This is a genomic window from Streptomyces sp. NPDC001770, assembly GCF_053596135.1.
The window spans coordinates 1-57,471 of record NZ_JBSFFN010000019.1; the positions used below are offsets into that span (position 1 = coordinate 1).

The 57,471-nt window shown below is 71.8% G+C and carries 51 protein-coding genes (1 of these 51 only partly in view); 19 read left to right on the plus strand and 32 right to left on the minus strand.

The genetic code is table 11. The features are described from left to right. Nucleotides 1-639 precede the first annotated feature (639 nt). The 3 genes from ACWCSV_RS18315 (at nt 640) to eutC (ending at nt 4,134) form a co-directional block, all read left to right on the plus strand. Nucleotides 640-1,842 carry an amino acid deaminase/aldolase gene (locus ACWCSV_RS18315; protein ID WP_451143343.1) on the plus strand — a complete coding sequence of 401 codons (1,203 nt, stop codon included), beginning with the start codon at nt 640-642 and terminating at the stop codon, nt 1,840-1,842. A gap of 61 nt (nt 1,843-1,903) precedes the next feature. Continuing rightward, entirely contained in the window at nt 1,904-3,301 is a 1,398-nt protein-coding gene (locus ACWCSV_RS18320) for an ethanolamine ammonia-lyase subunit EutB (RefSeq protein WP_451143345.1), read from the plus strand. After that, on the plus strand, nt 3,298-4,134 hold the full coding sequence (gene eutC / locus ACWCSV_RS18325; RefSeq protein ID WP_451143347.1) for an ethanolamine ammonia-lyase subunit EutC: 837 nt from the start codon (nt 3,298-3,300) through the stop codon (nt 4,132-4,134). Before ACWCSV_RS18320 ends, eutC begins: the two co-directional genes overlap by 4 nt. A gap of 103 nt (nt 4,135-4,237) precedes the next feature. Here eutC and ACWCSV_RS18330 read toward each other — a convergent pair whose 3' ends face one another. Both ACWCSV_RS18330 and ACWCSV_RS18335 read right to left on the minus strand, forming a co-directional pair. Further along, entirely contained in the window at nt 4,238-5,611 is a 1,374-nt protein-coding gene (locus ACWCSV_RS18330) for a phospholipase D-like domain-containing protein (RefSeq protein ID WP_451143349.1), read from the minus strand. Nucleotides 5,612-5,663: 52 nt separating this feature from the next. Continuing rightward, nucleotides 5,664-6,242, minus strand: a complete 579-nt coding sequence (locus ACWCSV_RS18335) for a LysR family transcriptional regulator (RefSeq protein WP_451143351.1) — start codon at nt 6,240-6,242, stop codon at nt 5,664-5,666. A gap of 70 nt (nt 6,243-6,312) precedes the next feature. Here ACWCSV_RS18335 and ACWCSV_RS18340 point away from each other — a divergent pair, with 70 nt between their 5' ends. Continuing rightward, nucleotides 6,313-7,491: a TDT family transporter gene (locus ACWCSV_RS18340; RefSeq protein WP_451143353.1), complete on the plus strand. Its 1,179-nt coding sequence runs from the start codon at nt 6,313-6,315 to the stop codon at nt 7,489-7,491. A 25-nt stretch (nt 7,492-7,516) separates the two neighbouring features. Here the strand turns inward: ACWCSV_RS18340 and ACWCSV_RS18345 are convergent, their stop codons facing one another. The 3 genes from ACWCSV_RS18345 to ACWCSV_RS18355 all read right to left on the minus strand — a co-directional run bounded on the left by ACWCSV_RS18345 (nt 7,517) and on the right by ACWCSV_RS18355 (nt 12,023). After that, nucleotides 7,517-8,062: a helix-turn-helix domain-containing protein gene (locus ACWCSV_RS18345; protein WP_451143574.1), complete on the minus strand. Its 546-nt coding sequence runs from the start codon at nt 8,060-8,062 to the stop codon at nt 7,517-7,519. Nucleotides 8,063-8,230: 168 nt separating this feature from the next. Beyond that, nucleotides 8,231-10,852, minus strand: coding sequence for an ABC transporter permease/substrate binding protein (locus ACWCSV_RS18350; RefSeq protein ID WP_451143355.1), 2,622 nt, complete (start codon nt 10,850-10,852; stop codon nt 8,231-8,233). After that, the gene (locus ACWCSV_RS18355; protein WP_451143357.1) at nt 10,845-12,023 is read right to left on the minus strand and encodes a quaternary amine ABC transporter ATP-binding protein; all 1,179 of its coding nucleotides are present in this window, start codon (nt 12,021-12,023) and stop codon (nt 10,845-10,847) included. Before ACWCSV_RS18355 ends, ACWCSV_RS18350 begins: the two co-directional genes overlap by 8 nt. 269 nt (nt 12,024-12,292) lie before the next feature. Between ACWCSV_RS18355 and ACWCSV_RS18360 the strand changes: the two genes are divergently transcribed. From ACWCSV_RS18360 to ACWCSV_RS18375, 4 genes are all read left to right on the plus strand, one after another. Continuing rightward, nucleotides 12,293-13,201, plus strand: a complete 909-nt coding sequence (locus ACWCSV_RS18360) for a 5'-3' exonuclease (RefSeq protein ID WP_451143576.1) — start codon at nt 12,293-12,295, stop codon at nt 13,199-13,201. Nucleotides 13,202-13,406: 205 nt separating this feature from the next. Further along, entirely contained in the window at nt 13,407-14,255 is an 849-nt protein-coding gene (locus ACWCSV_RS18365) for a siderophore-interacting protein (RefSeq protein ID WP_451143359.1), read from the plus strand. Between the two features lie 275 nt (nt 14,256-14,530). Further along, nucleotides 14,531-15,115 (plus strand): sigma-70 family RNA polymerase sigma factor, encoded by a 585-nt coding sequence (locus ACWCSV_RS18370; protein ID WP_451143361.1) that lies wholly within the window; start codon nt 14,531-14,533, stop codon nt 15,113-15,115. Then, a complete protein-coding gene (locus ACWCSV_RS18375) occupies nt 15,112-15,870 on the plus strand; it encodes an anti-sigma factor (RefSeq protein WP_451143363.1) in 759 nt (252 codons plus the stop codon). The genes ACWCSV_RS18370 and ACWCSV_RS18375 overlap by 4 nt, the downstream gene beginning before the upstream one ends. 117 nt (nt 15,871-15,987) lie before the next feature. On the opposite strand, the gene ACWCSV_RS18380 is transcribed toward ACWCSV_RS18375, so the two are convergent. From ACWCSV_RS18380 to ACWCSV_RS18400, 5 genes are all read right to left on the minus strand, one after another. Continuing rightward, entirely contained in the window at nt 15,988-16,791 is an 804-nt protein-coding gene (locus ACWCSV_RS18380) for a DUF1295 domain-containing protein (RefSeq protein WP_451143365.1), read from the minus strand. Beyond that, nucleotides 16,788-18,176 (minus strand): class I SAM-dependent methyltransferase, encoded by a 1,389-nt coding sequence (locus tag ACWCSV_RS18385; protein WP_451143578.1) that lies wholly within the window; start codon nt 18,174-18,176, stop codon nt 16,788-16,790. The genes ACWCSV_RS18380 and ACWCSV_RS18385 overlap by 4 nt, the downstream gene beginning before the upstream one ends. 134 nt (nt 18,177-18,310) lie before the next feature. Continuing rightward, entirely contained in the window at nt 18,311-19,573 is a 1,263-nt protein-coding gene (locus ACWCSV_RS18390) for a class I SAM-dependent methyltransferase (RefSeq protein WP_451143367.1), read from the minus strand. Next, complete coding sequence (locus tag ACWCSV_RS18395) at nt 19,570-20,310, minus strand: DUF1365 domain-containing protein (RefSeq protein ID WP_451143369.1); 741 nt, start codon at nt 20,308-20,310, stop codon at nt 19,570-19,572. Before ACWCSV_RS18395 ends, ACWCSV_RS18390 begins: the two co-directional genes overlap by 4 nt. Continuing rightward, nucleotides 20,307-21,587 (minus strand): NAD(P)/FAD-dependent oxidoreductase, encoded by a 1,281-nt coding sequence (locus ACWCSV_RS18400; RefSeq protein ID WP_451143371.1) that lies wholly within the window; start codon nt 21,585-21,587, stop codon nt 20,307-20,309. The genes ACWCSV_RS18395 and ACWCSV_RS18400 overlap by 4 nt, the downstream gene beginning before the upstream one ends. Before the next feature lie 257 nt (nt 21,588-21,844). Between ACWCSV_RS18400 and ACWCSV_RS18405 the strand changes: the two genes are divergently transcribed. The 7 genes from ACWCSV_RS18405 to ACWCSV_RS18435 all read left to right on the plus strand — a co-directional run bounded on the left by ACWCSV_RS18405 (nt 21,845) and on the right by ACWCSV_RS18435 (nt 28,729). Beyond that, the gene (locus ACWCSV_RS18405) at nt 21,845-23,434 is read left to right on the plus strand and encodes a molybdopterin-dependent oxidoreductase (RefSeq protein ID WP_451143373.1); all 1,590 of its coding nucleotides are present in this window, start codon (nt 21,845-21,847) and stop codon (nt 23,432-23,434) included. Between the two features lie 174 nt (nt 23,435-23,608). After that, entirely contained in the window at nt 23,609-24,256 is a 648-nt protein-coding gene (locus ACWCSV_RS18410; RefSeq protein ID WP_327174824.1) for a fasciclin domain-containing protein, read from the plus strand. A 249-nt stretch (nt 24,257-24,505) separates the two neighbouring features. Beyond that, nucleotides 24,506-25,027 (plus strand): SPW repeat protein, encoded by a 522-nt coding sequence (locus ACWCSV_RS18415; RefSeq protein WP_451143375.1) that lies wholly within the window; start codon nt 24,506-24,508, stop codon nt 25,025-25,027. Between the two features lie 32 nt (nt 25,028-25,059). After that, complete coding sequence (locus tag ACWCSV_RS18420) at nt 25,060-26,067, plus strand: ADP-ribosylglycohydrolase family protein (protein WP_451143377.1); 1,008 nt, start codon at nt 25,060-25,062, stop codon at nt 26,065-26,067. Between the two features lie 183 nt (nt 26,068-26,250). Next, on the plus strand, nt 26,251-27,354 hold the full coding sequence (locus tag ACWCSV_RS18425) for an LLM class flavin-dependent oxidoreductase (protein WP_451143379.1): 1,104 nt from the start codon (nt 26,251-26,253) through the stop codon (nt 27,352-27,354). A 654-nt stretch (nt 27,355-28,008) separates the two neighbouring features. Beyond that, complete coding sequence (locus ACWCSV_RS18430; protein WP_451143381.1) at nt 28,009-28,191, plus strand: hypothetical protein; 183 nt, start codon at nt 28,009-28,011, stop codon at nt 28,189-28,191. A gap of 88 nt (nt 28,192-28,279) precedes the next feature. Next, nucleotides 28,280-28,729 carry a spore-associated protein gene (locus tag ACWCSV_RS18435; RefSeq protein ID WP_451143383.1) on the plus strand — a complete coding sequence of 150 codons (450 nt, stop codon included), beginning with the start codon at nt 28,280-28,282 and terminating at the stop codon, nt 28,727-28,729. A gap of 89 nt (nt 28,730-28,818) precedes the next feature. Here ACWCSV_RS18435 and ACWCSV_RS18440 read toward each other — a convergent pair whose 3' ends face one another. From ACWCSV_RS18440 to ACWCSV_RS18495, 12 genes are all read right to left on the minus strand, one after another. After that, nucleotides 28,819-31,647, minus strand: a complete 2,829-nt coding sequence (locus tag ACWCSV_RS18440; RefSeq protein ID WP_451143385.1) for a DEAD/DEAH box helicase — start codon at nt 31,645-31,647, stop codon at nt 28,819-28,821. Nucleotides 31,648-31,723: 76 nt separating this feature from the next. Next, nucleotides 31,724-32,614, minus strand: a complete 891-nt coding sequence (locus ACWCSV_RS18445; RefSeq protein ID WP_451143387.1) for a diacylglycerol kinase — start codon at nt 32,612-32,614, stop codon at nt 31,724-31,726. A gap of 18 nt (nt 32,615-32,632) precedes the next feature. After that, nucleotides 32,633-33,598, minus strand: coding sequence for a twin-arginine translocase subunit TatC (gene tatC / locus ACWCSV_RS18450; protein WP_451143389.1), 966 nt, complete (start codon nt 33,596-33,598; stop codon nt 32,633-32,635). 49 nt (nt 33,599-33,647) lie between these two features. After that, a complete protein-coding gene (gene tatA / locus ACWCSV_RS18455; RefSeq protein WP_327174832.1) occupies nt 33,648-33,941 on the minus strand; it encodes a Sec-independent protein translocase subunit TatA in 294 nt (97 codons plus the stop codon). 240 nt (nt 33,942-34,181) lie between these two features. Continuing rightward, nucleotides 34,182-34,379, minus strand: coding sequence for a hypothetical protein (locus ACWCSV_RS18460; RefSeq protein ID WP_387371924.1), 198 nt, complete (start codon nt 34,377-34,379; stop codon nt 34,182-34,184). 35 nt (nt 34,380-34,414) lie between these two features. After that, entirely contained in the window at nt 34,415-34,678 is a 264-nt protein-coding gene (locus ACWCSV_RS18465; protein WP_390964980.1) for a CpXC domain-containing protein, read from the minus strand. A gap of 35 nt (nt 34,679-34,713) precedes the next feature. Further along, nucleotides 34,714-35,670, minus strand: coding sequence for a helix-turn-helix transcriptional regulator (locus ACWCSV_RS18470; protein WP_451143391.1), 957 nt, complete (start codon nt 35,668-35,670; stop codon nt 34,714-34,716). Between the two features lie 21 nt (nt 35,671-35,691). After that, complete coding sequence (locus tag ACWCSV_RS18475; protein WP_451143393.1) at nt 35,692-36,645, minus strand: helix-turn-helix transcriptional regulator; 954 nt, start codon at nt 36,643-36,645, stop codon at nt 35,692-35,694. Nucleotides 36,646-36,870: 225 nt separating this feature from the next. Beyond that, complete coding sequence (locus tag ACWCSV_RS18480) at nt 36,871-37,242, minus strand: FKBP-type peptidyl-prolyl cis-trans isomerase (protein WP_451143395.1); 372 nt, start codon at nt 37,240-37,242, stop codon at nt 36,871-36,873. Between the two features lie 45 nt (nt 37,243-37,287). Further along, a complete protein-coding gene (locus tag ACWCSV_RS18485; protein ID WP_451143397.1) occupies nt 37,288-38,226 on the minus strand; it encodes an FKBP-type peptidyl-prolyl cis-trans isomerase in 939 nt (312 codons plus the stop codon). A gap of 290 nt (nt 38,227-38,516) precedes the next feature. Beyond that, nucleotides 38,517-39,878: a Pup--protein ligase gene (gene pafA / locus ACWCSV_RS18490; RefSeq protein WP_266702607.1), complete on the minus strand. Its 1,362-nt coding sequence runs from the start codon at nt 39,876-39,878 to the stop codon at nt 38,517-38,519. Between the two features lie 9 nt (nt 39,879-39,887). After that, the gene (locus ACWCSV_RS18495; protein WP_451143399.1) at nt 39,888-41,150 is read right to left on the minus strand and encodes an MFS transporter; all 1,263 of its coding nucleotides are present in this window, start codon (nt 41,148-41,150) and stop codon (nt 39,888-39,890) included. A 164-nt stretch (nt 41,151-41,314) separates the two neighbouring features. On the opposite strand from ACWCSV_RS18495, the gene ACWCSV_RS18500 reads away from it, so the two are divergent. Next, nucleotides 41,315-42,346, plus strand: coding sequence for a LacI family DNA-binding transcriptional regulator (locus ACWCSV_RS18500; RefSeq protein ID WP_451143401.1), 1,032 nt, complete (start codon nt 41,315-41,317; stop codon nt 42,344-42,346). Between the two features lie 68 nt (nt 42,347-42,414). On the opposite strand, the gene prcA is transcribed toward ACWCSV_RS18500, so the two are convergent. The 5 genes from prcA to arc all read right to left on the minus strand — a co-directional run bounded on the left by prcA (nt 42,415) and on the right by arc (nt 48,291). Beyond that, the gene (prcA, locus tag ACWCSV_RS18505) at nt 42,415-43,194 is read right to left on the minus strand and encodes a proteasome subunit alpha (protein WP_451143403.1); all 780 of its coding nucleotides are present in this window, start codon (nt 43,192-43,194) and stop codon (nt 42,415-42,417) included. 64 nt (nt 43,195-43,258) lie between these two features. After that, nucleotides 43,259-44,107: a proteasome subunit beta gene (gene prcB / locus ACWCSV_RS18510; RefSeq protein ID WP_450772488.1), complete on the minus strand. Its 849-nt coding sequence runs from the start codon at nt 44,105-44,107 to the stop codon at nt 43,259-43,261. A 312-nt stretch (nt 44,108-44,419) separates the two neighbouring features. Continuing rightward, complete coding sequence (locus ACWCSV_RS18515) at nt 44,420-44,638, minus strand: ubiquitin-like protein Pup (protein WP_451143405.1); 219 nt, start codon at nt 44,636-44,638, stop codon at nt 44,420-44,422. Nucleotides 44,639-44,766: 128 nt separating this feature from the next. Then, the gene (dop, locus tag ACWCSV_RS18520) at nt 44,767-46,278 is read right to left on the minus strand and encodes a depupylase/deamidase Dop (RefSeq protein WP_451143407.1); all 1,512 of its coding nucleotides are present in this window, start codon (nt 46,276-46,278) and stop codon (nt 44,767-44,769) included. Between the two features lie 246 nt (nt 46,279-46,524). Beyond that, nucleotides 46,525-48,291 (minus strand): proteasome ATPase, encoded by a 1,767-nt coding sequence (gene arc / locus ACWCSV_RS18525; RefSeq protein ID WP_451143409.1) that lies wholly within the window; start codon nt 48,289-48,291, stop codon nt 46,525-46,527. Nucleotides 48,292-48,532: 241 nt separating this feature from the next. Between arc and ACWCSV_RS18530 the strand changes: the two genes are divergently transcribed. Further along, nucleotides 48,533-48,844, plus strand: a complete 312-nt coding sequence (locus tag ACWCSV_RS18530; RefSeq protein WP_451143411.1) for a ferredoxin — start codon at nt 48,533-48,535, stop codon at nt 48,842-48,844. Between the two features lie 28 nt (nt 48,845-48,872). Here the strand turns inward: ACWCSV_RS18530 and ACWCSV_RS18535 are convergent, their stop codons facing one another. The 3 genes from ACWCSV_RS18535 to ACWCSV_RS18545 all read right to left on the minus strand — a co-directional run bounded on the left by ACWCSV_RS18535 (nt 48,873) and on the right by ACWCSV_RS18545 (nt 52,086). Further along, nucleotides 48,873-49,460: a hypothetical protein gene (locus tag ACWCSV_RS18535; RefSeq protein ID WP_451143413.1), complete on the minus strand. Its 588-nt coding sequence runs from the start codon at nt 49,458-49,460 to the stop codon at nt 48,873-48,875. Between the two features lie 362 nt (nt 49,461-49,822). Beyond that, the gene (locus tag ACWCSV_RS18540; protein WP_451143415.1) at nt 49,823-50,767 is read right to left on the minus strand and encodes a tRNA (adenine-N1)-methyltransferase; all 945 of its coding nucleotides are present in this window, start codon (nt 50,765-50,767) and stop codon (nt 49,823-49,825) included. 74 nt (nt 50,768-50,841) lie between these two features. After that, complete coding sequence (locus ACWCSV_RS18545; protein WP_451143417.1) at nt 50,842-52,086, minus strand: site-2 protease family protein; 1,245 nt, start codon at nt 52,084-52,086, stop codon at nt 50,842-50,844. Between the two features lie 104 nt (nt 52,087-52,190). Here ACWCSV_RS18545 and ACWCSV_RS18550 point away from each other — a divergent pair, with 104 nt between their 5' ends. Beyond that, complete coding sequence (locus ACWCSV_RS18550; RefSeq protein WP_451143419.1) at nt 52,191-53,102, plus strand: RecB family exonuclease; 912 nt, start codon at nt 52,191-52,193, stop codon at nt 53,100-53,102. A 10-nt stretch (nt 53,103-53,112) separates the two neighbouring features. Continuing rightward, the gene (locus ACWCSV_RS18555) at nt 53,113-53,784 is read left to right on the plus strand and encodes a response regulator (RefSeq protein WP_451143421.1); all 672 of its coding nucleotides are present in this window, start codon (nt 53,113-53,115) and stop codon (nt 53,782-53,784) included. A 302-nt stretch (nt 53,785-54,086) separates the two neighbouring features. Here ACWCSV_RS18555 and ACWCSV_RS18560 read toward each other — a convergent pair whose 3' ends face one another. After that, on the minus strand, nt 54,087-54,806 hold the full coding sequence (locus tag ACWCSV_RS18560; protein ID WP_451143423.1) for an HAD family hydrolase: 720 nt from the start codon (nt 54,804-54,806) through the stop codon (nt 54,087-54,089). A gap of 175 nt (nt 54,807-54,981) precedes the next feature. Further along, nucleotides 54,982-57,471, minus strand: the 3' portion of a protein-coding gene (gene metH, locus ACWCSV_RS18565) for a methionine synthase (RefSeq protein WP_451143425.1). It continues 1,023 nt past the right edge of the window; only the last 2,490 of its 3,513 coding nucleotides appear in the window; its start codon lies off the right edge, out of view; the stop codon is at nt 54,982-54,984.

Here is a 57,471-nt window from a genome sequence, read left to right on the forward strand (position 1 = left end):
GCCCCGCCCGCCCGGCGGGCCGCCCGCGGGCCGGCGGCGGCGGCGGCCGCGGCCCCCCCCCACGGGGGCACGACGGGCCGCACGGGAGCCTGGGCGGGAGGTACGGCAGGTACGGCAGGCGGCGCGGGAGGAGCGGTGGGGGGCGCGGGAGGTGCGGGAGGTGCGGGAGGTGCGGGAGGTGCGGGAGGTGCGGGAGGTGCGGGAGGTGCGGGAGGTGCGGGAGGTGCGGCCGGCTCAGGGCCGACGGGACCGGCCGGAGCGACAGGGCCCACAGGCGCGGCGGCGGCGGCCGGGCCCGGCGCGGGGGCTCCGGGAGGCGGGGGCGTGGTGGTGCCGGGCGGGACCGGTGGGCGGGGCGGCACGGGAGCGTGCTGCGCCTCGGTACTCATCCCGTCCCCCTGGTTCACCTCGCGTACCGCTCGCGGAACACGCACCCGGGCAAGCCCGTTGGTCGCCGCGTGCCGGTCACTCTACGGGCTGCGGGCGGGCCGCGGGGAACGGGTCGGTGCGGGCGTCGCATCCGCGCCGTTCGTTCCCCGGCCGGCGCCCCCGGGCCGGTCCGGCGGGGCGCGGGAACGCGGAACAGCGATTCCCCGCGGGCCCTTACCGATGGGTACGCCTATCTGGCAAGCTGCCGCCATGACTGTGCGCGCCACCGACCGGGCCCGTTACGACCGGGCCACCGCCCATCTCGACGCACCGCTCGCGGTCGTCGACCTGGAGGCGTTCGACGCCAACGCGGACGACCTCGTCGCCCGTGCCGCCGGAAAGCCGATCCGGGTGGCGAGCAAGTCCGTCCGCTGCCGGGCCCTGCTGGAACGGGTGCTCGCGCGGCCGGGGTTCGAGGGGATCATGTCCTTCACCCTGGCGGAGTCGCTCTGGCTGGCCCGGGCGGGCTTCGACGACGTGCTGCTCGCCTACCCGTCCGCCGACCGCTCGGCCTTCGCCGAACTGGCCGCCGACCCGAAGCTCGCCGCCTCGGTGACGGTGATGGTGGACGACCCGGCGCAGCTGGAGCTGATCGACGCGTCCCGCGCGGGCGGCACGGAGGAGATCCGGGTCGCGCTGGAGCTGGACACCTCGCTGCGCCTGCTGGGCGGCCGGGTCAGGATCGGCGCGCTCCGGTCTCCGCTGCGCTCCCCCGCCCAACTCGCCGACCTCGCACGGTCGGTGGCCCGTCGGCCGGGGTTCCGGCTGGTCGGCCTGATGGCGTACGAGGGGCACATCGCGGGGGTCGGGGACGCGGTCTCCGGGCGTCCGCTGCGGTCCCGGGCCGTCCGGCTGATGCAGGCCACGGCCCGCCGGGAGCTGGTGGTGCGCCGGGCCGAGGTGGTGCGCGCGGTGCGCGCGGTCGTGCCGGACCTGGAGTTCGTCAACGGCGGCGGCACCGGGAGCGTGCAGCACACCGCGGCGGAGTCCGCGGTGACGGAGATCGCGGCCGGATCGGGGCTGTACGTCCCCCGCCTCTTCGACAACTACACGTCGTTCACGGGGCGTCCGGCGGCGCTCTTCGCGCAGCCCGTCGTCCGCAGGCCCGGGGTGGGCGTGGTGACGGTGCTCGGCGGCGGCTATCCGGCGTCCGGCGCGGCGGGCCCGGACCGGCTCCCGGTCCCGTACCTCCCCGAGGGGCTGCGGTACGACCCTCAGGAGGGGCCCGGCGAGGTCCAGACGCCGCTGCTGGGCTCGGCCGCCGACGATCTGCTGATCGGCGACAAGGTGTGGTTCCGGCACGCGAAGGCGGGCGAACTGTGCGAGCGGTTCGACGCGTTGCAGCTGATCGAGGGCGACCGGATCACCGCCACCGTGCCGACGTACCGGGGTGAGGGGCGGACCTTCCTCTGAGGACGGTCCTCCGTGTGGCAGGCTCGGGGTCCCAGCGCCTGCCGGGTGAAGGAGTGCTGCCATGCCCCAGTACACGGCCTCCGTCGGGGTGGCCGGTTTCCGGTTCGACGGGTTGCGGGACCTGCTCGGGCGGGCCGGTCCGGCGCGTTCGGGGGACGAGCTGGCGGGGGTCGCCGCGCGGAGCGACGCGGAGCGCACGGCGGCCCGGATCGCGCTGGCCGGGGTGCCGTTGCGGGCCTTCCTCGACGACCCGGTGGTGCCCTACGAGGACGACGAGGTCACCCGGCTGATCGTCGACACCCACGACGCTCCGGCGTTCGCGCCCGTCGCCGGGCTGACGGTCGGCGAGTTCCGCGACTGGCTGCTCTCCTACCGGGCGACCCCCGCCGCGCTCGCGGCGCTGGCGCCGGGGCTCACCCCGGAGATGGCCGCCGCGGTGAGCAAGCTGATGCGCAACCAGGACCTGGTCCAGGTGGCCCGCGCGTGCACGGTCGTCACCCGGTTCCGGAACACGATCGGTCTGCCGGGACGGCTCTCCGTGCGCCTCCAGCCCAACCATCCGACGGACGATCCCCGGGGCGTCGCGGCCTCCGTGCTCGACGGGCTGCTGTACGGCTGCGGGGACGCGGTCATCGGCATCAACCCGGCGTCCGACTCCCTGGCCTCGGTGACGGACCTGCTGCGGCTGACGGACGAGATCCGGCAGCGGTACGCGATCCCGACGCAGACCTGTGTGCTCACCCATGTCACCCGTACCCTCCGGGCGATCGAGCGGGGCGCACCGGTCGATCTGGTCTTCCAGTCCGTCGCCGGGACCGAGGCCGCCAACCGCGCCTTCGGCATCGATCTGGCCCTGCTCGCGGAGGCCCACGACGCGGGGCTCTCCCTGGGGCGGGGCGAACTCGGCGACAACGTCATGTACTTCGAGACCGGCCAGGGCAGCGCGCTCTCCGCCGACGCGCACCACGGCGTCGACCAGCAGACGCTGGAGGCCCGCGCCTACGCCGTGGCGCGGCGGTTCCGCCCGCTGCTGGTCAACACGGTGGTCGGGTTCATCGGTCCGGAGTACCTCTACGACGGCAAGCAGATCATCCGGGCGGGCCTGGAGGACCACTTCTGCGGCAAGCTGCTCGGCCTGCCGATGGGCGTCGACGTCTGCTACACCAACCACGCCGAGGCCGACCAGGACGACATGGACAGCCTGCTGACGCTGCTCGGGGTGGCGGGCTGCACCTTCGTGATGGGGGTCCCGGGCTCCGACGACGTGATGCTGAACTACCAGTCCACCTCGTTCCACGACGCGCTGTACGTACGGTCCGTGCTGGGGCTGCGTCCGGCGCCGGAGTTCGAGGCGTGGATGGAGCGGATGGGGATGTACGACTCCGAGGGCCGGGCGGTGGCGCCGGTCGCGCACAGCCCGCTGGCCGCCGGTCTGGCCGCGATGACCGGGGAAGCGTGAGCGGGCCGGCGGAGAACAGGAGCCCGGAGGAGCAACGGGGTTCCGGCCTCTGGGAACCGCTGCGGCGGCACACGCCGGCCCGGGTGGGGCTCGGGCGGACGGGCCACGCGCTGCCGCTACGGCATCTGCTGGAGTTCCAGGCCGCGCACGCCCTGGCGCGGGACGCGGTCCACCAGGCGGTGGACTTCGACGCCCTGCGTACGGGGCTGACGGGCCATCCGGTCGCCGAGGTGCGCAGCGCCGCCCCGGACCGGGCGGCCTATCTGCGCCGCCCCGACCTGGGCCGGAAGCTGCATCCGGACGACGGGCCCCGCCTGGCGGGGCTGCCCGGCGGCGGAACGCTGGTGGTGATCGCGGACGGGCTCTCCGCCACGGCGGTCCAGCTCCACGCGCTGCCGCTGCTGGAGGCACTGGTGCCGCTGCTCGGCGGAGGCGGAGGCGGAGACGGAGACGAGGGCGCGCGCGGGGGCCGGGAGGCCGTTCCGGTGGTCCTCGCCTCCCAGGCGCGGGTGGCGCTCGGGGACGAGATCGCGGAGCGGGTCGGCGCCCGGCTGGTGCTCGTCCTGATCGGTGAACGCCCCGGGCTCAGCGCCGCCGACAGCCTCGGGGTGTATCTGACGTACGGGCCCCGGACCGGGCGGCGGGACGCGGAGCGCAACTGCGTCTCCAACATCCACCCGCCGGCCGGGCTCGGCTACCGGGCGGCCGCGCGCACGGTCGCCTCGCTCGTCGCGGGGGCGGAGCGGCTCGGGCTCTCGGGGGTGGCGCTGAGCGGGGAGGACCCTGCGGGGCCCGGCGCGTTGCCCGCGGGGGACGTCCCGACGCCCTGGTGAACGGGTGCTCTCGCGCGGACGACGAGGGCGCCGGGCGGTCCCGCAGGGAGGACGGTCGCATTCCGCCCGCAGGGTGGCGGGAGGCCGCGCCGCCACCGGGCCGTTACAGGACGCCGCCGTACTCGGCCTCGGCCGTCGCCGCGGCACGCTGGGCGCGGAAGTTCGTCACGTAGGCGTTGAAGACGTCGGCGTCCGCGCTCTTGTCCTCGTACTTCAGCAGCGTCTCGTCGTTGTCGGTCAGGGCCATCCCCGTGAAGGTGTGGCTGCCCGTGAAGACGATCCGCTGGTCCTTCTTCGCCTTGTAGGAACCGTCGATGACCATGTACTTGGTGTGTGAGGTGGTGCCGGTGCCCGCGGTGGTGCCGTCGGCCGCCTCCGGAGCCGACAGTCCCTGGTTGTCCAGACGGTGCAGCGAGATCTTGCCGAGCTCGGTCGACCTGGTCAGCCAGTACGCCGTCTCCCGGTGGTCCCCTTCCGCCGCGTAGTCCGCGAGCTTGCCGTAGACCACGTCGATGTAGCAGCCGTCGTCGGCCATCTCCCAGAGCTTCTGGGCCACGGCCGGACGGGAGATCTGGCCGTTGGCGATCCGGATCACCGTGCGCCCGTCGGCGGTGCCGTGTCCCGCGCTGTTCCCCGAGCACCCGGGGTACTCGCCGTTCTTGGGTGCCACGCCGTCCACGCCGGTACCCACCGTGTTCAGGATGTTGACGACCACGTCCGTCGAGGCGCGCGGGAAGAAGTACGCCTTGACTGCCCCGGCCTCCACGTCGACGGGGTAGTCCTTGACCCGCGACTTGTCGGCCTGCGCCTGGGCCAGCCGGTCGAAGTAGGCCGTGTAGCCCGTGTAGAGGGCCTGGTTGTCCACGACGGTCATCGCGTCGTTCCAGAGCGAGCTGAGGTCCTGCCCGGTGAGGTTGCCCGAGGACTGGACGACGACGTCGTCGACCGGGACCCCGGTGGTGGGCGAACCGCTGCCGGTCGTGCGGGAGAAGAGGAAGAACTTGTTGTGGTTGACGCCGCCGATCGAACTGTCCGCCAGGCACGGCTTGTTGTACTCGCACACCCGGAACCAGGAGGTGCCGTACGTGGTGCCGGAGGGCGGGGTCTCGGCGAAGGCGGAGACGAGCTTGTCCCGGACCGTCTTGCCGGACTGTCCCATCCAGGCTTCGCTGATGGTGTCGTCGTCCACGAGGACCTGGACGTTCACGCCCCGGTGATGGGCTTCGACGAGCCGGTCCGCCGTCCAGCCGGACCCGAAGGCGTACATCGATATCTTGATCGTCGATCCGGGCAGCGCGCCGTTGATGAGCCGGCCGACGTGTCCGAGGATCGCGTTCTGTTCGGCCTGCGGGCCCTTGGGGTTGTTGAAGATGGCACCCGTGGACACGTAGGTCGTCGCCTCGGCCGAGGCGGAGGGAGCCGCCATCGCCAGCAGGCCCGCGATGGCGAGGGCGGGAACGAGTCTCTTTTTGATCATGCGCGCAGCCTAGGAGGGACGCCCGCAATCCGTGGCGCCCACCGGAAAGCCCTCAGGCTCCCCGCGCCGTCAGCGAGAGCAGGTCGCGGGCGGGTCCGGCCGGGCGGTGCCCGGTGGGCCAGACCGCCCGCAGCTGGCGCCGGAGCCGTACGCCGGTGAGCTGGACGGGGACGAGGCGGCGGGCCACCTGTTCGGAGTTTCCGGCGAGCAGCGAGACGGCGGTTCCGGGGCGTTCGGCACGCAGTGCGATCAGCCAGCCCGGCAGGAGGTACTCGGCGATGGTCATGCTGGCCGCGACCCGCAGCCGGGAGTCCCGCCGGTCCCGCAGGGCCTGGGCGCCCGCGTCGAAGGCCTCGGCGGCCTCGACGACCCGGCGGGCCCAGTCGGTGACGAGGGCCCCGGCGTCGGTCAGGGTGGAGCCGCGCGGCGAGCGGTCGAGCAGGGCGACGCCGAGCTGCCGTTCCATCGTGCGGATCCGGCTGGAGGCGGCGGGCTGGCTGATGCCGAGGTCCCTGGCGGCGCGGCCCAGGCTGCCGAGGCGGGCGACGGCGAGGAGCAGTTCCAGCGCCCCGAGGTCGGGGACGCGGTGGGACAGGGGTATGCGGGCGGGGTCGTCGGCGGCATGGGGCATAACGTCAGCTTATGACCTCATAGACACGAAGTGCCTGGTGGGGGCGGTGTACGCGGCAGAGAATCGTGTAATGGCCATCCATGAGCGGACCCTGATCCGGCCGCCGATCACACGTACCGACGCGGCGGCTCCCGCCGCACCGGTTCCCGCCGCACCGAAGCGGCTGGCGCTGCGCGCCTTCGGCCCGAACTGGTACGCGACGGTGATGGGCACCGCGATCGTCGCGAGCGCCGGAACGGCGCTGCCGGTGCACGTTCCCGGGCTGCGGGGCGCGTGCACCGTCGTCTGGGCACTCTCCGTCGTTCTGCTGGTGGCCGTGCTCGCCGCCCGTACCGGGCACTGGCGCCACCACCGGGACCAGGCCCGGGCCCATCTGCTGGACCCGGCGGTCGCCCCGTTCCTCGGCTGTCTGCCGATGGCGCTGCTCTCGGTGGGCGGGGCCACGATGGTGGCCGGTACGCCGGTGGTGGGCGAGCGGGCCGCGCTGGTGGTGGACGTGGTGCTGTACTCGGCGGGCTCGGTGCTGGGGCTGGCCGTCGCGGTGGCGGTGCCGTACCTGATGGTGGTGCGCCACCGCCTCGAACCCGGCAGCGCCGCCCCCGCGTGGCTGCTGCCGCTGGTCCCGCCCCTGGTCTCCGCGGCGCTCGGCCCGCTCCTGATCAGCAGGCTCCCGGCGGGCCAGGGGCGCGAGGCGCTGCTCCTCGGCTGCTACGCGATGTTCGGGCTGACGCTGCTGGCGACGCTCGCGCTGCTGCCCCTCGTCCTCGCGCGGCTGCTGCACCACGGGCCGCTCCCCCTCGCGCTGACGCCGACGCTCTTCCTGGTGCTGGGGCCGCTCGGCCAGTCGACCACCGCCGTGAACCAGCTGGCCGACGTCGCGCCGGGCGCGATCGGCGCCCCGTACGCGACCGGGCTCGGGGCGCTGGCGGTGCTCTACGGGGTGCCCGTCATGGGCTTCGCCCTGCTCTGGCTGGCCCTCTCGACGGCCCTGACCGTGCGCGCCCTGCGGGCAGGGATGGGCTTCGCGATGACCTGGTGGGGCTTCACCTTCCCGCTCGGCACCTGCGTCACCGGAGCGGCGGGCCTGGCCCGCCACACCGGGCTGCACGCCTTCGGCTGGCTGGCCGAGGCGCTGTTCGTCTGCCTGGTGGCCGCGTGGGTGGTGGCCGGGACGCGTACCGTACGGGGACTGCTCGGCGGCACGCTGCTCGGGGCGCCGGCCCGGCCGGCCGCCGTGCGTACGGCCTGAGCACCGGGCCACGCCTCCGGGCCCGTCAGCGGCGGGAGTCGTAGGTGGCGTCGATGTGCTCGGCCACCGCGACGACCAGCAGCCGGGTGCCGGGGAGGGTGGCCCGCCAGCGGTGGCGGACCCCGCCGGAGAGGAAGAGCGTGTCGCCGCGGCCGAGGCGGTAGGCCTGGCCCTCCGCCTCCACGTCCACGGCGCCCGCGACGACGTACATGAGCTCGTCGTTGCGGTGCTGGAACTCCCGGCCGAGGTCCTGCTCCCCGACGAACTCCAGGGCGCTGAGCTGGTGGCGGCCCCGCACCACCCGGCGGGCCCCTTCCTCGTCGCCGCCGCGCACCACGTCAACGGCGCGTGCCGAGTCGGCGGCCTCGCGGAGCTTGGCGGTGGTGGTCTCCAGCGCTTCGGCGACCCTGGTGAGCGACTGGGCGCTGGGCCGGGCGCGCTCGTTCTCGATCTGGCTGAGGAAGGGCACCGAGAGGCCGCTGCGCGCGGCCACGGCGGCCAGCGTGAGCCCCAGGGTTCTTCGGCGTCGGCGCACCGCGGAGCCCACCCGCAGTGCTTCCTTCCCGTCCATCTCGCCCATGTCGGTTCCCTCCCGTCCGGCCATCCTCCCGGCTGCCAGCACCTTACGCACATGGTTGCGCGATTCCCTCACCGAGGAGAAGTCCCGGCAACGCGCGGGGGGTGGCCCCCGCCTCCCGGCGGTGACCACCCCTGACCTGCGCGTACGCGGACTTCGCGACTACTGCGGTGCCATCGTGTCCACGATCGACGGGTGCGCGTCCATCCAGGACTTCACGGCTTCCTCCTCGTGGCCGGTACCGGCCTTGGCGATGCCGTTCTCCAGTCCGGCGAGCTGGTCCTCGCTCAGCTCGAAGTTCTTGAACCACTTCGTGAGCTGCGGGTAGTTCTCGGGGAACTCCTTGGCGGCGACCGTGTGCAGCCGGTCACCGGTGCCGAAGCCCTTCTTCGGGTCCTTCAGCTTGGTGAGGTCGTACTGGTCGTACGCCCAGTGCGGGGTCCAGAGCACGACGGCGATCGGCTCCTTCTTGGCGTACGCCCGCTTCAGCTCGGCGAGCATGCCGGGGGTGGAGGAGTCGACGACCTTGTACTCCTTGTCCAGCCCGTAGGCCGGCAGCACGTTGTTCTTCAGGTTCTCCATGGTGGCGGTGCCGGGCTCGATGCCGACGATGCGTCCCTTGAACTCCGCGGACTTGCCCTTGAGGTCGGCGAGCGTGTGCACGTCCTTGACGTAGCCGGGCACCGCGACCTCGATGGAGGTGGGGCCGTACCAGGAGCCGATGTCGGTCAGGTCGCTCTGGTACTTCTTCCAGTAGTTCGCCTGCGTGTACGGCAGCCAGCCGTCGAACTGGACGTCGATCTGGCCGCGCGACATCGCCGCGTACATGGGGCCGACCTCGAACTGCTTGAGGTTGATGGTGTAGCCGCGCTGCTCCAGGACGGCCTTCCACAGGTAGGTGGCGGCGATGTCCTCCTCCCACGGGAACCAGGCGACGTTCAGCGCGCGGTCGCGCTCGTCCTCGCCGCCGGCGGCCTTCGACGCCTTCGCCGACGGGGTCCACTTCGCGGCGGCGTCCGGGTGGGCCTTCAGCCAGGTGCGGACGGCGTCCTGCTCCTTGCCCGCGCCGGCCTTCTGGATCTCGGCCTCCAGGCTGGTGAGCTGGGCCTCGGACATCTTGAAGTTCTTCAGCCAGGACGCGGCCTCGGGGTTGTCGGCGGCGAAGCCCTTGCGGGAGAGGGTGTGGATGCCGTCGCCCTTGCCCCAGAGGTTCTTGGTGTCCTTCAGCTTCGTCAGGTCGTACTGGTCGTAGGCCCAGTGCGGCGACCAGAGCGGAACGACGATCGGTTCCTTCTTGGCGTAGGCGCGCTTCAGCTCGGCCAGCATCGAGGGCGTGGAGCCGTCGACGACCTTGTACTCGCCGTCCAGGCCGTAGCCCGGCAGGATCTTGTCCTTCAGGAGGGCCGACTCGCCGGCGCTCGGCTCGATGCCGACGATCCGGTTCTTGAACGAGGCGCCCTTGCCCTTGAGGTCGTCGAGGGTCTTGACGTCCTTGACGTAACTGGGGACGGCCAGCTCCAGCGAGGTGGGGCCGTACCAGGAACCCAGGTCGTCCAGGCGGTCCTGGTACTTCTTCCAGTAGCTGGCGTGGGTGACGGGCAGCCAGGAGTCGGTCTCGAAGTCGATCTGGCCGTTGGCCATGCCGGTGTACAGCGCTCCGGCCTCGTACTGCTTGACGTCGACCTCGAAGCCCTGGCGCTCCAGCAGCTCCTTCCACAGGTACGTGGAGGCGATGCCCTCGTCCCAGGGGATGTACCCCATGCTGATCTTCTTGCCCGCGCCGACGGACGAGGAGGACGCGGCGGTGGCGGAGGAGCCGCCGCCGAAGACGCCCATGCCTCCGGCGACGAGCGCGAGGATCACCACGCCGGTGAGCGCGACGGCACCCTGCGGGCGGTAGTTCCAGAACTTCGGACCTCCGGCCAGGGCCTGGGCCTTGGCGAGCGCCCGGCGGCCCAGCGGGGAGACCTCGCGCCCCAGCGCGCCCGTCATCCGGTCCAGGTACATGGCGAGGATGACGATGGAGATGCCCGCCTCGAACCCGAGGCCCACGTCGACGTTGCCGATGGCGCGGTAGACGGAGCCGCCGAGGCCGCCGCCGCCGACCATGCCGGCGATGACCACCATGGACAGGCCCAGCATGATGACCTGGTTGATGCCCGCCATGATCGTGGGCAGCGCGAGCGGGAGCTGCACGCGCAGCAGGGTGTTGCGGGAGGTGGTGCCGAACGCCTCGGCCGCCTCGACGAGTTCGCCGTCGACCTGGCGGATGCCGAGTTCGGTCATCCGGACGCCCGGGGGCAGCGCGAAGATGATGGTGGCGATGATGCCGGGGACCACACCGACGCCGAAGAAGATCACGCCGGGGATCAGATAGACCATGGCGGGCATGGTCTGCATGAAGTCCAGAACCGGCCGGGTCACCGCGCTGACGTTCTTGGACCGGGAGGCCCAGATGCCGAGCGGGACCGCCAGGACCAGCGTGACGATGGTGGCGACGAGCACCAGGGTGAGGGTGTCCATCGCCTCGTCCCACAGCTCGACGGAGTCGATGAGGGCGAATCCCACGAATGCGAGGACACCGGCGGGCAGTCCGCGCAGCCACCAGGCGATGACGGCGACAATGCCCGCGAAGAGCAGCGGAGCGGGGGCGGAGAGGACCGCCGCGATGCCGTCGAACATACCGCTGACGAGCGAGCTGATGGCGTCGAAGAGCCAGGCGAGGTGGATCTGCAGCCAGTCGACCGCGGAGTTGACCCATTCACCGAGAGGGAGCCTAAACACGGGCCACCTTCTTCGCGGTGAGGTCCTCGGCGTCGGCGTCTTCCGCTCCGGCGGCCTCCGCGGCGGGCGCGGTGTCCTCGGCGGCGGGCATCGGCACGGCGGGCTTCATCGGCTCGCCCAGCACGGCGAGAAGCCGCTCGCGCGGAACGACCCCGACGAGCCTGCCCCGTTCGTCGGTCACGGCGACCGGGGTGCCGCTCGACGCGCAGGGGGTGAAGAGTTCGATGATCGGCGTGGACTCGGCGACCGTGGCGGGGGCCGCGTCCAGCACGTCCTGCGGAGTGCGCAGTTCGGTGCCGTCCTCGGTGGTGGAGCCCATGGCGGTGTGCGGTTCGGCCATGATGGCGCCGGCGGTCAGCACCCGGGCACGGTCGACGTCCTGGGTGAAGGAGGCGACGTAGTCGTTGGCCGGGGTGACGAGGATGTCCTCGGCGGAGCCGAGCTGGACTATCTCGCCGTTCCGCATCACCGCGATGTTGTCTCCGAGGCGCATGGCCTCGTTGAGGTCGTGGGTGATGAAGACGATGGTCTTCTTCAGGCGCTTCTGGAGCTCCAGGAGCTGGTCCTGCATGTCGCGGCGGATCAGCGGGTCCAGTGCGCTGAAGGACTCGTCCATCAGCAGCAGGTCGGCGTCGGTGGCGAGCGCGCGGGCCAGCCCGACGCGCTGCTGCATACCGCCCGACAGCTCGTCGGGCCAGGACTTCTCCCAGCCGCCGAGCCCGGTCAGTTCCAGCGCCTCGGCGGCGCGCTTCTCGCGCTCGGCCTTGGCGACGCCCTGCACTTCCAGGCCGTACGCGGCGTTCTCCAGCACACTGCGGTGCGGGAAGAGCGCGAAGTGCTGGAAGACCATGCTGATCCTGGACGAGCGGACGTGGCGGAGCTCGCGGGGGCTCAGCGACGTCAGGTCCTGGCCGTCGAACAGCACGCTTCCGGCTGTGGGGTCCAGGAGTCCGTTGAGCATCCGCAGAAGCGTGGACTTGCCCGAACCCGAGAGACCCATCACGACGAAGATCTGTCCCGGTTCCACGGTGAACGACGCGTCGATCACCGCTGCGGTCGTTCCGTCGGCGCGCAGCTCGTCACGGCTCGCGCCGGCCTCGAGTTTCTCCACGGCCTGATCGGGTCGTCTGCCGAACACCTTGTACAGGTGCTCGGCCTGCAGCCTTGACACATACACCTCGCGGGTTGAACCGGAAACGGTCCGCCACACCCCCGCGTCGGCGGACCGTGGAGCGGCACGGAATCTGTCCGCATGGCACGTACACAAGTTGAACTTTGGACGTGATCCGCTCCGGTGCCGCGCCTGCCCTCGCTTATCCGGAGCAAACATTTCTGTGACCCAGGTCACTTTTCACCCCCTGTCCGCGGCCCCCTGCGGGCACGCCGCCCCGGGCCGGTGTCGGTGCCGTGGGGCATGATCGGGGGATGACGCGACGCCTGATGCTCCTCGACACCGCCTCCCTTTACTACCGCGCCTACTTCGGCGTGCCGGACTCGGTGCGCGCACCGGACGGCACCCCGGTCAACGCCGTGCGCGGGCTGCTGGACTTCATCGGCCGGCTGGTCCAGGACCACCACCCCGACGACCTGGTCGCCTGCATGGACGCGGACTGGCGCCCGGCCTGGCGGGTCGAGCTGATCCCTACCTACAAGGCGCACCGGGTGGCGGTGGAGACCCCGGCGGGCCAGGCCGACGAGGAGGACACCCCGGACACCCTCGCCCCGCAGGTCCCGGTGATCGAGGCGGTGCTGGACGCGGTGGGCATCGCCCGCGTGGGCGTCTCCCCGTACGAGGCGGACGACGTCATCGGTACGCTCACCGGCCGGGCGACCGGACCGGTGGACATCGTCACCGGCGACCGCGACCTCTACCAGCTGGTGGACGACGCGCGCGGGGTGCGGGTGCTCTATCCCCTCAAGGGCGTCGGCACGCTCCAGGTGACGGACGAGGCGGTGCTGCGCGAGAAGTACGGCGTGGACGGCCGGGGGTACGTCGACCTGGCCCTGCTCCGCGGCGACCCCAGCGACGGCCTTCCGGGCGTCCCCGGAATCGGCGAGAAGACGGCCGCGAAGCTGCTGGACGCCTTCGGGGACCTCGCCGGGATCATGGCCGCGGTGGACGACCCGGCGGCGAAGCTGACCCCCTCGCAGCGCAGGCGGCTGGACGAGGCCCGGGGGTACGTCGCGGTCGCGCCGAAGGTGGTGCGGGTCGCCGGGGACGTACCGCTTCCCGAGTTCGACCCGGTGCTGCCCCGCGAGGCACGCGACCCGGTGGCCCTCTCGGAGCTGGCCGAGCGGTGGGGGCTGCGCGGCGCGCTGCAGCGGCTCCTGTCGGCCCTGCACTCGTGAGAGCCCGGCGGCTCACAGCGAACCGTGGTTCCCTGGCCGGGACGGGCGGCCTTCTTCCCGGAGGTTCCGCGCATCCATTGGTTACGGGACCACCCGTACCCGGACCGCCCCGCCGGTGCTAGCTTAGGCAGACCTAAGTTTCGAGACCCCGGGTACTGGTCCCCGGCTCCCGGGTCCCCGCACATTCCGGCACAGGGAGATCCACGTGGCACGTCCGACGCGGCAACCGCCCCAGGGCAAGGGTGCGCAGGTCGTGCGCACCGAACAGCTCACCCCCCACATGGTGCGGGTGGTCCTGGGCGGCGAGGGCCTCGCCTCCTTCGGGACCGAGGGCTTCGCCGACCACTACGTGAAGCTCTGCTTCGCACCCGAGGGCGCCGACTACGCGCACCCCTTCGACATGGCGGCGATCCGGGAGTCGTACCCGCGCGAGCTGTGGCCGACCACGCGTACGTACACCGTCCGCTCCTGGGACCCGGCCACCCGTGAGCTCGCGATCGACTTCGTCGTGCACGGCGACGAGGGGCTGGCCGGCCCCTGGGCCGCTCAGGCCTCCCCCGGCGCCCCGATGACGCTCCTCGGCCCGGGCGGCGGCTACGCCCCGCAGGAGTCGGCCGACTGGCACCTGCTGGTGGGCGACGAGAGCGCGCTGCCCGCCATCGCGGTGGCGCTGGAGCAGATGCCCGCCGACGCCCGGGGGCACGTGTTCATCGAGGTGTCCGACGCCGCCGAGGAGCAGAAGGTGGCCGTCCCCGCCGGGCTGTCGGTGAACTGGCTGCACCGGGGCGAGCGCCCGGTCGGCGAGCTCGTCACCGCCGCCGTGCTGGGGCTGGACTTCCCGGAGGGCGAGGTGCAGGCCTTCGTCCACGGCGAGGCGGGCTTCGTCAAGGAGATCCGGCGGTACCTGCGGGTCGAGCGCCAGATCCCGCTGGGCCAGTTGTCGATCTCGGGCTACTGGCGTCTCGGCCAGAACGACGACGCCTGGCGTGCCGTCAAGCGCGAGTGGAACGAGCAGGTCGAGCGCGAGCAGGAGGCCGGTCCCGCCACCGGCTGACCCGGCCCCGGCACGTGAGCCCCGGCTGTCCTCCGAGGACGGCCGGGGCTCACGCGCGTCCGGAGTTCCACGGATGTCCGGCCGCCGGCCGGCCGGTCCGTGGCAGGATTTCCCGCACCGGCCTGGCACCGGCCTGGCACCGGCCCGGCACCGGCCCGGCACCGGCCCGGCCGGCTGATCGCCCGAGGGGCGGGCCCCTTCGCCCGGCGACCAATCCGAACGGCCCGCGGCTCCGAATCAAGGGGAGTCCATGAACCTCCTGGGAGGAAGCCGCGTTGAAAGAAGCCGTGTACATCGGCCCCGTGCCCTCGGCCGGACCCGATCTCCAGGACCTCCTGGTCCAGGTCGCCCGGGGGGACCAGGACGCCTTCGCCCAGGTCTACGACGCCGTCTGCGGACCGGTCCTGGGTCTGATCCGCACCGTCCTGCGCGACCCCGCCCAGTCCGAGGAGGTCGCCCAGGAGGTGCTGGTGGAGGTGTGGCGGACCGCGCCGCGCTACCAGCCGTCCCGCGGCAGCGCCATGAACTGGGTGCTGACGCTCGCCCATCACCGGGCCGTGGACCGGGTCCGCTCGGCGGAAGCGTCGGCCGCGCGGGAACACCGGGCCGCTCTGCTGGACCGCACACCGGCGTACGACGAGGTGACCGAGCAGGTCGAGACCCGGCTGGAGCGCGAGCAGGTGCGCCGCTGTCTGCGGACCCTGTCCGAGCTGCAACGCGAGTCGGTGACCCTGGCCTACTACCGGGGCCTGACCTACCGCGAGGTGGCCGAACTCCTCGCCGTACCGCTGGGAACCATCAAAACGCGACTGCGCGACGGTCTGATCCGGATGCGCGACTGCCTGGGGGTGAGCGCATGAGCACCACGGCGGAACTGCACACGCTGACCGGCGCCTACGCGCTGCACGCCCTACCCGAGGACGAACGCCAAGCCTTCGAGCGGCACTTGGCCGAATGCGTCGCCTGCACGCAGGAGGTGGCGGAGCTCTCGGCCACCGCGTCCCGGCTGGCCCTCGCGGTCTCCGCCGCTCCCCCGCGCGGAATGCGCGACGAGGTCCTGCTCCGGATCACGACGGTGCGTCAGGAGGCTCCGGGGCACGGCGTTCCCGGCGGTCGGGCCAACGCTCCCGGACGGCCCGGGCGGTGGACCCGGTACGCCCTGGCCGCCTGCCTGGCAGCCGCCGCCTCCCTCGGCGGGGTCGCGGTGTGGCAGAACCAGGTGGCACGGGAGGCCCAGCAGGAGGCGCAGAGTGCCGCCCAGCGGAACGAACTGCTGGCGCGCGTGCTCTCCGCACCCGACGCGAAGACCGTCTCGGCGGAGTTCGCCGCGCGGGCACGCGGCACGGTCGTGGTGTCGTCGAGCGAGAACCGGGCCGTGTTCCTCTCCTCCGGGCTGGAGCGCCCGCCGGCCGGCAAGGTCTACCAGCTGTGGTTCGCGGACGGCGGGACGATGCGTTCGGCAGGGCTGATGGACCCGGACGCGACGGGCGACGCGGTGCTCCTGGCCGGCCCGGTCGACGACGCTTCGGGCATGGGCGTCACCGTCGAGCCGGCGGGCGGCTCGGCCGCGCCCACCTCGGCGCCTCTCGCACTGATGAACTTCCCGACGGCCTGATCGGGGGCGTCGTCGGGAGGGTGGCCCGGGACCTCCTCGGAGGTCCCGGGCTCCGCCGAGTACGCACGGGGCACCGCACGTACGGCGAAAGGCCGCGCGGGGGGATGGTGCCGCGGTTCAGTTCCGCCGGGGCGGCAGCGGGACGAAGCCGCTGGTACGCGCCCGGTAGGAGGCCCAGCCCGGCCGGTCTGCCATGTGACGTTCCAGCAGAGCCTTGCCGCTTCCGCCGATGAGCAGGTAACTCATCAGCGCGGGAGCGACGGCGGTCGCCGCCGCGGCGGCCGGACTGTCCGCGACGAACAGGAACAGCCCCCACCAGACGCAGAAGTCCCCGAAGTAGTTGGGGTGCCGGGTCCAGGACCACAGGCCTCTGTCCATGATCAGGCCGCGGTGCGCGGGGTCGGCCTTGAACCGCGCCAGCTGACGGTCCCCCACGGCCTCGAAGGCCAGTCCCACCGACCAGAGCGCGCACCCGGCCCAGACCCACCCGGTGGGCGGGCCCCCGACGTACTGCGCGGCCTGCACGGGGGCGGAGACCAGCCAGACCAGGAGGCCCTGTAGCAGGTACACCTTGCGCAGCGCGTAGAGGTCGGGGTGGCCGGGAGCCCGGTCCAGCATGGCCGCGTAGCGCGGGTCTTCGCCGTGGCCGCGTCCGCGGCGCGCGATGTGCAGGGCGAGCCGGAGGCCCCAGACCACCGTGAGGGCGGTCACCAGGAGCCGGCGCACTCCGTCGCCGTCGCCCGCCGACATGCGGTACGAGACGAGGGCGACGACCGCGAACCCGATCCCCCAGGCGACGTCCACCACCCGGTGCACCCCTTTGCGCAGGGCCACCGTGAAGGTGACGAGCATGACCGCCAGGGCGGCGCCCGCCGCGGGGGCGAGCCCCTGCGCGAACGCCGCCCAGCCGAAGCCGGTCACCGGCCCGCGCCCAGTCCCTCGTACCAGCCGTGCCGGGTGGCGGGCATCGCCGCCGCTCCCGAGGCGTCGGGGCGCACGCAGAGGATCTGGTCGACGCCCATCCGCCGTTCCTCGAAGGCGAGGGCGCCGCCCACCAGGTAGAGCCGCCAGACCCGGGCGGTCTCCTCGCCCACGAGGGCGACGAACTCCGGCCAGCGTGCCTCCAGGGTGCGCCGCCACGCCTCCACCGTCAGGACGTAGTGCTCGCGCAGCGATTCGACGTCGCGCACCTCGAGTCCGGCGCCCTCCAGCAGCCCGACCGTCTCGCCGAGCGGCCGCATGTGCATGTCGGGGGCGATGTAGGACTCGATGAAGGCGCCACCCCCGGGCGCGGTGGTGCCGCGGGACATCTGCTGGACGAAGGCCCGGCCCCCGGGGCGCAGCACGTCGTGCAGCAGCGCGGTGAACGCGGGGTATTCGGCGTCGCCGACGTGCTCGCCCATCTCGACGGTGGAGACCGCGTCGTAGTCGGCCCTGAAACCCGGCAGGCCCCGTACGTCCCGGTAGTCGCAGTGGTGCACCTCGACTCGGTCCTCCAGACCGAGTTCGCCGACCCTCCGGGTCACGTGGGCGGCCTGTTCCGCGGCGAGGGTGACGGCGGTGACCCGGACGCCGTGGCGGCGGGCCGCGTACAGGGTGAGCGAGCCCCAGCCGCAGCCGATGTCCAGGAGCCGCCCGTCGGGGCCGAGTCCGAGTTTCCGGCAGATCAGTTCGAGCTTGTCGCGCTGGGCGTCGGCCGGGCCGTAACCGGGCCGCTCCTCGTCCGTCCAGTAGCCGCAGGAGTACGCCATCGTCCCGTCCAGCAGGAGGGTGTAGAAGGCGTTGGACAGGTCGTAGTGGTGGCTGACGGCGGCGCGGTCCCGTGCCTTGCTGTGGAGAGCGCCCCGCAGCCCCGCCCGCGAGGCGGGCACCGGCGGGCGGGGTCCGACCGCGCCGAGCCGTACGGCCGTGACCGCTGCCCTGATCCGGTCGCCGAGTCCTGGCGCGGGTGGGCGCAGTCCCCTCTCCCGGGCGGCCCCGCGCATGACGCGCAGTCCGTCGGCGAGGTCGTCCGCGAGGTCGATGTCGCCGGTGATGTAGGCCTCGGCAAGGCCGAGTTCGCCGGGCTGCCAGAGCAGCCGGCGCAGGGCGCGGCGGGAGCGCACGTGCACGGTCGGCGCACCGGCCGGGCCGGTCTCGCTGCCGTCCCACATGCGTACGCGTACCGGCAGCGCGCCGCCGAGGAACCGCTCGACCAGCGGTCCGACGCGTTGGGCGGCGCCGTTCGACGCGGCGCCGTCCGGTACGGCTCGCGGCGCGGGGGCGTCCGGGGCAGGGGTGTCCGGGGTGCTCCGGGGGCGCGGCACGGCAGCGGGGTCCGCGGTGTGCCGGGCGGCGGTCGCTCCGGAGCCGGACGCGGCGGGGTCCTGCGGGGGGTTCAAGGGGCTCTCCTCCGGTGGGGGAAGGGGCGGGCGGCGGGCGGGCGGTTCGGCGGCGGGGGTCACGGGGCCTCCGGGCGTACGAGCAGGACCTGTTCGACGTTGAGGTAGCCCGAGCGGAAGCCGGCTTCGGAGTAGGCGAGGTAGAAGGTCCACATCCGCCGGAAGGTGGCGTCGAACCCGAGGGCGTCGACCTCCTCGGCGCGTTCGTGGAAACGTTCCCTCCACAGGCGCAGGGTCTCGGCGTAGTGGGTGCCGAACCGTGCGCGCCGGTCGGTCCGCAGGCCGGCGCGTGCCGCGGTCTCCTCCAGGGCCCGGCTGGAGGGGATCAGCCCGCCGGGGAAGATGTACTTCTGGATCCAGGTGTGGGTGGCGCTCGCCGCCCTCATCCGGTCGTCGGGCATGGTGATGGCCTGGAGTGCGATCCGGCCGCCGGGAGCGAGCCTCGCCTCCAGGGTGCGGAAGTAGACGGGCCAGTACTCCTCTCCGACGGCCTCGATCATCTCGACGCTGACGATCGCGTCGTACTCCCCGGTGACCTGCCGGTAGTCGCGGAGGCGGACCTCGATCAGGTCCTCCAGTCCGGCGTCCCGGATGCGGCGACGCGCGAGATCCCGCTGTTCGGCGGAGAGCGTGACCGTGGTGACCCGGGCGCCCCTGGCCGCGGCGCGCAACGCCAGTTCGCCCCAGCCGGTGCCGATCTCAAGCAGCCGGGTGCCGGGGCCCACCTCGGCCAGGTCGAGCAGCCGGTCGATCTTGCGGTGCTGCGCGGCGGGGAGCAGGGACCGTTCGGCCGGAAACCCCCGGAAGAGGGCGGCGGAGTAGGTCATGGTCTCGTCGAGGAAGAGCGCGAAGAGGTCGTTCGAGAGGTCGTAGTGGTGGCTGATGTTGTCCCGGGCGCCGTCCGGTGTGTTGGCCTGCGCGGCGGGCTGCCGAGGCGCCCAGAACGTGCGCAGCCGCTGGAGCGGGGCGGGGACGAGTTCGGCGACGTGTCCGGCGAGTACGGAGAGCACCGCGACGGGATCGGGAGCGTCCCACTCCGCCGCCATGTAGGACTCGCCGAAGCCGATGAGGCCGTTGACCCCGATCCGCCGGAAGAACGCCTGGGGGCGGTGGATCTCCAGCAGCGGGCCGCCCAGGCCGAGGCTCTCGCCGCCCGCGAGCCGGGCGCGCAGCGGGAGGCGCCCCAGGGCGTGCCGGACGACGCGTTCGGCGACGGCGGTCCTCGGGCGGGAGGCGCGTCGGGGCCGGACGATGTCGGGCCAGAGCTCCGGGTCGGGGGCGGGGAGCACGGACGGGGAGCAGGGGGAGGTGGACACCTTCACCGCAGGCCTTTCTGAGTACGGGAACGGGGGCGCGGGACCACCGGCAGTCCGCGCAGGAGGAGGCGGATGCCGTGGAACCGGATCGCGAGGGAGACCGCGGCGGTGGACCAGGGGTGGCGTGCGGCCAGCCGCAGCAGCGCGGCCGGCCCGGCGGGGCGCCCGGTGCCCCGCACGGTCGCCGTGAACGGGCGCCCTCCCGCGCGTTCCAGGTGGATGGTCAGCGCGAGGCGGGCCCCGGGTTCCGGCAGCCGCATCCGGTAGGAACCGTCGACGGGGAAGAACGGCGAGACGTAGAAGTCCTTGTCGGCCGAGGCCACGCCGTCCGCGCCGGGCCTCAGGAGGTAGGCGTGGCGTTCCCCGTACGTGTTGTGCACCTCGGCGACGACGCAGAGCGGTGAGCCGTCCGGGCGGTGGCACCAGTACACGGTGAGGGGGTTGAAGACATGGCCGAACACCCGTGCCTGGGTGAGCATCCGCACCGTGCCGTCGCCCAGCTCGACACCGTGGGCCGCCAGGAAGCGGGTGAGGCCGGCGCGGATGCCGGGTGCCGTGCCGCCGAAGTGGTCCCGGGCGTCGAATCGGGCGAGCGGGGCCAGCGGGCGGGGCAGGCGCGGGGGGCGGTCGGGGTCGATGCACCAGAGGTAGGTGCGGTGGCGGAAGGCGTAGCGGCCCGGCCGCGTCCGTACATGGGCGATGGTGCACGGGTAGAGCGCGGCGGCGCCGGGAACGCCCGTCACCAGGTCACCCCCAGCGCGTGGGCCGCCTCGACACCGGAGCGGCAGCCGTCCTCGTGGAACCCCCAGCCGTGGTACGCCCCGGCGAAAGCCGTCACGGGTCCGGAGAGCGCGGGCAGCAGCGCCTGCGCGGCGACCGACTCCGGTGTGAAGACCGGGTGTTCGTAGACCATCCGGGCGCGGACACTCCGGGGGTCCACCCGTCCGCCGTCGTTCAGTGTGACGACGAAGGTCTCGGGGGCGTCGAGCCGTTGGAGCCGTGTCATGTCGTAGCTGACCGTGACCTGGCGGGCGTCGGCCGCGCACGAGGGCATCAGGTAGTTCCAGGAGGCGCGGGCCCTCGCGGCGTCCGGCAGGAGCGTGGTGTCGGTGTGCAGCAGCGTGGTGTTGCGGGAGTACCGGAACGCGCCGAGGACGCGCATCTCCGCGTCGGTGGGATCGGCGAGCAGCCGCAGGGCCTGGTCGGGATGGGTGGCGACGACCACGCGGTCGTACCCCTCCGTGGCCCCGTCGTCGGTGACCAGTTCGACGCCGTCGTGGTGCCGGCGCAGGGCTCGGACCGGAGTGGCCGTGCGCACCGCGGAGAGCCGCTTCGTCAGAAGGTCGACGTAGGAGCGGGAACCACCGGTGACGGTGCGCCAGACCGGCGAGCCGCCGACGGAGAGCATGCCGTGGTGGGCCAGGAAGCGGAACAGATGGCGGGCCGGGTGGCGGAGCGCGGTGACCGGGTCGCAGGACCAGACGGCGGAGACCACCGGGGTGAGGAAGTGGGCGCGGAAATAAGGGGAGAAGCGGTAGCGCTCGGCGAACTCCCCCAGCGTGAGCAGGCCTTCTCCGTTCGCGTTCTCCGGCTCCGCGAGCACCACGCGGGCGGCCCGGTGGAACCGGGGCACCTCGGCGAGCATCCGCAGATAGGCGCCGCGCAGGGCCGCGCGCGGTTGGGCGAGGAGCCCGGACACCCCGCGGGCACCCGCGTATTCGAGTCCGCACCCCTCGCACCGGACGGACATCGACATCTCCGACTCCTGCGTGCGGACCCCGAGTTCGTCGAAGAGCCGCAGCAGATGCGGATAGGTCCGGCGGTTGTGGACGATGAAGCCCGAGTCGACGCGGTGCACCCGCCCGTCCGACGAGGTCAGGTCGTGGGTGTGCGCGTGCCCGCCGGGGCGGTCGTCCGCCTCGTAGAGCGTGACGTCGTCGGTCTTCGTCAACACGTGGGCGGCGGTCAGCCCCGCCACCCCGCTTCCGACCACGGCCGTGCGCCGCCGTACCGCTGCCATTCCCTGCACCTTCCGTGAGTTGGTCGCTCGCCGCCACGGCCGCGCTGAGCGGGGCCGGAGCGGCCGGGCGCCTGCCGGACAGACGCCCCACGGAGTTGTTCGTCGCCGGCGGTCCCGCGGATTGGCCGGAACCGAGGTGTGATCCATTCGGGTGAACGACCAATCCGCCGGCCGCCCGGCGCCGAATCCCTGGTGTGACAGCAGATCGGAACGATGCGCGTAGGCAGGGACCTTCGGAGTCCCGGCGCTCCCGTTGGGTGCGCGCCGCACTGGCCGCCCTCAGCGGGCTGATCGCCGGGTTCTGTGCCCTGTGCGTCGCCGAGTTGGCCGCGGCGGCCGTACGCCCGGAGGCGGGGCCGGTCACGGCGGTGGGCGGCGCGGTCATCGACCGCACTCCCCCGGCCGTGAAGGACTTCGCCGTACGGAACTTCGGCACGGACGACAAGCTGGTGCTGCAGCTGGGCATCCTCGTGCTGCTGGCGCTCTTCGCCATGGCGGTGGGAGTCCTGGCACTGCGGCACCGGCGGGTCGGCGCCTCGGCCGTTCTGGTCTTCGGTCTGGTCGGGGCGGTGTCGGCGGTGGGACGGCCCGAGGGCAGTCCCACCGACGCACTGCCTTCGGTGGTCGGTGCGGTCGTCGCGGCGGGAGTGCTGTATCTCCTGATCGGTCGGCTGACCCCGGCCCGGACTCCGGTCCGGTCCCCGTCACCCGCGGCTGGGGAGACGGGGACCGGGCCGGTACCCCCCGCCGGGCCCTCCTTCGACCGGCGCGGTTTCGTGCTCGCCGCCACCGCCGCCGCGGCGGCCTCGGCGGGCGCGGGGTACGTGGGGCGCCGCCTCACCGCCTCCGTCCAGGCCGGGGCCTCCGCCTCGCGCGCCGACATCAGGCTGCCGGTCCCCGCCTCCGCGGCCCCCGCCGTACCCCGGGGCGCGGACCTGGGGGTCCGGGGCATCAGCTCGTTCGTCACCCCGAACAAGAGCTTCTACCGGGTGGACACCGCGCTGGTGGTCCCCCGCGTGGACGCCGACGGCTGGCGGCTGCGCATCCACGGCAAGGGCGTCGCCCGCCCGTTGACCCTCGGCTACCGGGACCTGCTGCGGCGGACGATCATCGAGCGGGACATCACTCTGGCCTGCGTGTCCAACGAGGTCGGCGGCCCCTACATCGGCAACGCCCGGTGGATCGGGGTGCGGCTGGCGGACCTGCTGCGCGAGGCCGGGGTGAAGGCCCCGTCCGAGGGCGGTCCGGCCGACCAGCTCGTCTCGCGCTCGGTGGACGGGATGACCATCGGCACACCCGTCGAGACCGTCCTGGACGGCCGTGACGCGATGCTCGCCCTCGGCATGAACGGCGAACCGCTGCCGTTCGAGCACGGCTTCCCGGTGCGGATGCTCGTACCGGGTCTGTACGGCTACGTGTCGGCCTGCAAGTGGATCCAGGACATCGAGCTCACCACCTTCGACGCGTACGACGCCTACTGGGTCAAGCGGGACTGGGCCCAGCAGGCGCCGATCAAGACCCAGTCGCGGATCGACACCCCGCGCCCCTTCGCCTCGCCGAAGGCCGGCACCGTGCCGGTCGGCGGAGTCGCCTGGGCCCAGCACCGGGGCATCTCGCGGGTCGAGGTCCGGGTGGACGGCGGTGACTGGCACACCGCGCGGCTGGGAGCGGCGGACGGCCGGGACACCTGGCGCCAGTGGGTGTGGGAGTGGCCGGCCACCTCCGGCCACCACACCCTCGAAGTCCGCGCGACGGACGGCACCGGCGCCACCCAGACCGCACACCGGGTCGGCACCGTCCCCGACGGTGCGACCGGCTGGCATTCGGTGGTGGTCGACGTGGACTGAGACCCCGTCATCGACACCGCTCCACCCTCACCTTCAACGACTTTCCCCACTTCAGAAGTTCTCGCGACTCCAGAAGCTTTCGCGACTTCAGCAAGTTCCACGACCGAACCGCCCGGGCCGCACGACCGATCGACCGCCCGGACCAGCACCATCATCCGAACCAGGAGAAACACCATGAACGCCCTGCACCTCCGCCGTCTCGCCGTCGCCGTCTCGGTCGCCGCCGTACTGCCGCTGGCCCTGACGTCCTGCTCCTCCACGGACACCAAGGACTCCGCCGCCGGCTCCGCCCCCGACAAGGCGGGCTCGGCCAGTGCGTCGGCGGCCGCCTCGACCCCCTCCGACGACCAGCCCTTCGGCCCCGCCTGTTCCTCCGTGCCGAAGAACGGCGCCGGTTCCTTCGACGGCATGGCGCAGGACCCGGTCGCCACCGCCGCTTCGAACAACCCGGACCTCGCGACCCTGGTCACCGCGGTGAAGGCGGCGGGGCTGGTGGACACGCTCAACAGCGCGGAGAACATCACGGTGTTCGCGCCGACCAACGAGGCGTTCGCCAAGGTTCCGAAGGCCGACCTGGAGAAGCTGCTCGCCAACAAGGAGGAGCTGACCAAGGTCCTCACCTACCACGTGGTCGGCGAGAAGATCGCCCCGAAGCAGCTGTCGAAGGGCTCCTTCACGACCCTGGAGAAGGGCAAGCTGACGACGTCCGGCTCGGACATGACGTACACCGTGAACGACAGCGCGAAGATCGTCTGCGGCAACGTCCGGACGGCCAACGCCACGGTCTACATCGTCGACTCGGTCCTGATGCCGCCGCAGTAGGCGGCGGCCGGCCCGCTCGGGCCCGGAACACGCACAGGGTGTGCCGCCACCCGGCACACCCTGTGCGTGCGGGGCCAGTTGGCCGCATCCGCACGCGCACCGCGCTTTGCGCAGTCGGCCGCCTCCGGCCCCGGCGCGTAAATGGGGGATAAGCGCACCATGGGGAAAGAGGTACCGCTCGCGCCCGGACGTTCCGTCCGGATCGGGCCGGTGGCGGGCGGGCCCACGGGACCGTAAAGGAGACGACTCATGTCCGACCTCTCACACACCCGTGCCGGCACCCGTGCGGAAGCGCATGCCGACATGGCCGACCACCCGGACCTCCCGGAGATGCGCGAGCGGTACGACCGCACGCTCGGCGGCCGCGACGTCGCCCTCGTGGACGCGCCGGTGTTCCTCCTCGGCCTGTACTGCGCGGTGTCGCCCTGGGTGCTCCACTTCACGTCGAGCCAGCCCGCGCTGGTGCAGCACAACCTGATCATCGGTATCGCCCTCGCCGTACTGGGCCTCGGCATCACCGCGTCCCCGTCCCGGATGTACGGCCTGAGCTGGGCGATCTGCGCGATGGGCGCCTGGATGATCGTCGCGCCGTGGATCGTGGGCAGCGGCCCCGATCTCGGAGTCGTTCTGAACAACGTCATCATCGGCGGACTCGCCGTGGTCCTGGGACTGATCTGCGCGGCCGCCTCCATGAAGAGCGGAGGCTCGACGGGCGGCAGGGCCGGGTCGAAGACGGCCGGCGGACGGGGAACACCGCGACACCGGGGCTGACGCCCCCTGAACGCGGGCCGTAGGGTGCCCCCATGGGGCGGGGAAGCAGGCAGGACCGGGTGGTGGGCACCGTCGTCGGCTCGGCGGTCGGGGACGCGCTCGGAGCACCTTTCGAGTTCGGGCCGGCCGGGGTCTGGTCGGCCCGCTTCCCGGACGGCTCCGGCACGATGTGCGGGGGCGGCGGCTGGGACCCGGGCGAGGCGACCGACGACACGCAGATGGCCGTTCTCGTCGCCGAGTCCCTGCTGGAACGGGACGGACTCGATCTTCCCGACATCTTCGGCCGTTTCCGGCGGTGGGCGGCGGCCGGCCCCAAGGACATCGGCATCCAGACGGAGATCGTCCTGCGGAGCGACGATCCCTGGGATCTGGCCGCCGCACTCCACTTCCAGGTCGAGGGCCGCGCGGCGGGCAACGGCTCGCTGATGCGGGCGGCCGGTTCGGCCGTCCGCTTCGCCCGTACGGCAGGACTGAGCCCCGGCGACGAAGCCGGGGCCCGCGCCGCCACGATGGACGCGGCCCGCAGCATCGCGGCCCTGACCCACGGCGACCCGGCCGCGTGGGAGGGCACCGCCCTCCTCCACGAGCTCATCAGGGTGGCGCTCGGCGGCGGCGACCCCGCCGCAGCCCTGCCCGCCGCCCTCGCCGAGGTCCGCGAGGACCAGCGCGCCCGCTGGGCGGCGGTGCTCGCCCCGGACTGGCACCCGGGCCTGGCGACCGAGTTCAACGGTGCGGTGTGGCCCTGCCTGGGCACCGCCGTGTGGGCCCTGCGGACGACACCCTCGTTCGAGGCCGCGCTCGCGGCGGCGATCGATGTCGGCGGGGACACCGACACGGTGGCCGCCGTGACCGGCGCGCTCGCGGGCGCCGTGCACGGCATGGGCGCGATCCCCGCCCGCTGGACCGAGCCGCTCCACGTGCCGCTGCCCGGTCACGGAGAACGGGTCCTGCGTACCGCCGACTTGACGGCCCTCGCCCTCCGCCTGGACGGCTGGAGACCGTTCCGCGGATCCCGTGCCCACCGTTCGGACACCCGTTGACGCCGGACCGACGGGGCTGGTGCACTGGGCCCATGCGCCCTCAGCTGCGGCTGGTCACCCGCGACCACATCGACTTCGGTCGCGTGTGGTCGGCGTCCTGTCGTCCCTGACTGTTTCTCCGTCAGCACGACAGGACCGCGCCGTCCGGCCGGTTCCACCCGCAGCAGAAGATGAGGCTTCGCCATGCCCGTAGAGTTCCTCGGCATCGCCGCGACCAACGAAGGTTCCGAAGTGACGCCCCGCTCGGGGGCGTCCTTCGACAAGGAGTACACGCTCAAGCTGGCCCGCGCCCACGAGGACCACGGCTGGGACCGGGTGCTCTTCGCGTACGGCTCCGGCTCCCCCGACCCGTCCCCGGCCGCCGCGTTCATCGCCGCCCGTACGGACCGGCTCCAGATCCTCGTGGCGCACCGGCCCAACGTCTCGTACCCGACGTTCGCCGCGAAGACCTTCGCCACGCTCGACCGGATCAGCGACGGCCGGCTCGCCGTCCACTTCATCACCGGCGGCAACGATCACGAGCAGCAACGTGAGGGCGACTTCCTCACCAAGGACGAGCGGTACGCCCGCACCCGCGAGGCCATCCAGATCATCAAGAAGGCGTGGACCTCCCACGAACCGTTCGACCACGAGGGCACGCACTACCGGTTCAACGACTTCGTGAGCGACACCTTCCCCGTCCAGCAGCCGCACCCGCAGGTCTCGTTCGGGGGTTCGTCCCCGGCGGCGTACGCGGCCGGGGGCGCCGAGGCCGACATCTTCTGCCTCTGGGGCGAGCCCCTTGCCGAGACCGCCGAGCAGATCGCCTCGGTCAAGGCGGCGGCGAAGGCGGCGGGGCGCACCGACGTGCCGAGGATCCAGGTGGCGTTCCGCCCGATCATCGCTCCGACCGAGGAGCTCGCCTGGGAGAAGGCGCACCGGACGCTCGACCGGATCAAGGCCCGCAAGGCGGGCGGCCCGCCGAGCCGCCGACACCCGCTGGTCAGCCCGCAGAACGCGGGCTCGCAGCGGCTGCTCGCCGTCGCGGACCGTGGTGAGCGCCACGACCGCGCGCTCTGGACGCCGACCTCGGCCGAGACGGGCGGCGCGGGCAACTCCACGGCGCTGGTGGGTACTCCGGAGACGGTCGCGCAGGCCCTGCTGGACTACTACGACCTGGGGGTCGAGATCCTGTCGGCCCGGGGGTACGACCTGCTCGACGACGCGATCGATTTCGGGCGTCACGTGATCCCGATCGTGCGCGAGGAAGTCGCCAAGCGGGACGCCGCGAGGACGTCGGCCGCCTGATCCGGGTTCGGGGTCCATCTGCCGTCACCACGACGGGAGAACACACTCACGATGACCGTTCGGCGTGACGGCCGGGTCCGTCGGACCGACGGTTCACCCCGCCCACGCCACAGGGGGCATGGGTCGTCCCGTCTCCCTGCGCGCAGAGAGTGTTGGGGTCATCCGCGGTGTCTTTCTGGTCCCGGTGGCGGTCGTCTGCCTGTTCTGGTTCTTCGTCCTCCCGTTGAGGTGGCAGACCCGCCGACTGGCGGGCCCGGAACCCGCGTTGCAGAAGGCCACCGCCGCGGCCCGGCGACAGAAGTGGGAGCCGGCGGCGCTGCTCCTCGCCGAGGCCGGCGAGGACGGGGAGCGGCGCGCCCTGTACAGCGATGCTGGGCCGGGTCGCGGCCGGCCACGGGGACGGGTGGCTGCTGGCGTGGGAGGCCGCCCGGCCCTTCGACCCGGACGCGGCGGTGGTCCGCGCACGCGCCCGGATCGCGTACGCATGGAGGCTCCGGGGCGCGATGCGGGCGAACGCCACGTCCAGGACGAGGTTCGGGTCGACGCCGCGCTGGTGGACATGGCCGCCGCCCCGGACGGTCATCCCCCGGCTGCCGTGCGTCCGCCACCTGGTGGGCTACGTCCTCGTCCACCAAGGGCCGGTACCGCGAGGCCGTGGCACAGTTCCGCCCTGTCGACGGCTATCTGAACGCCCTTCCCTGGCGCTGCCTCCCGAGTCCGCACGACGCTCTCCGCTACCGGGCTCTGCGCACCCGGGCCGCCCGGCGCTCCCTGCTGGAGACGCGGGAGAAGCCGGAGAAGCGGGCGACCCGAGGAGCGTGGAGGGTCCCCTCGTGACTCCGCGAAATCCGCGTGCAACCATCCGTGCCGCTGGAGGGTCACATCAAGTGGGAGCAAACGCTCCCAGCGTCACAAGGGGGAAATTATGGGATTCACGCGCATTGTCGCGTCCGTCGGGGCGTTGACCGCGCTCGTGGCGGGCAGCACGGTGGCACTCGCCGCCACCGCCGAGGCCGCGCCCAACGTCACGCCGCAGGGGGTCTGCGGCACCGCCTACAAGACCGTGAACTCGGCGCCCGTCGGTTCGCTGGGCACCGTCTACCTCACGTACAACGCCGCGAACGGCAACAACTGCGTCGCGACCATCCGCAGCACCCCGGGCACGCTGAAGGCCATGTCCGCGTACATCTACGTGTCGGACACCGACGGCTACGCCGAGGACTACGGGAACTACACCTCGTACGCGGGTCCGGCCCGCGTCTACGGCAAGGGCCACTGCGTGAGCTGGGGCGGCAACATCGACAACGTGTACGTGTCGGTGGACAACTCCAACTGCGCGGCCCTGCGGGAGCAGCGGACCACTACCGTCCGCTGACCACGGCCGGCGGGAGCGCACACGAGGACATGAGGGAACGGGCCCGGGAGCATCACGCTCCCGGGCCCGCCCTTCGTAGGTGCCGCGTCTCAGCCCACCGAGCTGTACGCGACCACGCCACGCAGTACTCCGTCGACGGCCTTGCGGGCGTTCTTCGCCACCGTGCTGCCCTCGCGCGGGGCCGCGGCGGCCACCTGTCCGAGCACGTCGATGACCTGCTTGCACCAGCGGACGAAGTCGCCGGCCGGCATCTCGGCCTCGCGCAGCACCTCGTCCAGGGTGCGGCCGGAGGCCCACATGTAGACCGCCCAGGCGAAGCCGAGGTCGGGCTCGCGCTGGCCGACCCCCTCGGTCTGGTTGATCTTGAAGTCCTCCTCCAGGGCGTCGAGCCGTCCCCAGATGCGGACCATCTCGGCCATGGCGGTCTTCGCGGGGCCGGACGGCAGCTTGGGCGCCACCGCGTCGTCCGCCTGACGCGCCTCGTACACCAGCGCCGAGACGCAGGCCGCGAGTTCGGCGGGGTTGAGGCCTTCCCAGACCCCGTCCCGCAGGCACTCGCTGGCCAGCAGGTCGAGCTCGCCGTAGAGCCGGGCCAGCCGTCGGCCGTGCTCGGTGACCTCGTTGGCGCGCAGGTAGTCCAGCTCGGTCAGCAGGGCCACGATCCGGTCGAAGGTGCGGGCGATGGTGTTCGTCCGTCCCTCGATGCGGTTCTCCAGCTGCCGGGTGTCGCGCTTGAGGCGGTGGTACCGCTCCGCCCAGCGCGCGTGGTCCTCGCGCTCGTCGCAGCCGTGGCACGGGTGGGCCCGCAGCTCGGTGCGCAGGCGGGCGATCTCCCGGTCGTCGGCCGCGGCGGCGCGCCCCTTGCGGTGACGGTCCGGCACGATGTGCCCCGCCTTGGTCCGCAGGGCGGAGGCGAGATCGCGGCGGGACTGGGGCGAGCGGGGGTTGAACGTCTTGGGTACCCGCATCCGCTCCACGGCCTCCACCGGCACCGGGAAGTCCATCGACGCCAGCCGCTTCACCTGGCGCTCCGCGGTGAGCACCAGCGGGCGCGGACCGTCGTGCTGGTCGAATCCGCGGTGGCCGTTGGCCCGCCCGGCGGGGATTCCGGGGTCCAGCACCAGCGCGAGGCCGGCGAACTTGCCGGTCGGCACGTGGATGATGTCGCCCGGCTTGAGCTTCTCCAGGGAGGAGGCGGCGGCGGCACGGCGCTGCGAGGCACCCTGCCTGGCGAGGTCGGTCTCGCGGTCCTTGAGGTCCCGCCGCAGGCGGGCGTACTCCTCGAAGTCCCCGAGGTGGCAGGTCATGCCCTCGCGGTACCCCTCCAGTCCCTCTTCGTTCCGCTGGACCTGGCGGGAGATACCGACGACCGAGCGGTCCGCCTGGAACTGCGCGAAGGAGGTCTCCAGCAGTTCGCGCGAGCGGTGCCGCCCGAACTGCTGCACCAGGTTGACCGCCATGTTGTACGACGGGCGGAAGCTGGAGCGGAGCGGGTACGTACGCGTCCCCGCGAGCCCGGCCAGCGCGCCCGGGTCCATGCCGCGCTGCCAGAGCACCACGGCGTGGCCCTCGACATCGATACCGCGGCGTCCCGCGCGCCCGGTGAGCTGGGTGTACTCGCCGGGTGTGATGTCCGCGTGCTGCTCGCCGTTCCACTTGACGAGCTTCTCCAGCACCACCGAACGCGCCGGCATGTTGATGCCGAGCGCGAGGGTCTCGGTGGCGAAGACGGCCTTGACGAGACCGCGGACGAAGAGCTCCTCCACGACCTCCTTGAAGGTCGGCAGCATGCCCGCGTGGTGCGCGGCGATGCCCCGCTCCAGGCCTTCGAGCCATTCGTAGTACCCGAGGACGTGCAGGTCCTCGGCGGGGATGGAGGCGGTCCGCTCCTCGACGATCTCCCGCACCAGGCTGCGCTTGTCCTCGTCGTTGAGCCGCAGCCCGGCGGCGAGGCACTGCTGCACGGCCGCCTCGCAGCCGGCCCGGCTGAAGATGAAGGTGATGGCGGGCAGCAGCCCCTCGGCGTCCAGCCGGTCGATCACCTCGGGGCGCGACGGCGTCCAGATCCGGCTGCGCTGGCGGCGCTCCCGCTCGCGGTCCGCCTCGCGCACCATCTTGCCGCGCCGGCGGTCGCGCGGGTTGTACCCGCCCTGGCTCTCCATGCGGGCGAGCCGGATCAGGTCGGGGTTGGTCTCGCGGCGGGCGGAGCCCCTGCCTCCGTGGTCGGTCTCCTCCTCGAAGAGGTCGTACATCCGGCGCCCGGCCAGCACGTGCTGCCAGAGCGGCACCGGCCGCTCCTCGGAGACGATGACCTCGGTGTCCCCGCGTACGGTGTCCAGCCAGTCGCCGAACTCCTCGGCGTTGGAGACGGTCGCGGAGAGCGAGACCAGCGTCACGGACTCGGGCAGGTGGATGATCACTTCCTCCCAGACCGCGCCCCGGAAGCGGTCGGAGAGGTAGTGCACCTCGTCCATCACGACGTATCCGAGGCCGTTGAGGGACTGGGAGCCCGCGTACAGCATGTTCCGCAGGACCTCGGTGGTCATCACGACCACCGGCGCCTCGGAGTTGACGCTGTTGTCACCGGTCAGCAGGCCGACCTTGTCGGCGCCGTAGCGCTTGACCAGGTCGGCGAACTTCTGGTTGGAGAGCGCCTTGATCGGCGTGGTGTAGAAGCACTTGCGCCCCTGCTCCAGGGCGAGGTGCACCGCGAACTCGCCGACGATCGTCTTGCCCGAACCGGTCGGGGCCGCGACCAGCACGCCCTTGCCCGCTTCCAGTGCCTTGCAGGCCTCGATCTGGAAGGGGTCGAGTTCGAACTCGTACATCTCGCGGAAGGGCCACAGCGCCGTGGCCATCTCGGCCTGGCGGAGGCGGGAGGCGTGGTAGCGCTCGGCTGGTGAGAGGTCCTCTGTCATCTTGTCGACGAGCCTACCCGCCACCTCCGACAGTCCATGCGCCCTTTTTTCCGGCCGCCCCGGCCGGGGTCCGCGCTCAGCCGGTGAGGACCCGTACGGCGCCCGGTACGCACACCGCCGTCACCGGGAGCGCTCCCAGGGGCTCCCCGTCGGCGTAGGCGGTGGTGGAGGCGGCGGCCAGCTCGACGGAGGCCGCGCGGTGGACGGTGACCACGGGGTGGGTGAGGTGGGTGCCCCGGTAGACCCGCGGGAAGACCTTCAGCAGGGTGGTACGGCTGCAGTCGCCGACGACGGTCACGTCGAAGAGCCCGTCGTCCATGACGGCGTCCGCGCAGATCCGCATGCCGCCCCCGTAGGAGGTCCCGTTGCCGACGGCGACCAGGGTCGCCTCGACCTCCCGGACGGCCCCGCCGTCCAGCCGTATCCGGTACGGGACCGGCCGGAAGGAGGCCAGCTCGGCGAGGATCGCCAGGTCGTACTTGAACCGGCCGGGGATCAGGCGCATCCGGTTGCCCCGGTCGTTGACCCGGGAGTCGAAGCCGGACGCCAGGACGGTGCCGAACCACCGGTCGCCGGCCCGCCCGAGGTCGAGGGTGCGTATCCGGTCCTGCTTCAGGGCACCGGCGGCCAGCCGTCCGGCAGCCAGAGGGTCGCGCACCGGCAGCCCGAGAGTCCGGGCGAAGTCGTTGCCGGTGCCCACGGCGACCACCCCGAGGGGGGTCCGGGTACCGGCCACCGCCTGCAGCGCGAGGGAGACCATGCCGTCGCCGCCCACCGCGATCAGCGCACCGGTGCCCGAGGCCACCGCCTCCCGCGCCCGGCCCAGGGCGTCCTCCGCGTCCTCGCCGAGCACGGTCCGTACGGAGAATCCGGCGTCCCGCAACGCGGAAGCGGCCGGCCGCGCGGCGTGCGCGCCCCGGCCGCTGCCCGCGGTGGGATTGACGAAGAGGGTGATCTCGCTGGTCACCCGCCGGACCCTACAAGGTCAGGTGATGTCGTCGTAACCGTTGAGATGGTGCGATCCGGCACCGTCCTGCTCGCCCGACGCCTGCCCGGGAAGGGTGGCCCGGCCCGCGGACACGCTCTCCACGGTGTCGATGCGTTCGGGAGTGAGATCGAGCTCCGAGGCCTCGTCGTCGTCGAGGTCGGCGTCGGGGTTGCCGCGGTTGCGGCGCTTGTCGTTCAGGAGCGAGAAGCCGGTCGCGAAGAAGTACAGGACGGCCAGCGGGCCGGCCAGCAGCAGCATCGACAGGGGCTCGCCGCCCGGGGTGGCGATGGCGGCGAAGGCGGTGAGGCCGACGATCATCCCGCGCCACCAGCCGAGCATCCGCTTACCGGTGACGATCCCGGTGAGGTTCAGCGCGACGAGGAGCAGCGGAAGCTCGAAGGCCAGGCCGAAGACCACGATCATGCGGGTCAGCAGGTCGAGGTAGCTGTCGAGCCCGATCTGGTTCTGCACACTGTCCGGGCTGAAGCCGAGCATGATCTGCGCGGTCTGCGGCAGGATCAGGTAGGCGAGGTAGCCGCCGGCCAGGAAGAGCGGGGCGCCGAGGACGGCGAAGCCGTAGGCGTACCGCTTCTCGTTCTTGTGCAGCCCCGGGGCCACGAAGGCCCAGAGCTGGTAGAGCCAGACCGGCGTGGCGAGAAGCACGCCGGACATCAGAGCGACCTTGAGGGCGTTGGTGAACGGCGCCATCAGGGTGTCGGTCTTCAGCAACGCGCACGGCTTGCCGTTGACCGCGGTGACCACGCCGTCCTTGCAGCCGACCGACGAGAGGATCGGCCTCAGAAGGAAGTCGTAGATGTCCTTCTGGAAGAAGGCGGCGACGATGGTCACCACGACAATGGCCAGAACGGCCTTCAGAAGCCGGTTACGCAGCTCACGCAGGTGATCGAGGAGGGGCATCCGCCCCTCGTCGTTCTTCTCCTGCTTGCGGGCAGACTTGAGCAACCCACTTCCCTCGTCTCGTGCGGCAGCCGTCGGTGGAACGGAACAGCTGTCAGCTCTGGGTGGTGGGCTTGGGCTCGGCGACGGGGCGGGAGCTGGTGACATCGCCCGGGGCGGCCTGGATGGTACGGGTGGCGGCGGCCTGCGGCGCGGGGTCCGCGACCGTCTCGGCGGCCGGGGTGGCGGGCTCGGCGTCGTCGCGCTTCATCGCCTTGGCCTCGCTCTTGAGGATGCGGGCCGACTTGCCGAGCGAACGCGCCATGTCCGGAAGCTTCTTGGCACCGAAGAGCAGCAGGATGACGGCGATGATCAGAACGATCTCTAGGGGCTTCAGATTGCCGATCATGTGTGCGACTTCCTTCTCACTGGGGTGACTGGAGGAGCGGGCTCACTACCCGATCAGTCGGACAGGTGTCCGACCCGTCAGCTGGCAGCGATCGTAACCCGCAGGAGTAAACGCGAGGCAATGCCTGCGTATACGCGCGGTTCCGGACCACGCCTCCTGCCTGGGCCGACTTCAGCAGGGTACCGCGCGGTCCGGGATTTCCAGAGGGCGCGGTTCCGGTCAACGTCTGCGGAACGGCCTTCAACGGAGCACGTCGGCCGTGGAGGCGAGACGGGTCGCGGCCCGCTCCAGGTCCTGGGCGGCCCGGTTGATCCGCTCCGAGGTGGTCGCCACCTGACGGCCGAGCCGCCGGACTTCCAGGAAGACCCGGACGGCGAGAACGCCGAGGACGGCGATCCCCAGGAATCCCAGGGCGATGGCGAGCATGGGCCAGAACATGCGGCGGATCCTCTTTCGGGGAAACGGGACGGCCTTCAGGGGGCGGTGTGCAACCGCAGCGTCCGTACGCCGCCACCGGTGAGGAGTTCGACGATGCGCTCCCCGGCGGGCTTGCGCACGGCCGAGCCGCACTCGGGGCAGGTGAAGGAGTAGAAGGTGGTGCGGGGGCCCGCCCCGATCGCCAGGCGCAGCGCCTCGGCGCCGAGCTCGAACCGCGTACGGCAGTCGGGGCAGCCCGCCCTGAACCGGACGGCGCGTGCCGCCGCGAGCCGGGCCGCGTCGCCCGTCGCGCGGGACATCCGGGTCATCGTGCCGTCCTGTGTTCCGGTCATCGTCACCCCACACCGTCGTAGGCGGCGAGCGCTTCGGCGGCGGCCCGGCGGGCGCTGTCGGCGAGCTCGGGGGGCGAGACGATGCGGCCCTCGCCGCCGAGGCGGAGCGCCAGCCTCCGCAGGGAGGCCGGGTCCGGGGTGCGCAGGGTGATCCGCAGACCGCCGTCGGGGCGCTCCTCGGCACGGTCGTGCGGGTAGTACTCGGCGACCCAGCGGCCGCCGGCGCCGACCTCGATCACCACTTCCGGGTCCTCGGCGGCCGGCTGCACGAGCCCCTCCGAGAGGTCCCGGAGCTCCAGTTCCGGGGGTGCCGCCGGGGCGTCGAGCAGCTTGATCTCCGCGACCCGGTCGAGGCGGAAGGTGCGCCGGTCCTCGGAGAGCCGGCACCAGCCCTCCAGGTAGGTGTGGCCCACGGCGAAGAGCCGGATCGGGTCCACCTCGCGCTCGGTGAGCTGGTCGCGGGCGGGCGAGTAGTAGCGGAGCCAGAGCCGTCTGCGCTCGGAGATGGCCCGGTCGACCTCGGCGAAGACGCCGCCCTCCGACTCGAAGGTCACCGAGAGCCGGGAGCTGGCCGCACCGGTCTCCCCTGCGGCGGTCTCCAGCTTGGCGGTGGCCCGGACGAGCGCGAGCCGGTCGCTCTCGCGCAGCCCGGGCAGGGTGGCGACGGCACGCGCGGCGACCAGCAGCGCGGTGGCCTCGTCGGCGGCGAGCCGCAGCGGCTCGGCGACGTCGTCCGGGTTGTGCCACCAGATCCGGTCGCCGTCGGTGTCGATGTCGAGCAGGTCGCCGCCGCGGAAGCTGGTCCCGCACATGGGCAGCACGTCGAGGTCGGAGATGAGCTCGTCCTCGGTGATGCCGAAGGCCCGGGCGACGTCCTGCACATGGGCGCCGGGGCGCTCGCGCAGATAGGTCACCAGGGAGAGCATCCGCCGGGTCTGGTCGATCGCGTTCGTGGCCATGGTGGCTTCCCCCTCAGTCCTTCAGTCCTTGGCCACGGCGCGCAGCCGGTCGACCACATCGGCCCGCAGATCGGCGGGTTCGAGCACGACGACGTCCGGTCCGAACTCGACGAGCCAGGCGTCCAGCCCGTGCCCGTACGGGATCTCCATCTCGTCCCAGCCGTCGCCGAGGTCCCGCGTCGAGACCGCGCGGGAGCGCAGCGGGAAGCCGGCGCCGGTGCGCAGCCTGATCCGGGCGGTACGGGTGGCGGTCTCGCCGGCCCAGCTCTCCACGGTCTCCCGGACGGTGACCACGTCGGGGATGGCCGCGGTGAAGACTCCGGCGCGGGAGCGGACCCTGCCGGTGATGCGCGAGAGGCGGAACACGCGCTCGGCGCCCCGCTCGCGGTCCCAGCCGGCCAGGTACCAGTGGCCGCGCCAGCACTCCAGCCCCCAGGGCTCGACCTGGCGCTGTTCGGCGTGGGCGGAGTTGCCCTTGCGGTAGTCGAAGGTGACCGGGCGCCGGTCGCGGCAGGCGAGCATCAGCGGTTCGAAGGCGGCTTCGTGCACGGGGATGCGCGGCTCGAGGGCGCTCGGTACCTCGTACGTGTCCTCGGCCTCGGGCATTCCGGCGGCGCGGAGCTTCTGCAGCGCGCCGCTGGCCGCTCCGGCGAGGCGGGCCTGCTGCCACACCTTGGCGGCGATCTCCAGGGCCGCCGCCTCCTCCGCGCTGAGGGTGATCGGAGGGAGCCGGTTGCTGTCCCGGCGGGCGAGGTAGCCGATGTCGCCGTCGAGTCCCTCGACGGTCTCGATGACGAGGCCGAGTTCGCGCAGATCGTCCTTGTCGCGCTCGAACATGCGGTTGAAGGAGTCGTCCGTTCCGGCTTCGAGGTACGCCTCGATGGAGCCCCGCAGCTCACGCTTGCTGAGCGGACGCCGTGTGCCCAGCAGGCACAGCGCGAGGTTCATCAGCCGCTCGGCCTTGGCAATCGCCATCGACGCCCTTTCTCTCCATGCGCTACGACGCTCGACCGTACCGCCCCCGGGGGTCCCGGCAAAAACACACGTGCCCCGGACGGACGGCGGGAGGGCCCGTGCCGAACGGCACGGGCCCTCCCGGACCTCCGCGGGGGAGGCGTGATCCCGGCGGACGGCGCCAGGGGCGCTGTCCGGCCAGAGGATCGGGCGGCTGGATGATCCAGCCGCCCGACGACCGGATGATCAGACGGCGACGAGGTCGCAGACGAAGATCAGCGTCTCGCCCGGCCCGATGGCACGGCCGGCGCCGCGGTCGCCGTAGGCGAGGTGCGCCGGGATGATCAGCTGGCGGCGGCCGCCCACCTTCATGCCCTTGACGCCCTGGTCCCAGCCCTTGATGACCATGCCGGAGCCGAGCTCGAACTGGAGCGGCGTACCGCGGTTCCACGAGGAGTCGAACTCTTCACCGGTGGAGAAGGACACGCCCACGTAGTGGACGGAGACGTTGTCGCCGTCCTCGGCGACGGCGCCGTCACCCTCCCAGATCTCCTTGATCTCAAGGTCCTTCGGCGCCTCGCCACCCGGGAAGTCGACCTCGGGCTTCTCGATGCTCACTGAAACTGCTCCTCAGAAAAGATGAACTGCGCAACCGGGACAGTCTTACATCTTCGTCAGGAGGTCCACCGCGAACACCAGGGTGGACTTGGCGGGAATCGACTGCTGCGCGGTGTCGCCGAAGGCCTGGTCCGGCGGGATGACCAGGAGGACCCGGCTGCCGATCTTCTTGCCGACCAGACCGTTCTTGAGGCCCTTGAGGGTCACCTGCTCCAGCGGGAAGGTCTGCGTCTTCCCCTGTTCGTAGGTGCTGTCGAACGTCTTTCCGTCCTTCCACAGCAGCCCCACGTAGTTCACCACGACGCTGTCGGTGTCCTTGATGACCGCACCGTCGGACTCCAGCACGTAGGTGGAGGAGAGCTTGGCGGGCGGGTCGCTCTTCGGGATGGTGACGCTGGGCGCCTTGCCGTCGGTGTTGGTCCCGACCTTCGGCAGCGCGGCGTCGTTCTGGGCGACCTTGGTTCCCTCGGCGGACGTCGGGATCTGGGTGGCCTTGACGACGTCGATGACGAAGACGAGGGTCGCGTTGGGCTTGATGTCGCCCTGCCCCTGCGCGCCGTAGCCGAGGTCCGGCGGGATGACGAGCTGGACACGGCTGCCGACCTTCTGACCGACGAGCCCCTTGTCCCAGCCCTGGATGACCATGCCGGCGCCCAGGGTCAGGTCGAACGGGCTCTTGCGGTCGAAGCTGTTGTCGAAGGGCTTCGTGGAGTCCCAGGCCTGGCCGAGGTAGTTGACCTGGACCGCGTCGCCGTTCTTCAGCGCGGCGCCGTCGCCCTCACTGATGACCGTGGTCTTCAGCTCCTTGGGCGGGTCGCCCTCGCCCTTGGCGATAGTGGGTTTCTCACCGAACTTGGCACCCGCGGTGATCGCGGGCACGCCGGTCTCGGACGAAGCGGAGTCGGAGGCCTTGTCGTCGCTGCCGCAGGCCGCTGCGGAGAGCAGCAGGAGGGGGACGACGAGAAGGCCGGCAAGTCGGCGCACTGGTTCCTCAGATCTCAGACGACACAGTCATGGGTCCCGGACACCTTACGGCCTCAGCACGGCGCGGAGCCGGTTCGTGACGCCCCGCGCCGCGGCCCGGCCGGTCGTCTCCCCCGTGCGTGCGACCGTCGGGCGCTCCGTGCGGCGTGGTGTTCGAACGCACAGGCCCCCATGGGCACGGACACACGGACAGGCCCCGGAACGGGTGTTCCGGGGCCTGTCCGTCCGCGCCCGGCGGCGCGGTGACGCTCACTCCGCGCGCCGGCCCGGCAGGCGGCGCGCACGGGACCTCACATGCCCGCGATCAGCTTCTCCACCCGGTCGTCGACGGACCGGAACGGGTCCTTGCACAACACCGTGCGCTGCGCCTGGTCGTTGAGCTTGAGGTGGACCCAGTCGACGGTGAAGTCCCGCCGCTGCTCCTGGGCCCGCTTGATGAAGTCCCCGCGCAGCCGTGCCCGGGTGGTCTGCGGGGGCACGGACTTGCCCTCGAAGATCTTCAGGTCGTTGCAGATGCGGGTGGCCTGGCCCTTGCGCTCCAGGAGGTAGTACAGACCCCGGCGCCGGTGGATGTCGTGGTAGGCGAGGTCTATCTGAGCGACCCTCGGGTGCGACATGGTCATGTTGTGCTTGGCCCGGTACCGCTCGATGAGCTTGTACTTCATGACCCAGTCGATCTCGGTGGCGATCTTGTCGAGGTCCTCCGCCTCGATCGCGTCCAGGGTGCGGCCCCAGAGTTCGAGGACCTGGTCGACGGTGCCGGTGCGGATGCCCCGGCGCTCGACGAAGTCGACCGCCTTGTCGTAGTACTCGCGCTGGATCTCGATGGCCGACGCCTCGCGGCCGCTGGCCAGACGCACCTTGCGCCGGCCGGTCGTGTCGTGGCTGACCTCGCGGATGGCCCGGATCGGGTTCTCCAGCGTCAGGTCGCGCATCACCGTGCCCGCCTCGATCATGCGGAGCACGAGGTCGGTGGCGCCGACCTTGAGCAGCATGGTCGTCTCGGACATGTTCGAGTCGCCGACGATGACGTGCAGGCGGCGGTAGCGCTCGGCGTCCGCGTGCGGTTCGTCGCGGGTGTTGATGATCGGACGGGAGCGCGTGGTGGCGGAGCTGACGCCCTCCCAGATGTGCTCGGCACGCTGGCTCACGCAGTAGACCGCTCCGCGCGGGGTCTGCAGGACCTTGCCCGCGCCGCAGATCAGCTGCCTCGTGACGAGGAACGGAATGAGGATGTCCGCGAGCCGGGAGAATTCCCCGTGCCGGGCCACGAGGTAGTTCTCGTGGCAGCCGTAGGAGTTGCCCGCTGAGTCGGTGTTGTTCTTGAAGAGATAGACGTCGCCCGCGATTCCTTCCTCGTGCAGGCGGCGTTCGGCGTCGACGAGCAGACCTTCCAGAATGCGTTCGCCTGCCTTGTCGTGGGTGACAAGCTCGGTGAGGTTGTCGCATTCGGGAGTTGCGTATTCCGGATGCGAACCCACGTCGAGGTAGAGGCGGGCGCCGTTCCGCAGAAAGACATTGCTGCTGCGGCCCCATGACACGACACGGCGGAAGAGGTAGCGCGCCACTTCGTCAGGTGACAGTCGGCGCTGTCCCCTGAACGTGCACGTGACGCCGTACTCGTTCTCCAGCCCGAAAATGCGGCGGTCCATGACTGAACATTACGCCTTACGGCGTGAGCTGAAACCGGGTTCGACAGCTCCGTTTCGATCATTTTCCGATCCGGCCACAACGGTGCGCGTGCGTGCGGGAACTGCGAGGACCTTTCCGGTGGCCAGCAGAACGATGAGCGCGGCGACTCCGCCCGCCCCCGCGACGGCGAAACTCCAGGCCGTCCCGCCCAGCTCGACAGCGGGCCCGGCCACGGCCGTACCGGCCGCCGCGCCCACGCCGATGGTCGTCACCAGCCAGGAGAACGCCTCGGTCACGGTGCCCCGGGGCGCGTGCCGGTCGACCACGATGAACGAGCAGGCGATGGCCGGGGCGAGGAACACCCCGGCGAGGGCGGCGAGGGCCGTCATCGCGACCACGCCGGGCGTCAGCATCAGCGGCAGGTAGCCGAGGGCGAGCAGGGCGACGAGGGAGCGGAGCCGCCGCTCGGGCGCACCGGCCCACTGCCGGGCCCCGTACACCGCGCCGCCGACCAGCGCGCCGAGGCCGAGCGCCGCCATCAGCCAGCCGTACACCGACTCGCGGCCCTGGTCGTCGGCGTAGGCGACGCCCGCCACGGTGATCGAGCCGAGCGCGATCCCGACGAAGAAGAGCGCGCCGAGGAGGGCGAGGAGTCCGGGCGAGCGCAGGGCGCCGAGCCAGTGGGCTTCGCGGGGTGCGGACCGCCAGGCTCGGGAGGGCTCGGACAGGACCACCGAGAGCGCCCCGAGGACCCCGGCGGCGTTGACGACGAGGAGCGCCACGGCGGGCGACCAGAGCGACACCAGCAGGGTCACCAGCAGCGGCCCCGCGGTGAACATGACCTCCTGGGCGACCGCGTCCAGGGCGTAGGCGCGGTGCACCCGCTCCTCCCGCTGCCCGAGGACGGAGGGCCAGAGGGCGCGCAGTCCGCCCTCCAGGGGCGGGGTGGCGACCCCGGCGACGATGACCGCCGCATAGGCGAGCGGCAGCGGGTCCAGGCCCGCGAGGGCCAGCAGCACCATGCCGAGGGCGGAGACGACCGACGCCGGGAGCTGCACACGCGGCTGGCCGTACAGGTCCACCGCGCGGCCGAGGAGCGGCTGCCCGACCGCCGTGGCGAGGCCGTACGCGGCGGCGAGCCCGCCGGCCAGCGAGTAGCTGCCGCCCTCGGCCCGGGTGAAGAGCACGATCGCGATCGGGGCGATGCCGTTCGGCAGCCGCCCCACCAGGGTTCCGGTGAGCAGCCGGGCCGCGTGCCGCTCCCGGAGGATGTCCAGATATCCCGCGGCCATTCCCGCCCCTCTCCCCCGGTGCGGGCCCGCGCACGCCCGAGGTTTTACGTATAACTTCGAGGCTCATACGTACCATGTGCGCAGTCCGCCGGTCCACCGCGCGGCACCGGCCGCCTGGCCGGAACCGATCGGCCGGCACCGCCACCACCCGCACGGAGGCCCCAGTGAGCAGCCCGTCCCAGCCGGCCCCGGCCCGCCCCACCAGCCGGGACGTGGCGCGGGTCGCGGGGGTGTCGCAGGCGACGGTCTCCCTGGTGCTGGGCGGCAAGTGGCCCGGCCGGGTGTCGGAAGCGACCGCCGAGCGGGTCCGGGCCGGCGCGCGCGAACTCGGCTACCGGCCCAACCTCGCCGCCCGTAGCCTGCGCCTGGGCCGGACCAGGACCGCGCTGCTGGTGGTGCCCGCGCTCACCCACGAGTTCTTCGCCCGGGTCTACACGGGTGCCGCCTCGGTCGCCGCGGACCACGACTTCGGCGTGGTGCTCTATCCGTCGCCCGACGGCACCGGACCGGCGAAGGACCCCTTCGCCAGTGCCCGCGCGGCACTCGACGGGGTGATCGCCTCGTCGATGGCGACCGAGGCCCTCGGGGCACTGGGCGGTACGGAGCTGCCGCTGGTGATGCTGGACAGCGACCCGTCGGGGACGGGCGCGGCGGCCCGGGTGAACCTCGACATCGCGGACGGGATGCGCCAGGTCGCGGAGCACCTGCTCGCGCTCGGCCACCGCCGGTTCACGCACGTGGCCGCCGCCGTCGACTCATGGACCTTCGCGGTGCGCGCCCGCGCCCTGCGCGAGACGCTCGCGGCCGTACCCGGCACCTCGCTGCGTACGGTCGCCTCACCGCTGGAGGTCTCCGGCGGGCTGCGGGCGGCCGAGGCGGCGCTGACCGGGCCGGGGCCCCGGCCGACCGCGCTGGTCTGCGACGGGGACGTGCTGGCGGCGGGCGCCTGCAAGGCCGCACGGCGCCTGGGCCTGCGGGTGCCCGACGATCTGTCCGTGTCGGGCTTCGACGACCTGGCGCTCGCCACCGCGGTGGAGCCGGAGCTGACCACGGTGGCGCTCCCCGCGGAGCAGGTGGGCGAGCGGGGCATGGCGGCCCTGCTCGCCGTGCTGGACGGGCGCCCCGCCCGCACCGGCAGCCTGCCGGTGGAACTGGTGGTGCGCGGTTCCACCGCCCCGCCGCCGGCGGGCCGGTGACATGGCGGTGCCCGGGTCTCGTCCGGCGGACGAGACCCGGGCACCGTCGTCACGTCGACCGCCCGGGACTACTCCTCGGCGGATCCGCCCGTCCCCTCGGACTCCTCCGTGTCGGACGGTGCGTCCGTGGGCGTGGTCGCCGCGGCGCCGTCGGCCTCCAGCAGCCGCGCGAGCTGCCGTCCGACGATCCGCTTGAACTTGCGCTGCTGGGGACGGGTCCGGTCCAGCACCGCGACCTCGAGCCGCTCCGCGGGGATCTCCCGCTCGCTGCCGTTGGGGTCGCGGGAGAGCGCCTGCACGGCGAGCTTGAGCGCCTCGGCGAGCGTCATGCCGTCGCGGTGCCGCTGGTCGAGGAAGGTGCTGATCTGCTCGGCGTTCCCGCCGACCGCGACCGAACCGTGTTCGTCCACGATCGAGCCGTCGTGCGGCAGCCGGTAGATCTGGTCGCCCTCGGGCTCGGCGCCGACCTCGGCGACGACCAGCTCCACCTCGTACGGCTTCTCGGCCGCGCTGGAGAAGATGGTGCCGAGCGTCTGGGCGTAGACGTTGGCCAGCCCACGGGCCGTCACGTCGTCGCGGTCGTAGGTGTATCCGCGGAGATCGGCGTAGCGCACCCCGCCGATGCGGAGGTTCTCGTACTCGTTGTACTTGCCGGCGGCGGCGAAGCCGATCCGGTCGTAGATCTCGCTGAACTTGTGCAGCGCGCGGGACGGGTTCTCGCCGACGAACACAATGCCGTCGGCGTACTGCAGCACTACCAGGCTGCGACCGCGGGCGATGCCTTTGCGGGCGTATTCCGCCCGGTCGGCCATGGCCTGCTGGGGTGAGACATAGAACGGCGTCGACACCGGCTATCCGTCCCTTTCTGTCAGTGACGAGTGCATCTCGAAATCCCCGGAACCCCGGGCCGGATCAGAGCAGAGCCGCGCGCGGGCCGTCGGGGTGTTCGAGGCGGCGCTCCAGGATCTCGCGGGCGATCGCGGAGGACTCCCCGTCCGACAGCCGGCGGAAGCCCTCGTCGGTGATGACGGTGACGATCGGGTAGATGCGGCGCGCCACGTCGGGGCCGCCGGTCGCGGAGTCGTCGTCCGCGGCGTCGTACAGGGCCTGCACGACCAGGGTGAGCGCCTGGGACTCCGTCAGGTCCTCGCGGTAGAGCTTCTTCATGGAGCCCCGGGCGAAGAGCGAGCCGGAGCCGGTGGAGGCGTATCCGGCGTGCTCCTCGGAGCGGCCGCCGGTGACGTCGTAGGAGAAGATCCTGCCCCGGCCCTTGTCGACGTCGTAGCCGGCGAAGAGGGGGACGACCGCGAGTCCCTGCATGGCCATCGCCAGGTTGCCGCGGATCATCGTGGAGAGGCGGTTGGCCTTGCCCTCCAGGGAGAGCTGTGCGCCCTCGACCTTCTCGAAGTGCTCCAGCTCCAGCTGGAAGAGCTTGACCATCTCCACCGCGAGTCCCGCGGTGCCCGCGATGCCGACGGCGGAGTACTCGTCGGCGGGGAACACCTTCTCGATGTCGCGCTGGGCGATCATGTTGCCCATGGTCGCCCGCCGGTCACCGGCGAGCACCACGCCGCCGGGGAACGAGGCCGCGACGATGGTCGTCCCGTGCGGCGCCTCGACGGCTCCCTTGAGAGGAGGGAGGTTCCGGTTGCCCGGGAGCATCGCGGGTGCGTGGTCGGACAGGAAGTCCATGAACGAGGACGAACCCGGCGTCAGGAACGCAGCTGGTAGACGCCCGGTGTGACGAGTGTTGGCTTCCACGCGTTTCCCTCCAGGTATGCATGCGACGGCCCGCCGGGGTCGGGACGGACGCCCGATGCGCCGATGGCCGGTGTGCGGTTGAAGCACCGTACGTCACGGACCCTACCCGCCCGGTGGCGGTGATCCACCTGTACGGGGGAAGCGGCCGGCGGAGCTGTGCGTCGCCCCGGCCGCCTCCCCCGCGACGGCCTCACGGCCGCCGGTGACCTCCCGGTCAGCGGCGGCGCGCGTCCGAGGAGCCGGTCCGCCGGGTCAGGGCGCCCGGCGCCCGCTCACCGCCGGTGACCGGCGCGCGGAACCGGTGTCCGCGGACTACTCCCCGCCCTTCTGTACGAAGCTGCGCACGAAGTCCTCGGCGTTCTCCTCCAGGACGTCGTCGATCTCGTCCAGGACCGAGTCGACGTCGTCGCTCAGCTTCTCCTGGCGCTCCTTGAGGTCCTCCGAAGCCTGCGCTTCCTGCGTCTGCTCCTCGGTCTCCTCGGTGGAGTGCGTCGCCTTCTGCTGTCCGCCGCCGGTGTCCTTGGTCGCCATCTAGCTCACCCCGCTCGGTTCGAAGCATTCGAAGCTCTTGATCAGACCCTACCCACGGGGTCCGACATCGGCCCGGTACTTTTCCAACGTCCGGGCCCTGTCCCGATCATTCCCCTCCGGCGGCCCGTTCAGCCGCCGGACAGCACCCGGACCAGCTCTTCCGCCGTGCGGCAGCGGTCCAGGAGGTTCTTGACGTGCTCCCGCGTCCCGCGCAGCGGCTCCATGGTGGGCACCCGTTGCAGAGAGTCATGGCCGGGCAGGTCGAAGATGACCGAGTCCCAGGAGGCGGCGGCCACGTCGTCCGCGTACTGGTCCAGGCAGCGGCCCCGGAAATAGGCCCGGGTGTCCTCCGGGGGCTTCGTACGCGCCCTGGCCACCTCGTCCTCCCCCAGCAGGCGTTTCATCCGCCCGCCGGCCACGAGGCGGTTGTAGAGCCCCTTGTCGGCCCGTACGTCGGCGTACTGGAGGTCCACCAGGTGCAGGCGGGGGGCGTCCCACTCCAGGGCGTCCCGGCGCCGGTAGCCGTCCATGAGGGCCCGCTTGGCCACCCAGTCCAGTTCCCCCGACAGGCTCATCGGGTCGTTCTCCAGACGGTTGAGGGTGTCCTCCCAGCGCAGCAGGACGTCCCGGGTCTGCTCGTCGGCGTCGGCGCCGTACCTCTCCTCGACGTACTTGCGGGCCAGCTCGAAGTACTCCATCTGGAGCTGCACCGCGGTGAGTGTGCGGCCGCTGCGGAGCGTGATCAGATGCTGGAGGGACGGGTCGTGCGAGACCTGGTGGAGGGTCCGTACGGGCTGGTCGACGGCGAGGTCCACGTTGATGAACCCGTCCTCGATCATCGAGAGGACCAGGGCGGTGGTGCCGAGCTTCAGATAGGTCGAGATCTCGGAGAGATTGGCGTCTCCGATGATGACGTGCAGCCTGCGGTACTTCTCCGCGTCGGAGTGCGGCTCGTCCCGGGTGTTGATGATGGGGCGCTTGAGCGTCGTCTCCAGCCCCACCTCCACCTCGAAGTAGTCGGCGCGCTGGCTGAGCTGGAAGCCGTGGTCGCGGCCGTCCTGCCCGATCCCGACCCGGCCCGCCCCGGTGACGACCTGGCGGCTGACGAAGAACGGAGTCAGGTGGCGCACGATGTCCGAGAAGGGGGTGTCCCGTCTCATCAGGTAGTTCTCGTGCGTGCCGTAGGAGGCGCCCTTGTTGTCGGTGTTGTTCTTGTAGAGGTGGATCGGCTGGGCGCCGGGAATGGCGGCGGCCAGTTCGGCGGCCTCGGCCATGATGCGCTCGCCGGCCTTGTCCCAGAGGACCGCGTCACGCGGGTTGGTGATCTCCGGGGAGCTGTACTCGGGGTGCGCGTGGTCCACGTAGAGGCGGGCGCCGTTGGTCAGGATGACGTTGGCCAGACCGATGTCCTCGTCGGTGAGCTGGCTGGAGTCGGCGGTCTCGCGGGCGAGGTCGAAGCCTCGCGCGTCCCGCAGCGGATTCTCCTCCTCGAAGTCCCAGCGGGCGCGGCGCGCCCGGTGCATCGCCGCCGCGTAGGCGTTGACGATCTGGGACGAGGTGAGCATGGCATTGGCGTTGGGGTGGCCGGGGACGGAGATTCCGTACTCCGTCTCGATGCCCATTACTCGCCGTACGGTCATGCGGCCCTCCTTGCCCGGCGTCGTCCCCTCGGGAACGGCGCTCAAGTACCGCTGCTGGTCCGATTGCGTGCGCGGTCGTCCGGCCCCGCACTGCGCGGTCGGCGGTACGTCAGAGCCTAGAGCGCCTCTGCCCCGGTGGGGAGATCCATTACGTCATTGTTCGGATGCGGCGCGAATGCGGCGGCGACTCGGGGGAAAACAACCGGCTGCGGTTGCCCGGTCGGGCAGCCGCAGCCGGTCCGCTCGTTACAGGTACTGACCGGTGTTCGCGACCGTGTCGATGGACCGGCCGGTGTCCGCGCCCTGCTTTCCGGTGACGAGCGTGCGGATGAAGACGATCCGCTCGCCCTTCTTTCCGGAGATCCTGGCCCAGTCGTCCGGGTTGGTGGTGTTGGGCAGGTCCTCGTTCTCCTTGAACTCGTCCACGCACGCCTGGAGGAGATGGGAGACGCGAATGCCCTTCTGGCCTTCTTCGAGGAATGCCTTGATGGCCATCTTCTTGGCCCGGTCGACGATGTTCTGGATCATCGCGCCGGAGTTGAAGTCCTTGAAATAGAGGACTTCCTTGTCACCGTTGGCGTAGGTGACTTCGAGGAACCGGTTCTCCTCGGATTCCGTGTACATCCGCTCCACCACGGACTGGATCATCGCGTGCGTGGCGGCCGGCTTGGAGCCGGCGTGCTCGGACAGATCGTCCGAGTGCAGCGGGAGCGTCGCGGTCAGGTACTTCGCGAAGATGTCCTTCGCGGCCTCCGCGTCCGGACGCTCGATCTTGATCTTCACATCGAGGCGGCCGGGCCGGAGGATGGCCGGGTCGATCATGTCCTCGCGGTTGGAGGCACCGATGACGATGACGTTCTCCAGCCCTTCCACACCGTCGATCTCGGCGAGCAGCTGCGGGACGATGGTGTTCTCCACGTCCGAGCTGACGCCGCTGCCGCGGGTGCGGAAGAGGGATTCCATCTCGTCGAAGAAGACGATGACGGGGGTGCCCTCGCTCGCCTTCTCCCGGGCACGCTGGAAGACGAGGCGGATGTGCCGCTCGGTCTCACCGACGTACTTGTTGAGGAGCTCGGGGCCCTTGATATTGAGGAAGTAGCTCTTCCCCGCGGGCTGGCCGGTCACCTCGGCGACCTTCTTGGCGAGCGAGTTGGCGACTGCCTTGGCGATGAGCGTCTTGCCGCAGCCGGGCGGACCGTAGAGCAGGATGCCCTTCGGCGGACGGAGTTCGTGTTCCTTGAAGAGGTCGGGGTGGAGGTACGGGAGCTCGACCGCGTCGCGGATCAGCTCGATCTGGTCGCCCAGACCGCCGATCTTGTCGTAGTCGATGTCCGGGACCTCTTCGAGGACGAGTTCCTCGACCTCGCTCTTGGGCACCACTTCGTAGACGTAACCGGACCTGGGTTCCAGCAGGAGCGCGTCGCCGGGGCGGATGGTGATGTCGAGCAGCGGCTCGGCGAGCCGCACCACCCGTTCCTCGTCGGTGTGCCCGACCACCAGGGCGCGCTCGCCGTCCTCAAGGATCTCCTTGAGGGTGACGATGTCCCCGGCCCGCTCGAATTCCATGGCCTCGACCACGTTGAGCGCTTCGTTGAGCATGACTTCCTGGCCTCGACGGAGGCCTTCGATCTCAACGCTGGGACTGACGTTCACCCGGAGCTTGCGGCCCCCGGTGAAGATGTCGCAGGTACCGTCCTCATTGGCCTGCAGGAACACGCCGAAACCGGCTGGCGGCTGGGCGAGCCTGTCGACCTCCTCCTTGAGAGCCACGATCTGGTCGCGGGCCTCGCGGAGCGTGTGGGCGAGCCGTTCGTTCTGTGCGGTCACACCGGACAGACTGGTCTGCAACTCGACGACCCGCTCTTCGAGAATTCTCGAATGACGCGGAGAGTCGGCGAGCTTACGTCGCAGGACGGCGATTTCCTGCTCAAGATAGGCGACCTGGCCCGACGGGTCTTCTGACCCCCGCCCGGGCCGGATGCCGCGGTTGATGTCGTCGTCGTGGGCTGCCACGGTCCTCACCTCCTCCAAGGGGAGCTGGACGCTTCCTGACCCTACCTGCGTGGGTGGTGATTGAAACCCCTAGATCACAAAGACTGCGGGGTGTGTCCGATCTTCACCCTTGCTCTCCCCCTCGTGCCAAGGGAATACCCACCCTTGGGCACGCGAAAGCAGCCAGTTGTATCGTCGAACCGTTCAACACCCGTCAGGGCTGGCTTCAATTGGTTGAGATACGCAGGGATCGGCAGGACATATGACCGCGCAGCAGGACTCGCCCGGCGCGAGCGACACCGAGGATCTGGAGGTCTGGATCGACCAGGACCTCTGCACGGGCGACGGGATCTGCGTCCAGTACGCCCCCGAAGTGTTCGAGCTGGACATCGACGGGCTGGCGTACGTGAAGAGCGCCGACGACGAGCTGCTCCAGCAGCCTGGCGCCACCACGCGGGTCCCGCTGCCGCTGCTGACGGACGTGGTGGATTCGGCCAAGGAGTGCCCCGGCGACTGCATCCACGTACGTCGAGTTTCGGACAGCGTCGAGGTCTACGGGCCGGACGCGGCCTAGCCGGCGTCCGGCGGGTGCCCGGAGCCGGTCAGACGCCGGCGTCGGGTCGCGCGGCGGACCGGACGAAGGCTCCGCCCGACCAGCGCCAGGTGGTCTCCTCGCGCTGGTCGGGGCAGCAGCTGGGCACCTGGTTCGAGGAGTAGCCGAGCGTGGTCGCGGAGACGACGGCGTTCTCGACCGCGAGTTCACCGACCGTCAGCCGCAGAGCGGGGTCCACCAGGGTCGCCACGACCCGGGGTGCGGCCCCGCTTCCGTGTGTCAGGACGTAGACGCCGTCCGGCGGGGTGCCCGAGCCGGCGGCGCAGTGGACGGCCACCACGGTCTCGGGCTTCCCGTCGCCGTCCAGGTCGCCCCTGGCCTGCCGCCCGACGGTCTGGCCCACGCTCCCGCACGTGAGCGGGAAGACCACACCCGTCGGGTCCGGGGCTCCTGCGGTGATCTCGGGAGCGGCGTTACCGGCCGGAGCGGCGGCCGCGGCGGACGCTGTCGCGGTCGGTTCACCGGGCTGCAGCAGACCGGCGACGGCGACGGTCGCGAACACCGCGGCGGCGGTGGCGAGCCAGTGCATCGCCCTGGAGTCGTTGTGCGCGAGATCCGGGAGTACGGAGGGCTGCACGCGGTCTGTCTCCTGATGTTTCCGGGGAGCATGTGGAACGTCCCTGCCGGGCATCGGCGGCAGGGGGTGGCCAGCATCGTGCCACACCTCACACGGGCAGGGAACAGCGGGGTGTGCGACGGCACCCGCCGGGAACCGGAGGGCGGAACCGGGGGATGCGAAGGGGCCGGCTCCGGGAGCGGGTATGCGAAGGGCGCCGTCGCCCCGCCTGCCCGGGTCGGTCCGGAAGGGCGGGGCGGCGGCGCCCATCGCCGCACCGCGAGCCGGTCGTGGTGGTCGGTCACCACGGTCGGTCGCGGTCGTCGGTGCCGCGCGGCTTTCGAGGGTCGCGCGGTCGGTCGGTGGTGGAGCGGTCGCGTCCGTCAGTCGCGGTCGGCGGAACCGCTCCGGTCGGCGGAACCGCTCCGGTCGGCGGAACCGCTCCGGCCGCCGGGGCCGTCGTAGTCCTCGCCGTAGGCGCCCTTGGAGGGACGGCGGCGGCGCATCGGGGGCTCGACCCCGTCGGCCAGGCGGCGGGCGGTCACCAGGAAGCCGGTGTGGCCGATCATCCGGTGGTCCGGGCGGACGGCGAGGCCCTCGACGTGCCAGTTGCGGATCATGGATTCCCAGGGCTGCGGCTCGGCGAAGCAGCCGATCTCGCGGAGGGACTCGACCGTCCGCGACAGCTGGGTGGTGGTGGCGACGTACGCGCAGACGATGCCGCCGGGCACCAGCGCCTTGGAGACGGCCTCCAGGCACTCCCACGGGGCGAGCATATCCAGGACGACCCGGTCCACCTCGGTGTCCGAGAGGTTGTCCTGCAGGTCGCCGATGGTGAGCTGCCAGGCCGGGTGCGGGCTGCCGAAGTAGCGCTCCACGTTCTGCTGGGCGATCTCGGCGAAGTCCTCGCGGCGCTCGTAGGAGTGCAGCATGCCCTGCTCACCGATGGCGCGCAGCAGGAAGGTGGAGAGCGCGCCCGATCCGACGCCTGCCTCCACGACGCGGGCGCCGGGGAAGATGTCGGCGAAGGCCAGGATCTGGCCCGCGTCCTTGGGGTAGACCACGGCGGCGCCGCGGGGCATGGAGAGGACGTAGTCGGGGAGCAGGGGGCGCAGCGCGAGATAGGCGACGTTTCCCGTGGTACGGACAACACTGCCCTCGGGAGCACCGATCAGCTCGTCGTGCGGGAAAGAACCCTTGTGGGTGTGGAAGTTCTTTCCGGCCTCGAGCGTGAAGGTGTGGTGGCGTCCCTTGGGGTCGGTGAGCTGTACTTGGTCCCCGACCTTGAAGGGCCCACGGCGGCGGGCGGCACCGGTCGGTTCAGACATGTGACCAGCGTACCGGTGTTTCCGGGGCCTCCTTCCGCCGGTGGACGGCGGGTGCTCCCCCCGGGGGGCCGCCCTCAGGACCCGGGGCGCGTCATGGCGGCGAGGAAGGCGCGTTCGACGTCGGTCGTGGAGAGGACGCCGTAGACCGCGCCGGACTCCTCCACGACGAGGTACTCGGTCGCGGGGGTGGCGCGCAGCCGGTCCAGCAGCTCCTCGCCGGCGAGCTCGGCGGGGACGCGCATGCCCTCGTTGAGGTCCTGGGCGAGGCCGCCGACGGCGACCCAGGGGCGGCGGTGCTCGGGGACCCCGCCGATGGCGGACTCCCGGACGACGCCCTTCGGGGTGCCTTCCGGGTCGACGACGACGAGGGCGCGGGCTCCCGCCTCGTTGGCCCGGCGCAGGGCTTCGGAGAGCGGGGTGGCGGACTCGACGGGCACCGCGCGGCGGGTGAGGGTGCGGGCCCGGAGCTCGGGGAGGTGTTCGCGCAGCCGTGCCATGCGCAGGCTGTTGCCGGCGCCGGTCCAGATGATCCCGGCGAGGATGGCGGCGAGCAGTGCGTCGGTGACCGTCTCCATGCCGCCGATCTCGTCGGCCGAGCCGCCTGTGCGGGTGAGCAGCGGCAGGCCGACGAGTACGGCGACGGCGAGGCCCCGGCCGACCCAGGCGGCGACGACGGTGCCGCTCATGGGCTTGCCGGTGATCTTCCAGACGACCGCGCGCAGCATGCGCCCGCCGTCGAGCGGGAGCCCGGGCAGCAGGTTGAAGACGGCGACGATGAGGTTGGAGATCATCAGTCCGGCGAGCAGGACGCCGGGGACGGTGCCGGGCTCCACGAACTGCATGGAGAGATAGAACACCCCGGCCAGGACGAGGGAGAGGAGCGGGCCCACGAAGGCGAGGACGAACTCGCGCCCCGGGGTCTCGGTCTCCTTCTCGATCTCCGAGACACCGCCGAAGAACTGGAGCTGGATGCGGCGCACGGGCAGTTTGTACCGGAGGGCCGCGACGGTGTGCGCGAGTTCGTGGACCAGTACGGAGGCGTAGAAGGCGATGGCGAAGAAGAGGGCGACGAGGTAGCGGGCGGCGCCGAGCTCGGGCAGGACGCGGTCGAGCTGTCCTCCGAAGACCCAGGTGATCAGCGCCGCGACGACGAACCAGCTGGGGGCCACGTACACGGGCACACCGAACGGGCGGCCCATCAGCAGGCCGCCGCCGGGTCCGGCGGGGCGACGGGGGCGTTCCTTGCCCGGTCCGGGGCCGGTTCCCCCGGCGCCGGGCTGCGGGCGCCCGCTGTCGCCGCTCTGGTCGCTCTCGTCCACTGGGTCCTTCCGTCCGGGGCGTCTGAATCGATCATGCGGTGCCCGAGGCTCTGCCGTCGATGGTATGCCGCCCGCTGTCAGTGGCGGGTCGTAGGGTCTGGGGCATGAGTTCCGCACCCCGGCCCCCCGCGCCGCCGTCCTCCCTGTCGCCGTCGCGGGCGAACGACTTCATGCAGTGCCCTTTGCTCTACCGCTTCCGGGTCATCGACAAACTGCCGGAGAAGCCGAGCGAGGCGGCCACCCGGGGAACCCTGGTGCACGCGGTGCTGGAGCGGCTCTTCGACGCGCCCGCCGCGGAGCGTACGGCTCCGAGGGCGCGGGCCCTGGTGCCCGGGCAGTGGGACCGGCTGCTGGAGTCGAAGCCGGAGCTGACGGAGCTCTTCGCCGAGGACACCGGGGGTGAGCGGCTCGCGGGGTGGCTGGGCGAGGCGGAGCGGCTGGTGGAGCGGTGGTTCTCGCTGGAGGACCCGACGCGCCTCGAGCCGGTCGAGCGCGAGATGTTCGTGGAGACGGAGCTGGAGTCGGGGCTGCGGCTGCGCGGGGTCATCGACCGCGTCGACATCGCGCCGACGGGCGAGGTCCGGATCGTCGACTACAAGACGGGGAAGGCGCCGCGTCCGGAGTACGCGGAGGGCGCGCTCTTCCAGATGAAGTTCTACGCGCTGGTGGTCTGGCGCCTCAAGGGCGTGGTGCCGCGCCGGCTCCAGCTGGTGTACCTCGGCAGCGGCGACGTCATGACGTACGACCCGGTGGTCGCGGATCTGGAGCGGGTGGAGCGGAAGCTGCACGCGCTCTGGGAGGCGATCCGGCTGGCGACGGAGACCGGCGAGTGGCGGCCGAGGCCGACCAAGCTCTGCGGCTGGTGCGACCACCAGGCGGTCTGTCCGGAATTCGGCGGGACTCCCCCGGTCTATCCGCTCCCCGTGGTGCTGCCGGAGTCCCGTGAGGATGGGGCGGGCAGAATGGGGCCGGTCGGGGCCGACGCCGGTCGGCCCGCGTCCCCAGACGGTCCCTGAGGAGTTCTTCGTGGCAATCCGCGTCCTGCTGGTCGACGACCAGCCACTGCTGCGCACCGGCTTCCGGATGATTCTGGAGGCCGAGGGCGATCTCGCGGTGGTCGGCGAGGCCGGTGACGGACTCCAGGCCATCGACCAGGTCAGGGCGCTCCAGCCGGACGTGGTGCTGATGGACATCCGGATGCCGCGGATGGACGGTGTGGAGGCGACCCGCCAGATCACCGGCCCGGACCGGAACGGCCCGGCGAAGGTGCTGGTGCTGACGACGTTCGATCTGGACGAGTACGTCGTGGAGGCGCTGCGCGCGGGTGCCAGCGGCTTCCTGCTCAAGGACGCCCCGGCCAACGAGCTGGTGCAGGCGATCCGGGTGGTGGCCGCGGGCGAGGCGATGCTCGCCCCGAGCATCACCCGGCGGCTGCTCGACAAGTACGCCGACCACCTCCCGTCCGGCGAGGAGGCGGTCCCGGACGCCCTGCACCGGCTGACCGACCGCGAGGTCGAGGTGCTGAAGCTGGTGGCGCGCGGCCTGTCGAACGCGGAGATCGCCGCGGACCTCTTCGTCAGTGAGACGACGGTGAAGACGCACGTCGGGCACGTACTGACCAAGCTCCAGCTGCGCGACCGGGTGCAGGCGGCGGTGTACGCGTACGAGAGCGGTCTGGTCCGGCCCGGCGCGCAGTAGTGGCGGGAGCGGTGCAGGACCGAGCGGTGGCCCGCGCGGCCCGGCGGGTCACCGCTCCGGTGTTCACCGGGGATCGGTCACCCGGTTCGGGCCGGTGATCCCGAGGGCCCCGTCGCCCAGGACGAGACGGCGGGTCCCGTCCCCGGCCAGGGGGACGCGGGGACGGGCGGCCCCGCGGAAGGCCCCGGTCCGTACCCGGAAGCGGGCGGGCGCGCCGTCCGTACCCGCTCGGGCGGCTGAGCCGGGTCGCGGGTGGGCCCGGGCACCGGGGCCGGCGCTCCGGCCGCGGTCCGCCGGACCGTTCAGCTCCGGCCCCCGCGGGAGGCCGGGTCCAGGACCAGCTTCTGGAGGAAGGCCAGGTCGATCTCCTCCAGCGAGCGGACGACCACGCGTCCGGCGGCCGGTGCGATGGGCGCCACGGAGGGTACGGCCACGACGCGGCATCCGGCGGCTTCCGCCGAGGCGACGCCGGTGGCGGTGTCCTCGATGACGGCGCAGCGGGCGGGGTCGGCGCCGAATCCGGCCGCGGCGGCGAGGTAGGGGTCGGGGTGCGGCTTGGTGCGGGCGACCTCGTCACCGGCGACGGTCAGCGCGAAGTGGTGGTGGCCGACCGAGTCGAGGACCCGGTCGATGATCCGGCGGTGCGAGGCGGAGACGAGGGCGGCCGGTACGGAGTGGGCGGAGAGCTCGGCGAGCAGCCGGGCGGCGCCGGGCATGAGGGGGACGCCCCGCCCGATGCGCTTCTCGAAGCGGTCGTTCAGCAGGACGGTGAGTTCCTCCACCGCGATGTCCGCGCCGGTCACGTCGATGAGGTAGCCGGCGCTGCGGGTCATCGGCCCGCCGACGACCACCTCGCGCCAGGACTCGTCGAGCCGGTGGCCGAGGTCGGCGAACACCTCGACCTCGGTGTCCCACCAGAAGCCCTCGGTGTCCACCAGGGTGCCGTCCATGTCGAGAAGGACGGCCTGCAGGGTCGCGCCGTCGGCGGTGCGGGTCAGGGACGCGGGGACCGTACTGGTCATGCGGCACACCTTCCGTGAGGGACGAGAAGGCCGGCCGCCCTTCCGGGGAAGGGCGACCGGCCTCACTGGACCGACCAGTCTACGACTCGTCCGGCGTTCACGCGTGAACGCTTTCGGGTGTTTTCCCGGCGGGAGCGCGTCGGGAAGGTGGCGGCCGGCGGCCGTGCGCGGCGCGTCAGCGCGCGTTGAAGTACTTCGCCTCCGGGTGGTGGATGACGATCGCGTCCGTGGACTGCTCCGGGTGGAGCTGGAACTCCTCGGAGAGGTGGACGCCGATCCGCTCGGGCTGGAGCAGGTCGGCGATCTTGGCGCGGTCCTCGAGGTCGGGGCAGGCGCCGTAGCCGAGGGAGAAGCGCGCGCCGCGGTACTTGAGCGCGAACATGTCCTCGACGTGGGCCGGGTCCTCGCCTGAGTAGCCGAGCTCGGAGCGGACCCGGGCGTGCCAGTACTCGGCGAGGGCCTCGGCGAGCTGCACGGAGAGGCCGTGCAGCTCCAGGTAGTCGCGGTAGGCGTTGGCCTCGAAGAGCTTGGCGGTCTCGGTACCGATCCTGGAGCCGACGGTGACGACCTGGAGGCCGACGACGTCCTTCTCGCCGGACTCCTCCGGGCGGAAGAAGTCGGCGAGGCAGAGGCGGCGGCCCCTGCGCTGGCGGGGGAAGGTGAAGCGGGTGCGCTCCGAGCCGTCCTCGTTCAGCAGGATGAGGTCGTCGCCCTTGGAGACGCAGGGGAAGTAGCCGTAGACCACGGCGGCTTCCAGCAGGTTCTCGCTCTGGAGCTTGTCGAGCCAGCCGCGCAGGTGCGGGCGGCCCTCGGTCTCCACGAGCTCCTCGTACGTCGGTCCGTCGCCGGCGCGGGCCTGCTTGAGGCCCCACTGGCCCTTGAAGAGCGCGCCCTCGTCGAGCCAGGAGGCGTACTCCTTCAGCTGGATGCCCTTGACGACGCGGGTGCCCCAGAACGGCGGGGCGGGCACCGGGTTGTCGGTGGCGACGTCGGAGCGGACGCCTGTCTCCGGCTCGGTGACCTCCAGGACGGCGGTGTCGCGCTTGGGCACCCGGCGCTGCTTGAGCTCGGGGAGCACGGCACCGGGGACGCCGCGCTTGACGCCGATGAGGGCGTCCATCAGGCGCAGGCCCTCGAACGCGTCGCGGGCGTAGCGGACCTCGCCCTCGTAGATCTCGTGCAGGTCCTGCTCGACGTAGGCGCGGGTGAGGGCCGCACCGCCGAGGATCACCGGGAAGCGGGCGGCCAGCTTGCGCTGGTTCAGCTCCTCCAGGTTCTCCTTCATGATCACGGTGGACTTCACCAGGAGGCCGGACATGCCGATGACGTCGGCGTTGTGTTCCTCGGCGGCTTCCAGGATCGCGGAGACGGGCTGCTTGATGCCGATGTTGACGACGTTGAAGCCGTTGTTGGAGAGGATGATGTCGACGAGGTTCTTGCCGATGTCGTGGACGTCGCCGCGGACGGTGGCCAGCACGATGGTGCCCTTGCCCTCCGCGTCGGTCTTCTCCATGTGCGGTTCGAGGTAGGCGACCGCGGTCTTCATGACCTCGGCGGACTGGAGCACGAACGGCAGCTGCATCTGGCCGGAGCCGAACAGCTCGCCGACCACCTTCATGCCTTCGAGGAGGGTGTCGTTGACGATGTCGAGGGCCGGGCGGGTCGTCAGGGCCTCGTCGAGGTCGGCCTCCAGGCCGTTCTTCTCGCCGTCGATGATGCGGCGCTGGAGGCGCTCGTCGAGCGGCAGGGCGAGGAGCTCCTCGGCCTTGCCGGCCTTCATCGACTTCATGTTGACGCCCTCGAACAGCTCCATGAGCCGCTGCAGGGGGTCGTAGCCTTCGGCGCGGCGGTCGTGGATCAGGTCGAGGGCGACCTTGACCTGCTCCTCCTCAAGGCGGGCGATCGGCAGGATCTTCGAGGCGTGCACGATGGCGGAGTCGAGTCCGGCCTTGACGCACTCGTCGAGGAAGACGGAGTTCAGCACGACGCGGGCGGCCGGGTTGAGGCCGAAGGAGATATTGGAGAGGCCCAGCGTGGTCTGGACGTCGGGGTGCCGCTTCTTCAGTTCGCGGATGGCGCCGATGGTGGCGATGCCGTCCTTGCGGGACTCCTCCTGACCGGTGCAGATGGTGAAGGTCAGGGTGTCGATGAGGATGTCCGACTCGTGGATGCCCCAGTTGCCGGTGAGGTCCTCGATGAGCCGTTCGGCGATGGCGACCTTGTGCTCGACGGTACGGGCCTGGCCCTCCTCGTCGATGGTGAGGGCGATCAGCGCGGCGCCGTGCTCGGACGCGAGCTTGGTGACCTTGGCGAAACGGGACTCGGGTCCGTCGCCGTCCTCGTAGTTGACCGAGTTCAGGACGGCACGGCCGCCGAGCTTCTCCAGACCGGCCTGGAGGACGGGGACCTCGGTGGAGTCCAGCACGATCGGCAGGGTGGAGGCGGTGGCGAAGCGCCCGGCGAGCTCCGCCATGTCGGCGACCCCGTCGCGGCCGACGTAGTCGACGCAGAGGTCGAGCATGTGCGCGCCCTCGCGGATCTGGTCGCGGGCCATCTCCACGCAGTCGTCCCAGCGGGCCTCCAGCATGGCCTCGCGGAACTTCTTGGAGCCGTTGGCGTTCGTACGCTCACCGATGGCGAGGTACGAGGTGTCCTGACGGAAGGG

Bases quoted from the DNA above. Each gene is read 5' to 3' on its own strand.
- ACWCSV_RS18315 (WP_451143343.1), top strand. From the start codon at position 640: ATGACTGTGCGCGCCACCGACCGGGCCCGTTACGACCGGGCCACCGCC.
- ACWCSV_RS18320 (WP_451143345.1), top strand. From the start codon at position 1,904: ATGCCCCAGTACACGGCCTCCGTCGGGGTGGCCGGTTTCCGGTTCGAC.
- ACWCSV_RS18330 (WP_451143349.1), bottom strand. From the start codon at position 5,611: ATGATCAAAAAGAGACTCGTTCCCGCCCTCGCCATCGCGGGCCTGCTG.
- ACWCSV_RS18335 (WP_451143351.1), bottom strand. From the start codon at position 6,242: ATGCCCCATGCCGCCGACGACCCCGCCCGCATACCCCTGTCCCACCGC.
- ACWCSV_RS18340 (WP_451143353.1), top strand. From the start codon at position 6,313: ATGGCCATCCATGAGCGGACCCTGATCCGGCCGCCGATCACACGTACC.
- ACWCSV_RS18345 (WP_451143574.1), bottom strand. From the start codon at position 8,062: ATGGACGGGAAGGAAGCACTGCGGGTGGGCTCCGCGGTGCGCCGACGC.
- ACWCSV_RS18360 (WP_451143576.1), top strand. From the start codon at position 12,293: ATGCTCCTCGACACCGCCTCCCTTTACTACCGCGCCTACTTCGGCGTG.
- ACWCSV_RS18375 (WP_451143363.1), top strand. From the start codon at position 15,112: ATGAGCACCACGGCGGAACTGCACACGCTGACCGGCGCCTACGCGCTG.
- ACWCSV_RS18400 (WP_451143371.1), bottom strand. From the start codon at position 21,587: ATGGCAGCGGTACGGCGGCGCACGGCCGTGGTCGGAAGCGGGGTGGCG.
- ACWCSV_RS18410 (WP_327174824.1), top strand. From the start codon at position 23,609: ATGAACGCCCTGCACCTCCGCCGTCTCGCCGTCGCCGTCTCGGTCGCC.
- ACWCSV_RS18415 (WP_451143375.1), top strand. From the start codon at position 24,506: ATGTCCGACCTCTCACACACCCGTGCCGGCACCCGTGCGGAAGCGCAT.
- ACWCSV_RS18420 (WP_451143377.1), top strand. From the start codon at position 25,060: ATGGGGCGGGGAAGCAGGCAGGACCGGGTGGTGGGCACCGTCGTCGGC.
- ACWCSV_RS18425 (WP_451143379.1), top strand. From the start codon at position 26,251: ATGCCCGTAGAGTTCCTCGGCATCGCCGCGACCAACGAAGGTTCCGAA.
- ACWCSV_RS18435 (WP_451143383.1), top strand. From the start codon at position 28,280: ATGGGATTCACGCGCATTGTCGCGTCCGTCGGGGCGTTGACCGCGCTC.
- ACWCSV_RS18440 (WP_451143385.1), bottom strand. From the start codon at position 31,647: ATGACAGAGGACCTCTCACCAGCCGAGCGCTACCACGCCTCCCGCCTC.
- tatA (WP_327174832.1), bottom strand. From the start codon at position 33,941: ATGATCGGCAATCTGAAGCCCCTAGAGATCGTTCTGATCATCGCCGTC.
- ACWCSV_RS18460 (WP_387371924.1), bottom strand. From the start codon at position 34,379: ATGTTCTGGCCCATGCTCGCCATCGCCCTGGGATTCCTGGGGATCGCC.
- ACWCSV_RS18465 (WP_390964980.1), bottom strand. From the start codon at position 34,678: ATGTCCCGCGCGACGGGCGACGCGGCCCGGCTCGCGGCGGCACGCGCC.
- ACWCSV_RS18470 (WP_451143391.1), bottom strand. From the start codon at position 35,670: ATGGCCACGAACGCGATCGACCAGACCCGGCGGATGCTCTCCCTGGTG.
- ACWCSV_RS18475 (WP_451143393.1), bottom strand. From the start codon at position 36,645: ATGGCGATTGCCAAGGCCGAGCGGCTGATGAACCTCGCGCTGTGCCTG.
- pafA (WP_266702607.1), bottom strand. From the start codon at position 39,878: ATGGACCGCCGCATTTTCGGGCTGGAGAACGAGTACGGCGTCACGTGC.
- ACWCSV_RS18495 (WP_451143399.1), bottom strand. From the start codon at position 41,150: ATGGCCGCGGGATATCTGGACATCCTCCGGGAGCGGCACGCGGCCCGG.
- ACWCSV_RS18515 (WP_451143405.1), bottom strand. From the start codon at position 44,638: ATGGCGACCAAGGACACCGGCGGCGGACAGCAGAAGGCGACGCACTCC.
- dop (WP_451143407.1), bottom strand. From the start codon at position 46,278: ATGACCGTACGGCGAGTAATGGGCATCGAGACGGAGTACGGAATCTCC.
- ACWCSV_RS18530 (WP_451143411.1), top strand. From the start codon at position 48,533: ATGACCGCGCAGCAGGACTCGCCCGGCGCGAGCGACACCGAGGATCTG.
- ACWCSV_RS18540 (WP_451143415.1), bottom strand. From the start codon at position 50,767: ATGTCTGAACCGACCGGTGCCGCCCGCCGCCGTGGGCCCTTCAAGGTC.
- ACWCSV_RS18550 (WP_451143419.1), top strand. From the start codon at position 52,191: ATGAGTTCCGCACCCCGGCCCCCCGCGCCGCCGTCCTCCCTGTCGCCG.
- ACWCSV_RS18560 (WP_451143423.1), bottom strand. From the start codon at position 54,806: ATGACCAGTACGGTCCCCGCGTCCCTGACCCGCACCGCCGACGGCGCG.